At 72.8% G+C, this 55,053-nt stretch carries 57 protein-coding genes, 1 pseudogene and 1 riboswitch (2 of these 59 only partly in view); of the genes and pseudogenes, 13 read left to right on the top strand and 45 right to left on the bottom strand.

From position 1 onward, the window contains the following. The 5 genes in view from K6T13_RS01670 to K6T13_RS01650 are tightly spaced (at most 27 nt apart) and all read right to left on the bottom strand, a layout consistent with a single transcriptional unit that may run on beyond the window. A protein-coding gene (locus K6T13_RS01670) for an ABC transporter permease (protein WP_222896464.1) crosses the window boundary here: on the bottom strand, positions 1-551 show its 5' portion. It extends 187 nt beyond the left edge of the window; the window shows 551 of its 738 coding nt (coding positions 1-551); the start codon lies at positions 549-551; its stop codon lies beyond the left edge, outside the window. After that, positions 548-1,261: an ABC transporter ATP-binding protein gene (locus K6T13_RS01665; protein WP_222896463.1), complete on the bottom strand. Its 714-nt coding sequence runs from the start codon at positions 1,259-1,261 to the stop codon at positions 548-550. The genes K6T13_RS01670 and K6T13_RS01665 overlap by 4 nt, the downstream gene beginning before the upstream one ends. Positions 1,262-1,288: 27 nt before the next feature. Further along, positions 1,289-1,879: a TetR/AcrR family transcriptional regulator gene (locus K6T13_RS01660; protein ID WP_222896462.1), complete on the bottom strand. Its 591-nt coding sequence runs from the start codon at positions 1,877-1,879 to the stop codon at positions 1,289-1,291. Beyond that, the gene (locus K6T13_RS01655; RefSeq protein ID WP_222896461.1) at positions 1,879-2,664 is read right to left on the bottom strand and encodes a sugar phosphate isomerase/epimerase family protein; all 786 of its coding nucleotides are present in this window, start codon (positions 2,662-2,664) and stop codon (positions 1,879-1,881) included. Before K6T13_RS01655 ends, K6T13_RS01660 begins: the two co-directional genes overlap by 1 nt. A 4-nt stretch (positions 2,665-2,668) precedes the next feature. Then, entirely contained in the window at positions 2,669-3,610 is a 942-nt protein-coding gene (locus tag K6T13_RS01650) for a Ppx/GppA family phosphatase (RefSeq protein ID WP_222896460.1), read from the bottom strand. 33 nt (positions 3,611-3,643) lie between these two features. Between K6T13_RS01650 and K6T13_RS01645 the strand changes: the two genes are divergently transcribed. The 3 genes from K6T13_RS01645 (at position 3,644) to K6T13_RS01635 (ending at position 5,818) form a co-directional block, all read left to right on the top strand. Then, on the top strand, positions 3,644-4,405 hold the full coding sequence (locus K6T13_RS01645) for a DUF3109 family protein (protein ID WP_222896459.1): 762 nt from the start codon (positions 3,644-3,646) through the stop codon (positions 4,403-4,405). A 49-nt stretch (positions 4,406-4,454) separates the two neighbouring features. Then, the gene (locus tag K6T13_RS01640; RefSeq protein ID WP_346729098.1) at positions 4,455-5,111 is read left to right on the top strand and encodes a VOC family protein; all 657 of its coding nucleotides are present in this window, start codon (positions 4,455-4,457) and stop codon (positions 5,109-5,111) included. Positions 5,112-5,230: 119 nt separating this feature from the next. Next, positions 5,231-5,818 carry a class I SAM-dependent methyltransferase gene (locus K6T13_RS01635; RefSeq protein WP_222896457.1) on the top strand — a complete coding sequence of 196 codons (588 nt, stop codon included), beginning with the start codon at positions 5,231-5,233 and terminating at the stop codon, positions 5,816-5,818. On the opposite strand, the gene K6T13_RS01630 is transcribed toward K6T13_RS01635, so the two are convergent. Continuing rightward, on the bottom strand, positions 5,793-6,023 hold the full coding sequence (locus K6T13_RS01630) for a hypothetical protein (protein ID WP_222896456.1): 231 nt from the start codon (positions 6,021-6,023) through the stop codon (positions 5,793-5,795). The genes K6T13_RS01635 and K6T13_RS01630 overlap by 26 nt on opposite strands. 147 nt (positions 6,024-6,170) lie before the next feature. Here K6T13_RS01630 and K6T13_RS01625 point away from each other — a divergent pair, with 147 nt between their 5' ends. Then, positions 6,171-7,136, top strand: a complete 966-nt coding sequence (locus tag K6T13_RS01625; RefSeq protein WP_222896455.1) for an AraC family transcriptional regulator — start codon at positions 6,171-6,173, stop codon at positions 7,134-7,136. Position 7,137: 1 nt separating this feature from the next. On the opposite strand, the gene K6T13_RS01620 is transcribed toward K6T13_RS01625, so the two are convergent. Then, a complete protein-coding gene (locus K6T13_RS01620) occupies positions 7,138-8,169 on the bottom strand; it encodes a LacI family DNA-binding transcriptional regulator (RefSeq protein ID WP_222896454.1) in 1,032 nt (343 codons plus the stop codon). A 70-nt stretch (positions 8,170-8,239) separates the two neighbouring features. On the opposite strand from K6T13_RS01620, the gene radA reads away from it, so the two are divergent. Next, positions 8,240-9,634: a DNA repair protein RadA gene (gene radA / locus K6T13_RS01615; protein ID WP_222896453.1), complete on the top strand. Its 1,395-nt coding sequence runs from the start codon at positions 8,240-8,242 to the stop codon at positions 9,632-9,634. 88 nt (positions 9,635-9,722) lie between these two features. Then, the gene (gene disA, locus K6T13_RS01610; protein WP_222896452.1) at positions 9,723-10,808 is read left to right on the top strand and encodes a DNA integrity scanning diadenylate cyclase DisA; all 1,086 of its coding nucleotides are present in this window, start codon (positions 9,723-9,725) and stop codon (positions 10,806-10,808) included. A gap of 43 nt (positions 10,809-10,851) precedes the next feature. On the opposite strand, the gene K6T13_RS01605 is transcribed toward disA, so the two are convergent. Next, entirely contained in the window at positions 10,852-11,640 is a 789-nt protein-coding gene (locus K6T13_RS01605) for a hypothetical protein (protein WP_222896451.1), read from the bottom strand. A 68-nt stretch (positions 11,641-11,708) separates the two neighbouring features. On the opposite strand from K6T13_RS01605, the gene K6T13_RS01600 reads away from it, so the two are divergent. After that, a complete protein-coding gene (locus K6T13_RS01600) occupies positions 11,709-12,572 on the top strand; it encodes an HhH-GPD family protein (RefSeq protein ID WP_222896450.1) in 864 nt (287 codons plus the stop codon). Between the two features lie 10 nt (positions 12,573-12,582). Here K6T13_RS01600 and K6T13_RS01595 read toward each other — a convergent pair whose 3' ends face one another. From K6T13_RS01595 to K6T13_RS01540, 12 genes are all read right to left on the bottom strand, one after another. After that, the gene (locus K6T13_RS01595) at positions 12,583-15,156 is read right to left on the bottom strand and encodes an ATP-dependent Clp protease ATP-binding subunit (RefSeq protein WP_222896449.1); all 2,574 of its coding nucleotides are present in this window, start codon (positions 15,154-15,156) and stop codon (positions 12,583-12,585) included. 382 nt (positions 15,157-15,538) lie between these two features. Then, positions 15,539-15,868, bottom strand: a complete 330-nt coding sequence (locus K6T13_RS01590; RefSeq protein ID WP_222896448.1) for a histone-like nucleoid-structuring protein Lsr2 — start codon at positions 15,866-15,868, stop codon at positions 15,539-15,541. A 134-nt stretch (positions 15,869-16,002) separates the two neighbouring features. After that, on the bottom strand, positions 16,003-16,752 hold the full coding sequence (locus tag K6T13_RS01585) for a hypothetical protein (protein WP_222896447.1): 750 nt from the start codon (positions 16,750-16,752) through the stop codon (positions 16,003-16,005). Further along, positions 16,749-18,212 carry an alpha/beta hydrolase family protein gene (locus tag K6T13_RS01580; RefSeq protein WP_222896446.1) on the bottom strand — a complete coding sequence of 488 codons (1,464 nt, stop codon included), beginning with the start codon at positions 18,210-18,212 and terminating at the stop codon, positions 16,749-16,751. Before K6T13_RS01580 ends, K6T13_RS01585 begins: the two co-directional genes overlap by 4 nt. Next, on the bottom strand, positions 18,212-19,180 hold the full coding sequence (locus K6T13_RS01575; RefSeq protein WP_222896445.1) for a hypothetical protein: 969 nt from the start codon (positions 19,178-19,180) through the stop codon (positions 18,212-18,214). Before K6T13_RS01575 ends, K6T13_RS01580 begins: the two co-directional genes overlap by 1 nt. Beyond that, positions 19,177-19,638, bottom strand: coding sequence for a WXG100 family type VII secretion target (locus tag K6T13_RS01570; RefSeq protein WP_222896444.1), 462 nt, complete (start codon positions 19,636-19,638; stop codon positions 19,177-19,179). Before K6T13_RS01570 ends, K6T13_RS01575 begins: the two co-directional genes overlap by 4 nt. 63 nt (positions 19,639-19,701) lie before the next feature. Next, entirely contained in the window at positions 19,702-20,484 is a 783-nt protein-coding gene (locus K6T13_RS01565) for a type III pantothenate kinase (protein WP_222896443.1), read from the bottom strand. Beyond that, positions 20,481-21,380 carry a carboxylating nicotinate-nucleotide diphosphorylase gene (gene nadC / locus K6T13_RS01560; protein ID WP_222896442.1) on the bottom strand — a complete coding sequence of 300 codons (900 nt, stop codon included), beginning with the start codon at positions 21,378-21,380 and terminating at the stop codon, positions 20,481-20,483. The genes K6T13_RS01565 and nadC overlap by 4 nt, the downstream gene beginning before the upstream one ends. Beyond that, the gene (locus K6T13_RS01555; RefSeq protein WP_222896441.1) at positions 21,377-23,026 is read right to left on the bottom strand and encodes an L-aspartate oxidase; all 1,650 of its coding nucleotides are present in this window, start codon (positions 23,024-23,026) and stop codon (positions 21,377-21,379) included. Before K6T13_RS01555 ends, nadC begins: the two co-directional genes overlap by 4 nt. Then, the gene (panD, locus tag K6T13_RS01550; RefSeq protein ID WP_222896440.1) at positions 23,023-23,439 is read right to left on the bottom strand and encodes an aspartate 1-decarboxylase; all 417 of its coding nucleotides are present in this window, start codon (positions 23,437-23,439) and stop codon (positions 23,023-23,025) included. The genes K6T13_RS01555 and panD overlap by 4 nt, the downstream gene beginning before the upstream one ends. Next, entirely contained in the window at positions 23,439-24,332 is an 894-nt protein-coding gene (gene panC, locus K6T13_RS01545) for a pantoate--beta-alanine ligase (protein WP_222896439.1), read from the bottom strand. Before panC ends, panD begins: the two co-directional genes overlap by 1 nt. Then, on the bottom strand, positions 24,329-25,258 hold the full coding sequence (locus K6T13_RS01540; RefSeq protein WP_222896438.1) for a Rossmann-like and DUF2520 domain-containing protein: 930 nt from the start codon (positions 25,256-25,258) through the stop codon (positions 24,329-24,331). Before K6T13_RS01540 ends, panC begins: the two co-directional genes overlap by 4 nt. A 192-nt stretch (positions 25,259-25,450) precedes the next feature. On the opposite strand from K6T13_RS01540, the gene ispD reads away from it, so the two are divergent. Next, on the top strand, positions 25,451-26,176 hold the full coding sequence (ispD, locus tag K6T13_RS01535; protein WP_222896437.1) for a 2-C-methyl-D-erythritol 4-phosphate cytidylyltransferase: 726 nt from the start codon (positions 25,451-25,453) through the stop codon (positions 26,174-26,176). Beyond that, positions 26,169-27,257, top strand: coding sequence for a glycosyltransferase family 2 protein (locus K6T13_RS01530; protein ID WP_222896436.1), 1,089 nt, complete (start codon positions 26,169-26,171; stop codon positions 27,255-27,257). Before ispD ends, K6T13_RS01530 begins: the two co-directional genes overlap by 8 nt. Positions 27,258-27,267: 10 nt before the next feature. On the opposite strand, the gene K6T13_RS01525 is transcribed toward K6T13_RS01530, so the two are convergent. From K6T13_RS01525 to K6T13_RS01515, 3 genes are all read right to left on the bottom strand, one after another. Beyond that, on the bottom strand, positions 27,268-28,203 hold the full coding sequence (locus K6T13_RS01525) for an ABC transporter substrate-binding protein (RefSeq protein ID WP_222896435.1): 936 nt from the start codon (positions 28,201-28,203) through the stop codon (positions 27,268-27,270). Positions 28,204-28,291: 88 nt separating this feature from the next. Then, on the bottom strand, positions 28,292-29,023 hold the full coding sequence (locus tag K6T13_RS01520) for an ABC transporter permease (protein WP_222896434.1): 732 nt from the start codon (positions 29,021-29,023) through the stop codon (positions 28,292-28,294). Further along, on the bottom strand, positions 29,020-29,724 hold the full coding sequence (locus K6T13_RS01515; protein WP_249423885.1) for an ABC transporter permease: 705 nt from the start codon (positions 29,722-29,724) through the stop codon (positions 29,020-29,022). Before K6T13_RS01515 ends, K6T13_RS01520 begins: the two co-directional genes overlap by 4 nt. Between K6T13_RS01515 and K6T13_RS01510 the strand changes: the two genes are divergently transcribed. Then, a complete protein-coding gene (locus tag K6T13_RS01510; RefSeq protein WP_283247939.1) occupies positions 29,723-30,721 on the top strand; it encodes an ABC transporter ATP-binding protein in 999 nt (332 codons plus the stop codon). The two genes, K6T13_RS01515 and K6T13_RS01510, sit on opposite strands and share 2 nt — an antisense overlap. A 25-nt stretch (positions 30,722-30,746) precedes the next feature. Here the strand turns inward: K6T13_RS01510 and K6T13_RS01505 are convergent, their stop codons facing one another. From K6T13_RS01505 to dacB, 12 genes and pseudogenes are all read right to left on the bottom strand, one after another. Then, positions 30,747-31,838: a GNAT family N-acetyltransferase gene (locus tag K6T13_RS01505; RefSeq protein WP_222896433.1), complete on the bottom strand. Its 1,092-nt coding sequence runs from the start codon at positions 31,836-31,838 to the stop codon at positions 30,747-30,749. A gap of 98 nt (positions 31,839-31,936) precedes the next feature. Next, entirely contained in the window at positions 31,937-32,515 is a 579-nt protein-coding gene (locus tag K6T13_RS01500) for a tropomyosin (protein WP_222896432.1), read from the bottom strand. Positions 32,516-32,524: 9 nt separating this feature from the next. Next, positions 32,525-32,929, bottom strand: a complete 405-nt coding sequence (locus tag K6T13_RS01495) for a DUF3180 domain-containing protein (RefSeq protein ID WP_222896431.1) — start codon at positions 32,927-32,929, stop codon at positions 32,525-32,527. Positions 32,930-33,006: 77 nt separating this feature from the next. Further along, complete coding sequence (gene folK / locus K6T13_RS01490; RefSeq protein ID WP_222896430.1) at positions 33,007-33,576, bottom strand: 2-amino-4-hydroxy-6-hydroxymethyldihydropteridine diphosphokinase; 570 nt, start codon at positions 33,574-33,576, stop codon at positions 33,007-33,009. Further along, entirely contained in the window at positions 33,577-33,942 is a 366-nt protein-coding gene (folB, locus tag K6T13_RS01485; RefSeq protein WP_222896429.1) for a dihydroneopterin aldolase, read from the bottom strand. Then, positions 33,939-34,763 (bottom strand): dihydropteroate synthase, encoded by an 825-nt coding sequence (folP, locus tag K6T13_RS01480; protein WP_222896428.1) that lies wholly within the window; start codon positions 34,761-34,763, stop codon positions 33,939-33,941. The genes folB and folP overlap by 4 nt, the downstream gene beginning before the upstream one ends. A 7-nt stretch (positions 34,764-34,770) precedes the next feature. After that, positions 34,771-35,383, bottom strand: a pseudogene (folE, locus tag K6T13_RS01475) (GTP cyclohydrolase I FolE); the annotation flags it as partial. 2 nt (positions 35,384-35,385) lie between these two features. Next, positions 35,386-37,452 (bottom strand): ATP-dependent zinc metalloprotease FtsH, encoded by a 2,067-nt coding sequence (gene ftsH / locus K6T13_RS01470; protein WP_222898094.1) that lies wholly within the window; start codon positions 37,450-37,452, stop codon positions 35,386-35,388. 175 nt (positions 37,453-37,627) lie between these two features. Beyond that, positions 37,628-38,179, bottom strand: a complete 552-nt coding sequence (hpt, locus tag K6T13_RS01465; protein ID WP_222896427.1) for a hypoxanthine phosphoribosyltransferase — start codon at positions 38,177-38,179, stop codon at positions 37,628-37,630. Between the two features lie 241 nt (positions 38,180-38,420). Further along, positions 38,421-39,404 carry a tRNA lysidine(34) synthetase TilS gene (gene tilS / locus K6T13_RS01460; protein WP_222896426.1) on the bottom strand — a complete coding sequence of 328 codons (984 nt, stop codon included), beginning with the start codon at positions 39,402-39,404 and terminating at the stop codon, positions 38,421-38,423. 4 nt (positions 39,405-39,408) lie between these two features. After that, positions 39,409-40,428 (bottom strand): zinc-dependent metalloprotease, encoded by a 1,020-nt coding sequence (locus K6T13_RS01455; RefSeq protein ID WP_346729097.1) that lies wholly within the window; start codon positions 40,426-40,428, stop codon positions 39,409-39,411. Positions 40,429-40,462: 34 nt separating this feature from the next. Then, positions 40,463-41,905: a D-alanyl-D-alanine carboxypeptidase/D-alanyl-D-alanine endopeptidase gene (gene dacB / locus K6T13_RS01450; RefSeq protein ID WP_222896425.1), complete on the bottom strand. Its 1,443-nt coding sequence runs from the start codon at positions 41,903-41,905 to the stop codon at positions 40,463-40,465. A 104-nt stretch (positions 41,906-42,009) separates the two neighbouring features. Between dacB and K6T13_RS01445 the strand changes: the two genes are divergently transcribed. Both K6T13_RS01445 and K6T13_RS01440 read left to right on the top strand, forming a co-directional pair. Next, positions 42,010-42,504: an inorganic diphosphatase gene (locus K6T13_RS01445; RefSeq protein WP_222896424.1), complete on the top strand. Its 495-nt coding sequence runs from the start codon at positions 42,010-42,012 to the stop codon at positions 42,502-42,504. Positions 42,505-42,556: 52 nt separating this feature from the next. After that, the gene (locus K6T13_RS01440; RefSeq protein WP_222896423.1) at positions 42,557-43,705 is read left to right on the top strand and encodes an endonuclease/exonuclease/phosphatase family protein; all 1,149 of its coding nucleotides are present in this window, start codon (positions 42,557-42,559) and stop codon (positions 43,703-43,705) included. A 118-nt stretch (positions 43,706-43,823) separates the two neighbouring features. On the opposite strand, the gene K6T13_RS01435 is transcribed toward K6T13_RS01440, so the two are convergent. The 8 genes from K6T13_RS01435 to K6T13_RS01400 all read right to left on the bottom strand — a co-directional run bounded on the left by K6T13_RS01435 (position 43,824) and on the right by K6T13_RS01400 (position 53,698). Further along, the gene (locus K6T13_RS01435) at positions 43,824-45,818 is read right to left on the bottom strand and encodes an acyl-CoA dehydrogenase family protein (RefSeq protein WP_222896398.1); all 1,995 of its coding nucleotides are present in this window, start codon (positions 45,816-45,818) and stop codon (positions 43,824-43,826) included. A 32-nt stretch (positions 45,819-45,850) separates the two neighbouring features. Continuing rightward, positions 45,851-47,140, bottom strand: coding sequence for a C40 family peptidase (locus K6T13_RS01430; RefSeq protein WP_222896359.1), 1,290 nt, complete (start codon positions 47,138-47,140; stop codon positions 45,851-45,853). A 204-nt stretch (positions 47,141-47,344) separates the two neighbouring features. After that, positions 47,345-48,403, bottom strand: coding sequence for a phosphatase PAP2 family protein (locus K6T13_RS01425; RefSeq protein WP_249423883.1), 1,059 nt, complete (start codon positions 48,401-48,403; stop codon positions 47,345-47,347). Positions 48,404-48,413: 10 nt separating this feature from the next. Next, on the bottom strand, positions 48,414-49,400 hold the full coding sequence (locus K6T13_RS01420) for an ABC transporter ATP-binding protein (RefSeq protein ID WP_222896318.1): 987 nt from the start codon (positions 49,398-49,400) through the stop codon (positions 48,414-48,416). 1 nt (position 49,401) lies between these two features. Beyond that, positions 49,402-51,033 carry an ABC transporter permease gene (locus K6T13_RS01415; RefSeq protein WP_249423882.1) on the bottom strand — a complete coding sequence of 544 codons (1,632 nt, stop codon included), beginning with the start codon at positions 51,031-51,033 and terminating at the stop codon, positions 49,402-49,404. A 10-nt stretch (positions 51,034-51,043) separates the two neighbouring features. Further along, positions 51,044-52,108, bottom strand: a complete 1,065-nt coding sequence (locus K6T13_RS01410) for a thiamine ABC transporter substrate-binding protein (protein WP_222896307.1) — start codon at positions 52,106-52,108, stop codon at positions 51,044-51,046. After that, positions 52,102-52,209: riboswitch (TPP riboswitch) on the bottom strand. (Overlaps the previous gene by 7 nt.) Positions 52,210-52,241: 32 nt before the next feature. After that, the gene (locus K6T13_RS01405; RefSeq protein WP_222896306.1) at positions 52,242-53,120 is read right to left on the bottom strand and encodes an RNA polymerase sigma-70 factor; all 879 of its coding nucleotides are present in this window, start codon (positions 53,118-53,120) and stop codon (positions 52,242-52,244) included. After that, on the bottom strand, positions 53,117-53,698 hold the full coding sequence (locus K6T13_RS01400) for a carboxymuconolactone decarboxylase family protein (RefSeq protein WP_222896305.1): 582 nt from the start codon (positions 53,696-53,698) through the stop codon (positions 53,117-53,119). The genes K6T13_RS01405 and K6T13_RS01400 overlap by 4 nt, the downstream gene beginning before the upstream one ends. Before the next feature lie 94 nt (positions 53,699-53,792). Here K6T13_RS01400 and K6T13_RS01395 point away from each other — a divergent pair, with 94 nt between their 5' ends. Next, the gene (locus tag K6T13_RS01395) at positions 53,793-54,227 is read left to right on the top strand and encodes a GNAT family N-acetyltransferase (protein WP_222896304.1); all 435 of its coding nucleotides are present in this window, start codon (positions 53,793-53,795) and stop codon (positions 54,225-54,227) included. Here K6T13_RS01395 and K6T13_RS01390 read toward each other — a convergent pair. Next, on the bottom strand, positions 54,218-54,760 hold the full coding sequence (locus K6T13_RS01390; RefSeq protein ID WP_222896303.1) for a hypothetical protein: 543 nt from the start codon (positions 54,758-54,760) through the stop codon (positions 54,218-54,220). The two genes, K6T13_RS01395 and K6T13_RS01390, sit on opposite strands and share 10 nt — an antisense overlap. Positions 54,761-54,800: 40 nt before the next feature. Further along, positions 54,801-55,053 carry the 3' end of a YibE/F family protein gene (locus K6T13_RS01385; protein WP_222896302.1) on the bottom strand. 923 nt of this gene lie beyond the right edge of the window, so 253 of the gene's 1,176 nt are visible here — the last part of the coding sequence; its start codon lies off the right edge, out of view; its stop codon occupies positions 54,801-54,803.

Below are 55,053 nucleotides of genomic sequence, written 5' to 3'. Positions count from 1 at the left end.
TCGCGGGGGACCAGGAGCCCGCACAACAGCATCTGGGGCACCACGAAGACCGGCATGAACTGGACGGCCTGGAACTCGCTGCGGGCGAAGGCGCTGACGAACAGGCCGAGGGAGGTGCCGAGCACCGCGTCGGCGACCGCCACGACGGTGAGCAGCCAGACCGGGCCCGCCAGGTCGAGGCCGAGCAGCGTGACCGACACGACCACCGCGACCACCGACTGCAGCGCTGCCATGAGGCCGAAGGCCAGGGCGTAGCCGAAGAGGAAGTCCGGCTTGTCCATCGGCATCGACAGCAGCCGCTCGAGGGTCCCGCCGGAGCGCTCGCGCAGGGTGGTCACGCTGGTGACCAGGAACATGATCACGAACGGGAAGAGCGCGAGCAGCCCCGGTCCGGCACGGTCGAAGGCGCCACCGGGCACCTCCGAGAAGATCCACCACAGCAGCGTCATCAGCAGGGCCGGCACCAGCAGCAGCATCGCCAGGGTGCGGTGGTCGTGGCGGATCTGCGCCAGCACCCGACCGGCCACCGCCAGCGTCACGCGGGGGCTCATGCCGCCTCACCTCCCACGATCGCGAGGAAGGCGTGCTCGATGTCGGGCGAGCCGGTGCGTGACCGGATCTCCTCGGGGCTGCCGTCGGCGATGATCGCCCCCTCCCGCATGAGGAGCAGGCGGTCGCACCGCTCGGCCTCGTCCATCACGTGGCTGGAGACGAAGACCGCCGACCCGGCATCGGCCAGGGTGTGGAAGAGGCCCCAGAGCTGGCGGCGCAGCACCGGGTCGAGGCCGACGGTGGGCTCGTCGAGGACCAGCAGGTCGGGGTCGCCGAGCAGCGCCACCGCCAGGCTGGCGCGCGAGCGCTGGCCACCGCTCAGGTCGCCGACGAGCTGGTCGGCGTGGTCGTCGAGCTCCACCGCCGCGACCGCCCGCTCGACGGCGTCGCGGCCGAGCCCGCGCACCCGCGCGAAGAAGGTGAGGTTGCCGGCGACGGTGAGGTCGTCGTACACGCTCGCCGCCTGGGTGTGGTAGCCGACCCGGTCGCGCAGCGGGGCGCTGCCGGCCGGCTGGTCGAAGACCTGCACGCTGCCGGACTCGACCACCTGCACCCCGACCAGGCACCGCATCAGGGTGGTCTTGCCGCACCCGCTCGGCCCGAGCAGTCCGGTGACCCCACCACCGATGCTGACGTCGAGCCCGTCGAGGACCCGCCGCCGTCCGCGCACCACCCGGAGCCCGCCGACCTCCACCGCGTTTTTCATCATACGTTGAATTATGCGCCCGCTCGGCCCTCAGGGCAAGGGTCCGGTCAGGTAGCGCTGCACGGTGGGGGCGTACGTCGCCACCAGCCGCTCCCGGGGCATCGAGGCCAGCGGCTCGACCCGCAGCACGTAGCGGAGCATCACGATGCCGATGACCTGGCTGGCCACCAACGGCATCCGGTGCTCGGGGCGGTCGAGCCCGAGGGCGCGTCCGACCGGCTCGATGACCACGGGCAGGAAGCCCTCCGCCAGGAGGCGGGCCCCGCCGGGCTCGAGCACCCCCCGCACGAACCCCACCAGCGTGGGCTGCAGGTCGGGGTCGTCCCAGGCCTCCAGGAGGGCACGCAGGAAGCGCTCGGCGGCACCCTCGGGCCCGGCGGCGATCACCGGGGCGAGCACCTGCCGCGGGTCGACGGGCAACTCCATCGCCGCCATGAACAGGTCGTCCTTGCTGCCGAAGTAGTGGTGGACCAGGGCGGCGTCGACACCCGCCTCACCGGCGATGCCCCGGATCGTCGCGCCGGCGACCCCGTGGCTGGCGAACTGCGACCGCGCGGCCGCGAGGATCGCTGCCCGGGTGTCCGGGGCACCGGGCCGGCGGCCGCGACGCGCTCCGGCCATCAGGCGCTCACCGCGAAGTGCTCGCGCGCGAACTCCAGGGACTCGCGCAGGTCGGTCTCCCGCTGCTCGCGGGTGGTCGCCTTGCGGGTGTTGATCTCGACGACGACGTCACCGGAGAAGCCGGAGTCGGCGACGTGGGTGAGGAACTCGGCGGCCCTCATGACCCCGCGACCGGGCACCAGGTGCTCGTCCTTGGCGGACCCGGTGCCGTCGGTCAGGTGGACGTGCGTCAGCCGCGACCCCATCCGCACGGCCATCTCGATCGGGTCGGAGGCGGCGATGGCGGCGTGGGAGAGGTCGATCGCCGTGTGGGCGTAGGGCTCGGTGGAGGGGTCCCAGCCCGGCGCGTACATCTCCATGCCCCGGCGGGAGGAGGCCCGCCACGGATACATGTTCTCGACGGCGAAGGCGATCCCGGTCGAGGCCTCGAGTGCCGCGATGCCGTCGACGAAGCCGGCGGCGTACTCGCGCTGCCAGCGGAACGGCGGGTGCACGACGACGACCTCGGCACCGACCGCCTCGGCCATCTCGGCCGAGCGCTCCAGCTTGCCCCACGGCTCGAGCCCCCAGACGCGCTGCGTGAACAGCAGGCACGGCGCGTGCACCGCCGAGATGGGGATCTCGTGGTGGTCCGACAGCTGCCGCACGGCCGAGACCTGCTGGCTCAGCGCGTCGATGCCGACCATGACCTCCACGGCGTCGTAGCCGAGCCGGCTCGCCCACGTGAAGGCGTGCGCAGAGGACTCGGGGTAGACCGAGGCCGTCGACAGTCCGATCCGCGTCACGGGGTCAGCGGCCGTTCGTGGCCCGGCTGATCGCGTCGATGCGCTCGAGGATGACGCCCTCCCGCAGCGCCCACGGGCAGATCTCGAGCTCCGGCAGGTCGAAGATCTCCATGACGGCGACCGCGACCAGGGCACCCGGGAGGATCTGGTGGGTCCGGCTCGGCGAGACGCCCGGGAGGTCCCGCAGCTCCTTCTCCGACATCGCCGCCAGCTTGGGGATCCAGTCGTTCATCTCCTCCAGCGGCAGCATCCGCGGCACCAGCATTCCCTCGCCCGCCGGCGCCGCCCCGCAGATCCGGGCGAGGGAGCGGAAGGTCTTCGACGTCGCCACCGCGTGGTCCGGCCGCCCCGAACGCAGCAGGTTGCCGGCGTCGTGGGCGATCTCGGCGCGGATCTTCTTGCGCAGGGCGCGGATCGTGTCCTCGTCGCGATCGCCGGAGAGGTGGTCGCGGGCGAGCCGCGCCGCCCCGAGCGGCAGCGACCAGGCGACGTCCGGTGCCTCGGCCGTGCCGGCCGCGATCTCCAGGGACCCACCACCGATGTCGAACACCGCCAGCCGGCCCGAGGACCAGCCGAACCACCGGCGTACGGCGAGGAAGGTCAGCCGGGCCTCGTCCTCGCCCGGCAGCACCGTGATGACCTGGCCGGTCCGGGTGCTCACCTCGTCGAGCAGCTCGTGGCTGTTGACGGCGTCGCGCACGGCCGAGGTCGCGAAGGCCAGCATCTCCTCGCAGCCCTTGTCCTCGGCCACCCGCTGCGCCTGACCCGTGAACTGGGCCAGGGCGTCGACGCCCTCGTCGCTGATGGCACCGTCCTCGTCGAGGTGCTCGGCGAGGCGCAGCGGCTCCTTGTAGGAGTAGGCCGGCAGCGGTGCCGCACCGTCGTGGGCGTCGACCACCAGGAGGTGGCCGGTGTTGGACCCGATGTCGAGCACGCCCAGACGCATGGGCCCAAACTACCTGCCGCGTAGTGTTGCTCCGTGCCCGAAGTGGACCTCGACTTCCCTCGCGCGTTCGTCGAGTTCGTCGACCCTGACGACGCCGACCAGGTGTTCCGTTGCGACCTGACCTGGTTGACCTCCGGCTACACCTGCATCTTCGGCCAGGGCTGCCCGGGCATCTACAGCACCTCGCCCGACACCGGCTGCTGCACGCTGGGGGCCCACTTCTCCGACACGGACGACCAGCGACGGGTGGCGGGCTTCGTCGCGGAGCTGACCCCCGAGCAGTGGCAGTTCCACCCCGGCCGCAGGGTGCGCAAGGGCGACTGGGTCGAGAAGGACGAGGACGGCGAGCCCAAGACCCGGACCCACGAGGTCGCGGGTCAGTCGGCCTGCGTCTTCCACAACCGCACCGACTTCCACGCCGGCGCGGGCTGCGCGCTGCACCTGCTGGCGCTCGAGCAGGGACGCAACCCGCTGGAGACCAAGCCGGACGTCTGCTGGCAGCTGCCCATCCGGCGCACCTTCCGCACCGTCGAGCGGCAGGACGAGACCTCCTACACCGAGGTGACGATCACCGAGTACGACCGCCGTGGCTGGGGCCCCGGCGGCCACGACCTCGACTGGTACTGCTCGGGCAACACCGAGGCCCACGTCGCCGTGGAGCCGCTCTACGTCACCAACGCCGCCGAGCTCACCGAGCTGATGGGGGCGCCGGCGTACGCCGAGCTCGTCCGGCTGTGCGAGGCGCACCTGCGGTCACGGTCCGCGCTGGCCCTCCACCCAGCCGATCCGCGCTGACTCTCGACATCAAGACAACTCGACCCCGCCGTCCCGGGCACCAGACGCAATGCTGACAATGAGAGGCATGCGCTTGGACCATCTCTCATTTGCAGCGGGACCTGATGGCCTTGCCAGCACTGCCCAGCGAATCGGGGGACTGCTCGGCACGGAGTTCAAGGACGGGGGCGTCCATCCGCGGTTCGGGACGCGGAACATGGTGCTCCCCCTCGCTGACCGCACCTACCTCGAGGTCGTCGAGGTCCTCGACCACCCGGCCTCCGACAAGGCGCCCTTCGGGCAGGCCGTGCGCGCCCGCTCGCAGCTCGGCGGCGGCTGGCTCGGCTGGGTCGTCTCCGTCGACGACATCGCGGCCGTCGAGACCCGGCTCGGACGCGAGTCCGCCAACGGCAACCGCCACCGGCCCGACGGGACCGAGCTGCGGTGGAAGCAGATCGGCGTCAACGGTCTGATCGCCGACCCGCAGCTGCCGTTCTTCGTCCAGTGGGACAGCCCGGCCGACCTGCACCCGAGCACGGGCGCCGACCCTGCGTACTCCCTCGCGTGCCTGGAGATCGCCGGCGACCCCCAGCGGGTCTCGGAGTGGCTCGGGGAGACCGTCGAGGCGCCCCTGGAGGACGTCAAGGTCGAGTGGGTCGCCCCGAACGGCACCCCCGGCATCATCGCCGCCCAGGTCCAGACGCCGCACGGGCTCGTCCGGATCTGACCGAGGAGGTCGCGACGGGCGCGCCCAGACCTCGACCGAGCCCCAACATCTGGCAGCACCCGGCGACGTACGAGGTCGAGAACCGGGCCCTCGACCGGGCCGGTGTCCTCGCGGACACGATGGCCTCCCTCGCGAGCTGGTCCGGCCGGGACGTCCTCGACATCGGCTGCGGCTCGGGGTTCCACCTGCCTCGCTTCGCGACGGTCGCGGCGCGGGTGACCGGGGTCGAGCCGCACCCGCCGCTGGTCGCCCTGGCCCGCCGACGCACCCGCCGGCTCGACAACGTGGAGGTGCTCGCGGGACAGGCGGAGGCACTGCCGCTGCCGGACCGCTCGGTCGACGTGGTCCACGCGCGCTGGGCCTACTTCTTCGGTCCCGGCTGCGAGCCGGGGCTCGCCGAGCTCGACCGGGTGGTGCGCCGGGGCGGCACGGCGTTCGTCATCGACAACGACCCGACCCGGTCCACCTTCGGCGGCTGGTTCCGCCGCGGCTTCCCCGCGGTGGACCCCACGGCCGTGGAGCGGTTCTGGTCGCGGCGCGGCTGGACCCGCCACCCCCTCGACCTCAGGTGGGAGTTCGACTCACGCGCCGACCTCGAGGCGGTGGTGCGGATCGAGCTGCCCACCGCCGTCGCCGAGGAGGTCCTCGCGACGTACGCCGGGACGTCGGTGGACTACGCCGTCAACCTCTGGGTCCGTCACTGGTGAGGCGTTCCTCGTGCAGCAGGCGACGGATCCGCCCCGTGACGAGATAGCTGGTCAGCCTGACCGCGCGGCTGTGGAAGTGCACGGTCGTGCCGTCGATGGTGCGATGCCACCGCGGGTCACCGCTGTCCGCCCGGCCGAACACCGCCGCCAGGCCGCACCGGCCGTCGAGTCCCACACCGTCGTGCTGCCGTCCTGTCGGGGCCATCGCCCACCTCCGCCGTCTCGTGGCTGGTTGCTTCCCGATCACGCTAGGTCCGCGCGGAGATCCGGTCGATGCTCACCCGGCTCGGCTTCGTACCCGTACGGATCAAGGTCCGACCCGGTCAGTCACACGCGGCGTAGTCTCGGTGTCGTGCTCGACGTGCTCACCGACGTCGTCGACGCCACGCGGACCACCGGCGTCGTCTTCGCCCACGTGCGGTTCCGGGTGCCGTGGGGCCTGGCCTGCGAGGCGGCGCCCGTCGCCGGCTTCCACGTCGTCGCCTCCGGCTCGTGCCTGCTGGTGCTCGAGTCGGGAGAGCAGGTCCGGCTGGGCTCCGGCGACATCGCCCTGGTCCCCCACGGCCACGGCCACGTGCTGACCGACCGCCCCGGGTCACCGGTCACGCCGCTGTCGGAGCTGATGGGGGACGCTGAGGCCGGGGAGCTCCGCTCCTTCCGGCTGGGGGGCGACGGCGGCGAGACCGTCCTGGTCTGCGGCGGCTACCTCTTCGACGCACGGGGCGGGCCCCATCCCTTGCTGGAGCTGCTGCCCCCGGTGATGCACCTCGAGTCCGGTGCGCTCGACGAGGCCACCCGCAGCCTGGTGCGCGTCCTCGCCGGCGAGGCCGCCGGACCAGGTCCCGGCTCGGCCACCGTGATGAACCGGGTCGCCGACGCGCTGCTCATCCACGTCGTGCGGGCCTGGGCGGCGACGCGGGACGGACGGGAGCTCGGCTGGCTCGCCGGGCTGCGCGACCCCGCGATCGGCGCCGCGATCCGGACGATCCACACCGAGCACCGCCACCCGCTGCCCGTCGAGGAGCTGGCCGCACGCGTCTCCCTGTCGCCCGCGACGTTCAAGCGGCGCTTCCGCGACCTCGTCGGGTCGCCGCCCGGGGCCTACCTCACCCGGGTCCGCCTCGACCAGGCGGCACGGCTGCTGCGCGACACCGACGACCCGGTCAGCACGATCGCCCGTGCGGTGGGCTACTCCACGGAACCCGCGTTCAGCCGCGCCTTCTCGCGCCGTCACGGTCTGGCTCCGGGACGGTGGCGGGCAGAGCTGCGGGCCGCTCCTCCTGCCTCGCCGTTCGCCGTGACGCACCACGGCCGGTGAGTCAGGTCGTCCCGCGGACGACCAGCTCCGGCTCGAGCAGCACGCCGCCACGGCGTACGGGCGGGTGACCGAGCAGGCCCTCCAGGGCACGCACGATCTCGACCGCCACGTCCTCGAGCGGCTGCCGGACCGAGGTCAGGCCGGGCGGGACGGTCTGGGCGACCTGCGAGTCGTCGAAGCCGACCACCGCCACGTCACGCCCCGCCACCAGCCCTCGCTCGGCGAGGGTGTGCATGACCCCGACCGCCAGGGTGTCCGAGGCGCACACGAACCCGGTCGGACGCGCCTCCTCCAGCAGGTGTGCGCTGGCCTCGCGACCGCTGTTGACGGTGTCCTCGGAGCGGGAGGCCAGGCCCGTGGTCGACAGGCCGCGCGAACGCATCGCCCGGGTCCAGCCGGCGCGGCGGTCCTCGCCGATCACCTGGTCCTTGTGCCAGCCCAGCCAGGCGATCCGTTCATGCCCCTTCTCGAGCAGGTGGGTCGTCGCGATCTCGGCGCCAGCCGCGCCGTCGACGTCGACCCAGGGGTGGGCGGCGTCGGGGTTGTCCCAAGGCCTGCCGAAGGCCACGAACGGCGCACGGCGGGCCTCCAGCCAGGCCGCCTGCGGGTTGCCGAGGTAGGTGTCGGTGGCGACGAAGGCGTCGACCGCGGTGGAGCGCAGCAGCGCGTCGTAGCCAGCGGTGGGGTCCTCGAGGTCGCCGGGGAAGAGCAGGACGTGGTAGCCGGCCGCGCTGGAGGTCTCGACGAGCGAGTGCACGAACCGGTCCATGGTGGCGTTGGCGGTGCCCTCCTGCGCGGGGGCGAACCGCAACCCGATGAGGTGGCTCGCCCGGGTGCGCAGGTTGCGGGCGGCGCGGTTGGGCGAGTAGCCCAGCTCGTCGATCGCCTCGAGCACGCGGCTGAGGGTGTCGGCACGCAGCAGGTCGGGGTTGTTGACGGCGTTCGACACCGTCTGCCGCGAGACACCCGCCAGCTCGGCCACGTCGGCCAGCGTCGGCGGGGTCGTGGGCACGTATCCCGAGGTACGCGTCATGGGAGCCCCCTTGATCGTTCCAACCACACCATACCGGCCGATGTCGGTGTCGTGACCTAGCGTCTGCCCCATGCCGAAGAGCCCCGCCCGCACCCGCCCGGCCTACCGCTGCAGCGAGTGCGGCTGGGAGACCGCCAAGTGGGTGGGCCGCTGCGGCGAGTGCCAGGCCTGGGGCTCGGTCGCCGAAGCCGCGGCTGCACCCACCACCCGGGCCACCGCCTCGGCGGTGACGGCGCCCGCGGTGCCGATCGGCCAGGTCCCGGTCGAAGCATCGGCGTTCCGCAGCAGCGGGGTCCCCGAGCTCGACCGCGTGCTGGGGGGCGGGCTGGTCCCGGGCGCGGCGATCCTCATGGCCGGCGAGCCGGGCGTCGGCAAGAGCACCCTGCTGCTCGAGGTGGCCGCCCAGACCGCGCGCTACCAGCGTCGCACCCTCTACGTCACCGGCGAGGAGTCCGCTTCCCAGGTGCGGCTGCGAGCCGACCGCACCGGCGGTGTGCACGACGAGCTCTACCTCGCGGCCGAGACCGACCTCGGCGCGGTGCTGACCCACATCGAGCAGGTGCGGCCCGAACTGCTGGTGGTCGACTCCGTGCAGACGATCGGCGCCAGCGGCGTCGACGGGGTCCCCGGCGGCGTCACCCAGGTCAAGGAAGTGGCGGCGGCGCTGATCCGGGTCGCCAAGACCCGCAACATCACCACGCTGATCGTGGGCCACGTGACCAAGGACGGCACCATCGCCGGCCCGCGCGTGCTCGAGCACGTGGTCGACGTGGTCCTCGGCTTCGAGGGTGACCGCAACTCGCGGTTCCGGATGGTCCGCGCGCTCAAGAACCGGTTCGGCCCCGTCGACGAGGTGGGCTGCTTCGACCTCTCGGCGGAGGGCATCGTGGCCGTCACCGACCCGACCGGGCTCTTCGTGGAGCAGCACGCCCAGCAGGTCCCGGGCACCTGCGTGGCGGTGACGATGGAGGGGCGGCGACCGCTGCTGGCCGAGGTGCAGGCGCTGGTGACCCCGACGGCCGCCGAGCGCCCCCGGCGTACCACCAGCGGGCTCGACGGCTCGCGGATGGCGATGGTGCTGGCGGTGCTGCAGCAGCACGGCGGGATCCGGCTGCAGAGCCACGACGTCTTCGCCTCGACCGTCGGGGGCGTGCGGCTCACCGAGCCGGCGACCGACCTGGCCCTCGCCCTCGCCCTCGCCTCGGCATCGGCCGACCGGCCCGCGCCGCGGGGGGTGGTGGCGATGGGCGAGCTCGGGCTCGCGGGCGAGCTCCGCAAGGTGCGCGACCTGCCGCAGCGGATCTCCGAGGCGGCGCGGCTGGGCTTCCAGGTGGCCGTCGTCCCCGGTCGGCACCAGGGGCCCTCGGGCCAGGACCGGCAGGTCGACGGCATGCGGGTGATCGAGGTCCCCGACATCGCCACCTGCCTGCGGCTCCTCTCGCTGATCAAGGAGCGGGAGCGATGACGAACGATCCCCGCGTGGGGCTCACGATCTCCTAGACTGCCAACCGGATGCCGGTCCCACCCCGAGGGACCACACGAGGGAGGCCCAGGTGTCTGGCACGGTTCGCACCGACGAGCAGCTCCGGCTGCGCGCGACCCTGGCGTCGATCGCGCCCGGCACCGCGCTGCGCGACGGCCTCGAGCGCATCCTCCGGGGTCGCACCGGCGCGCTGATCGTTCTGGGCCACGACCGGGCCGTCGACGCCATCTGCACCGGCGGCTTCACCCTCGACGTGCCGTTCACCGCCACCGGGCTGCGCGAGCTGGCCAAGATGGACGGCGCGATCGTCGTCGACGGCGACGTCACCCAGATCATCCGCGCTGCCACCCACCTCATGCCCGACCACACCATCCCGTCGGAGGAGACCGGCACCCGCCACCGCACGGCCGACCGTGTCGCGAGGCAGACCGGGTTCCCGGTGATCTCGGTGTCTCAGTCGATGCAGATCATCGCGGCGTACGTCGGCGAGACCCGGCACGTGCTGGAGGACTCCGGCCAGATCCTGTCGCGCGCCAACCAGGCCCTCGCCACCCTCGAGCGCTACAAGCTGCGGCTCGACGAGGTCAGCAGCACCCTCTCCGCGCTGGAGATCGAGGACCTCGTGACGGTCCGTGACGTCGCCGTGGTCGCACAGCGGCTGGAGATGGTGACGCGGATCGCCCGCGAGATCGAGGACTACGTGCTCGAGCTCGGCACCGACGGCCGGCTGCTGTCGCTGCAGCTCGAGGAGCTCGTCACCGGGGTCGACATGGAGCGGGAGCTGGTCGTGCGCGACTACCTGCCGGCGGCCCGGGGCAGCCAGGATCCCGACCACTACCTCGCCCAGCTCGAGGCGCTCTCGCCGACCGAGCTGGTCGACCCGGCTGCTGCCGCCCGTGCCCTGGGTCTCGGCACCGGCGAGCACCTCGACGGCGCGGTGGCCCCCCGCGGCTACCGGTTGCTGGCCAAGGTCCCGCGGCTGCCGCAGTCGGTCGTGGTCAGGCTGGTCGACCACTTCGGCAACCTGCAGAAGCTGCTCTCGGCGGGGATCGAGGACCTGCAGACCGTCGACGGGGTCGGCGAGCTGCGCGCCCGCAGCGTCCGCGAGGGTCTCTCCCGCCTGGCCGAGTCCACGATCCTCGAGCGGTACGTCTGAGGCCAGCGGCCTCCGAGCTTGCTCGGAGGGCGCGTCGGCGAGATCAGTCGCCCTGGCCCCGCCGGTCGCGGGCCCGCTGCTTCTTGCCCTTGTCCGACTTCGGCTTCACGACCTCGGTGACCACGTCGGGTCGTGGGGTGGTGACCTCGAAGTGCAGGTCGGCGGGCTCGCCCGCGAGGGCGGCGGCCTTGACGAAGTACCACCCCGGGAGCGCCCAGGCGGTGTTGCGGGTGCACCCCTCGTCGGAGCGCCGGGCAGACCAGGTGACCTCGACCTCGGTGCTGACGCTGTTGCGCACGACGACGTCCTCGCGGGGAACGGCGCGGGGGCAGTCGAGGCTGGACCAGATGTCGTCCTTGCCCGAGGTGATCTTGACGGTGACCGACTGCGGTGACACCTGCCAGGTGCAGGCCTCGGCCGCGATGGTGCGCAGCTCGAGGACGATCGTGATCGGGCTGCCGCCGACCGCATCGTCCAGGGTCGGCGTGACGGCGATGTCGCTGTCGACGCACTCTCCGTCGGGCGGGGGCAGCTTGGGCTCGCGGTCCTTCTTGTTCTTCTTGTTCTTCTGCTTGCGGCGTTTGTCCCGCTGCTTGCCGTCCTTCTCGTCGGTCGGCGCCACGGCGGCAGCACTCGGTCCCGCTGTGGGAGCGGGCTCGCTCGGCTCGGCCGCCACCTGAGCGGCCCGGTCGGGGCCCTCGGGACTGCTGCCCGTCGCGAGCCGCACCAGCTGGGTGCTGCCGAGCACGAGGCCGGCCAGGGCGAGGAGGACGACCGTGCGCCGGAACCAGTAGACACGGGCCGGCAGCGGTCCCCGGGTCATGGTGGTCATGGCTCCACGTTAGGCAGCGGCGGCGCCGCCGCCGGGGAGCCACGCGGGGGGCGCTAGTTTCGAGCGCGATGGACGATCTGCACGCGCCGCTGCTGCGGTGGTACGACGAGCATGCGCGGGAGCTGCCCTGGCGCGGGCCCTCGGCGACCCCGTGGTCGATCATGGTGTCGGAGTACATGCTCCAGCAGACGCCGGTCGCCCGGGTGCTGCCGGTGCACGAGGCGTGGCTCGACCGGTGGCCGACCCCGGCCGACCTCGCCGCCGACTCCACCGGCGAGGCGGTCCGCATGTGGGGCCGGCTCGGCTACCCGCGCCGGGCGTTGCGGCTCCACGCTGCCGCGACCGCGATCGTCGAGCGCCACGACGGCGAGGTGCCAGCCAGCCTCGAGGAGCTGCGGTCGCTGCAGGGCGTGGGCGACTACACCGCAGCCGCGATCGCGGTCTTCGCGTTCGGCCGACGGCACGCCGTGCTGGACACCAACGTGCGGCGAGTGCTCGCGCGGCTGCGCGCCGGCGTGGAGCTGCCACCGGTGTCGGTGACTGCCGCGGAGCGACAGCGAGCCGACGACCTGCTGCCCCCGGACGACGCCGCGGCCGCCACGTGGTCGATCGGTCTCATGGAGCTCGGGGCGCTCGTCTGCACGGCCCGGCGCCCACGGTGCGACCAGTGCCCCGTCGCCGGGGCCTGCGCGTGGCGGGCGGCCGGCTACCCGGCGTACGACGGGCCGCCACGGCCGGGGCAGGCCTGGGCCGGCACCGACCGGCAGTGCCGGGGGCGGTTGCTGGGTGTGGTGCGCGACGCCGACGGGCCGGTGCATGCGAGCGCGCTCGACCTCGCGTGGAGCGAGGCCGAGCAGCGCTCACGGTGCCTGGCGGCGCTCGTCGCGGACGGACTGCTCGCCCGCGACGGCGACGCCTACCGGCTGCCCTGAGGTCGGCCGGTCAGGACTTCGGGACGTCGGACCCGCTGTCGGAGTCGTCAGGACCCTCGTCGGGCTCGGCGCCGGCCTCGACGTCGGCCGTCTCGAAGGGCGGCAGGTCGGGCAGGTCGCCCATCTTCTGCCCCTCGAAGGTGAAGGTCGCCGTGGCGCCCTCCCCCTCGACGTCGACGAGCACGATCTGACCGGGCCCGACCTCGCCGTAGAGCATCTTCTCGGCGAGCACGTCCTCGACCTCGCGCTGCACGGTGCGGCGCAGGGGACGGGCACCCAGCACGGGGTCGAAGCCCCGTTCCGCCAGCAGGTTCTTGGCGTTCTGGGTGAGCTCGATCTTCATGTCGCGGTCCTTCAGCCGGGTCTCGACCGCGCCGATCATGTTGTCCACCATCGAGATGATCTGCTCCTGCGACAGCGGCGGGAACACGATGACCTCGTCGACACGGTTGAGGAACTCGGGACGGAAGTGCTGCTTGAGCTCCTCCTGCACCTTGTTCTTCATCCGCTCGTAGGACCCCGCGGCGTCCCCGGACTGCTGGAAGCCGAGGTTGACGCCCTTCGCGATGTCGCGGGTGCCGAGGTTGGTGGTCATGATGATGACGGTGTTCTTGAAGTCGACAACCCGGCCCTGCGAGTCGGTCAGCCGACCCTCCTCCAGGATCTGGAGCAGGCTGTTGAAGATGTCGGGGTGCGCCTTCTCGACCTCGTCGAAGAGCACGACCGAGAACGGCTTGCGGCGCACCTTCTCGGTGAGCTGGCCCCCCTCCTCGTAGCCGACGTAGCCCGGGGGCGAGCCGAAGAGCCGCGAGACGGTGTGCTTCTCGCTGAACTCGCTCATGTCGAGCTGGATCAGCGCGTCCTCGTCGCCGAAGAGGAACTCGGCGAGCGACTTCGACAACCACGTCTTCCCGACGCCGGAGGGGCCGGCGAAGATGAACGACCCACCGGGACGCTTGGGGTCCTTCAGGCCGGCGCGGGTACGCCGGATGGCGCGGCTGAGCGCCTTCACGGCCTCTTCCTGGCCGATGACGCGCTTGTGGAGCTCGTCCTCCATCTTGAGCAGCCGGCTCGACTCCTCCTCCGACAGCTTCACGATCGGGATGCCGGTCGCCACGGCGAGCACCTCGGCGATCAGCTCCTCGTCGACCTCGGCGACCTCGTCCATGTCGCCGGCACGCCACTGCTTCTCGCGCTCGGACCGGCGGGCGATGAGCTGCTTCTCCTCGTCGCGCAGCCGGGCGGCGGCCTCGAAGTCCTGCCCGTCGATCGCGCCCTCCTTGCGCTGGCGGACCTCGGCGATCTGCTCGTCGAACTCGCGCAGGTCGGCCGGCGCCGTCATCCGCCGGATCCGCAGCCGCGACCCGGCCTCGTCGATGAGGTCGATGGCCTTGTCGGGCAGGAACCGGTCGGAGATGTAGCGGTCGGCGAGGGTCGCCGCGCTCACCAGGGCCTCGTCGGTGATGGTGACGCGGTGGTGGGCCTCGTAACGGTCACGCAGGCCCTTGAGCATCTCGATGGTGTGCGCGATCGAGGGCTCGGCGACCTGGATCGGCTGGAACCGGCGCTCGAGGGCGGCGTCCTTCTCGAGGTACTTGCGGTACTCGTCGAGCGTCGTGGCGCCGATGGTCTGGAGCTCACCGCGGGCCAGCATCGGCTTGAGGATGCTGGCGGCGTCGATGGCTCCCTCGGCCGCACCGGCGCCGACCAGCGTGTGGATCTCGTCGATGAAGAGCACGATGTCGCCGCGGGTGCGGATCTCCTTGAGCACCTTCTTGAGGCGCTCCTCGAAGTCACCGCGGTAGCGCGACCCGGCGACCAGCGCGCCGAGGTCGAGGGTGTAGATCTGCTTGTCCTTCAGCGTCTCCGGGACGTTGCCGCGCATGATGTCCTGCGCGAGACCCTCGACGATGGTGGTCTTGCCGACGCCCGGCTCGCCGATGAGCACGGGGTTGTTCTTGGTACGGCGGGACAGGATCTGCATGACCCGCTCGATCTCCTGCTCGCGCCCGATGACGGGGTCGAGCTTGCCCTCACGCGCGTCCTGGGTGAGGTTGCGGCCGAACTGGTCGAGCACGAGCGAGGAGGACGGCGCGTCGCCGCCGGAGCCACCGGTCTGGGCGCCGGCGCTGGCGGACTCCTTGCCCTGGAAGCCGGAGAGGAGCTGGATCACCTGCTGACGCACCCGGTTGAGGTCGGCGCCGAGCTTCTGGAGCACCTGGGCGGCCACGCCCTCGCCCTCCCGGATCAGGCCGAGCAGGATGTGCTCGGTGCCGATGTAGGAGTGGCCGAGCTGCAGCGCCTCCCGCAGGGAGAGCTCCAGCACCTTCTTGGCGCGCGGGGTGAAGGGGATGTGTCCGGAGGGTGCCTGCTGGCCCTGGCCGATGATCTCCTCGACCTGGGCGCGCACCGCCTCCAGGGAGATGTCGAGGCTCTCCAGCGCCTTGGCCGCCACGCCCTCGCCCTCGTGGATCAGGCCGAGCAGGATGTGCTCGGTCCCGATGTAGTTGTGGGACAGCATGCGGGCCTCTTCCTGGGCCAGCACCACCACTCGTCGGGCTCGGTCGGTGAACCGCTCGAACATGCGCATCGCTCCTGTTGCCTGTGGGGCGACCCGCCACGGGTGGCGGGTTCGTCGAGTCCTACAACCCCTGACACCACCCTACGCGTTCCCGTATCAGGCACGAGCTCGTCCGCCCAGAGCGAACGGGCAGGCCCGCGCGAGGAACGAGCGCGGGCCGCGGCCCGTGAAGGCTGAGCAAGCGACGCGCCTGAGCCTGCGAGGTCGCGCGAGCGCGTCGAAACCACGCAAGCTGGCACACGAGAGCGCGCACGACGAGTAGCCGTGGCGGCGCCGGGCGTTTCGTGGCTCGGGCCTAGCGGCCCTCACACCTCAACGTCCGGCAGGGCCGAGCACCTCAACGTCCGGACGAAGCGAGCGCCACGACGTCCGGCGGACGGTGGGGTCAGTGGGCGGCTTCGAAGGCCTCCCGGACCTCGGCGGGCACCCGACCACGGTCGGAGACCTCGTAGCCGTTGGAGCGGGCCCAGTCACGCAGCTCGCGCGCGCTCGGACCGGAGGAGGCGGCGGCGCTGGCGCGGGAGCGGCGCCCGCGCCCGGAGGTCACCTTGCGTGCGTGACCGACGTATCCCGAGAGGGCGTCGCGGAGCTTCCCGGCGTTCTTCTCGTTCAGGTCGATCTCGTACGTCGTCCCGTCGAGCCCGAAGGTGACGGTCTCGGACGCCTCGCTGCCGTCGAGGTCGTCGACCAGGACGATGTTGACCTTCTGGGCCATTTCTCCCTCAATTCATGTGTTCATCAGAATGCAATGCCTATCCAGGCACCTCGCATATCCTGACAGGATTGCGGTTGATTCTCAATTCGCACGGTCTTATCGCGAGAATTGCACAGGAGAAGCAATTTGAGTAATCACCCGGAAAAGGGCTCTGAATTGTCCGGCCCGCAGCGGACGACGACACCCGGAGGCTGCTCGCAGACGAGGCCGTCCTGGAGCCGGAGCGTGACGGAGAGCGGTGCGCGCCAGCGCAGCACGACCTGGGCGCGCTCGGCGACCCGCACGCCGAGCTCGCGCAGCGTCCGCAGGGCCCCTCGTGCCGCGAGGGCGGCCTGCTCGCGCGGGGCGTCGCCCGACACGAGCAGCCGACCGTCCTCGACCACGGTCGAGACGTCGACGCCGGCGTAGGCATCCTCGACGGCCGCCTCGAGCTCGGTGAGCGCTGCCGCACACTCCTCGGCGGAGCACGGGGTGAAGAAGGCGGGGTCGAGCTCCTCGCTCTCCCGAGCGGCCCCGGCGACCTGCCGCGGCGGGTCGGAGCGCACCGTCGCGAGGGAGGTTGCTGCGTCGTGCTCGGGCCACCGGTCGAGGACCCGCAGCACCTCGGTCGCCACGACGCGTGCCTCGACGGCCGTCGCGACGTCGGCCCGGACCAGGGCTGTGCTCGACGACCCGCGGTCCAGGCGCGAGGACCGCGAGACCTCCTCGACCTCGGTGACGTCCGTCAGGTCGGCCAGTGCCTCGAGCCGCTCCCGGGCGTCGTCGGTACAGCTCGGACCGGGGCAGGTCGCCTGGTCGCCGAGGGCCGGCGGCTCCTCGGAGCAGGAGGAGAGCAGGGCCACCAGCAGCACCGTGCCGGGCAGCGCGCGCACACGTCGGGTCACGGCAGCAGGTTGCCCGCCATGGCGAGGGGGTCGCGAATCTCGGCCGGGCGGAGCTGTTCGCCCAGCCGGGTCTGGTAGGACCGCGTCACCGTCTGCACCTGGTCGCCCTCCTCGGCGAGGAAGCCCTGCTGCCGCATGCTGCCGAGCACGGCCTCGACCGAGGGGTCGGTGCTCGCGTCCGCGGCGTCGGCGATGTCGCCGTAGACCGACAGGGAGTGGTTCTGGCCGGGCCCGGCCCCGAAGCTGCCGCCGTGGACGTCGGCCTGCACGGTGACGTGGCGGGCGGTGTCGGGGTTCGACTCGCCGTCGAGGAGGGGAACCACGTCTCCGGTGTTCTCGAGCGAGAGCACCGTCACTTCGTCAGGGATCCCGGAGGTGGCGACGGGCGATCCCGCCGTCACGACGTGGGTGACGTGGTAGCCGAAGTCCGGGTCGGCAGCCAGGCCGGCCGCCTGCATGCCGCCCTGGGAGTGGCCGACGAGCATGACCGGGGCGTCCGCCTCCACTCCCGCCTCGGCAAGGGCGAGGGCCACGGCGTCGCCGTAGGCGGTGTCGTCGCCGGCGATCAGGTTGAGGTTGGAGCCCATGTTGCGGATCGCGTCCTCGGCCAGGAAGTCGTCCGTGCCGGGGAGCTGGACGATCCAGCTGACCGTCCCGTCAGCACGGGTCAGCTGCTGCACCGAGATCACGCCGTCGGGCACGGTGTCGTCAGCCGGCTGCGACAGGTCCTCGACGAGGTCACCCAGGTCGCGAGGGGCGTCGTAGGCGAACACGTCCTCGGGGTAGCCCTGGTCGAGGGCGCCACGGTAGTCGCCGAAGAGGAGAGCCCCCAGGTCGTCGGCCGCGGCTCCGGTGTCGGCGTGGAACCCGTCGAGGCCGAGGGCACCCATCACCGGCGCAGTGAGCGGGTTGGCCGCCATCCCGTCGAGCAGCCCCCCGCCACCACCGACGAGCGTCTCCAGCAGCTCGGGGTGGTCCTCCAGGTGTGCGATCAGCTCGGCGTCGCTGACCCCACTCATCCGCAGGCCGCCGTAGGCGAGACCGCCCGCGAGCAGCACTGTCGGCAGGTTGACCCCGATGGCGAACCCGAGCCCGTAGTGGAGGGTCTCGAGGGCGGCGTGACGAGCCCGGTCGGCAGTCCGGTAGAGCTCGACGCAGGCGACGAAGCACACGCTCTGCGCCTCGATCGTCGCGGCGCGCACCACCAGCCCGCGCGGACCGTAGGTCGCCTCGAGGATGGCTGCCTCCGCGGCGGCGAAGCTGTCGGGGGAGAGGATCGCGGAGGCGACCAGGTCTCCGTCAGCCGCCTCGAGCTTGTCGTCCCAGGCCATGGCCACCAGGCGACCACCGGTGTCGCCGTAGAGCCGACCCAGCCGCTCGAGGTCGTCGTAGCGGGCATCGATGCCGCCGGCCCCACCGCTGACGCGCAGCTCGGGCATCTCAGGCGTCCCGTCGGCCATCACTGCACCCCCTCGACCAGCGGCAGCGTGAGCAGCCCCAGGTCACGCGCGTCGCGGCGGCGCAGCACGCTGGTCGCGGCTCGACCCGGACGCAGCTCGTGCCAGCCGTCATCGAGGAGCAGCCAGGACGCGACGCCCGGGTCCTCCCGCCGGTCACGCCGCGTCGTCAGCAGCCGGAGCCGACCCCGGCAGGTGGTCAACGTCCGGAGCAGCGCCACCACCTCCTCGGTGTCGGCCGGACGGACTCCACGTGCGTCGCCCATCCGGACGTTGCCGACGTGTCCCGCCGCCATCGCCGGCAGCAGGTCGGGTCGCTGGTCCCGCGCTGCCTTGGTCGCCCCCGCGAGCAGCTCGCTGGGCAGGGACACGTGGTCGGGCAGGACGAGCGGCGCGGCCTCGGGGACCCAGGGGTCGAGGTCGACCGCCCGCGTCAGCTCGCCGACCCAGCGCCTGGGGTCGTACCAGGCGACGTCGAGGTCGGTGAGGTCGCGCAGCGTCAGCCGCGTGACGAGTCCGCTGGTCACCCCGAACCACGCACGGAGCCGGACCTCGCCCACACGTCGTCGGGCGGCGACGTCGAGGACGAGCGAGAGCGCGCCCCCGGCCAGCACGTGCAGGGCGCCGGCGAGGCCGGAGTCGAGCTCGTCGCCGTCGAGCACACCCAGCTCGCCGAGGCGGGCGCGGGCGCCACCGGGCCCGGTGTCGTCGGCGCGTCGCAGCTCGGCCGCGACCATCCGCTGGGCCGCGCGGGAGTCCGGGACCGGGCCGGGGTCGTCGCCCCGACCATCCAGCCGCTCGACCATCCGGTCGTCGGGCCCGGGTGCGCCGTCGGTCCGCAGCGGCAGGGGTACGTCGCCGGCCAGTCGCGCCGCGAGCACGAGCTCGCCGAGCGAGAGCGTGACCTGCCGGGGAACCGGCACCTCCTGGGTGGCCGGGGTCGCCGGTCGGACCCGCACGACGGTCGTCACAGCCGGACCCCCGGCACCACGTCGGGCATGTCGAGCCAGTCCTTGTGTCCCGGCGGTGGCGTGGGTGTCTCCGCCAGCCGCCGGTCCTCCTCGTCGCCGGGGGTGAGCGCGTCCTTGATGCCGTCGGCGACGGCAGCGAGGGCAGCACGGACCCTGCTCGCCGCCTCGCTGACGATGTCCCGCACCTGGCGCTCGATCGTGGCGATCAGGTCGAGCAGACGCTGCACCTCGTCGGCGTGGGCACGCACCCGCTCGGCGGCCTCGTCGTAGTCGCGGGCAACCCGGCGCAGCTCGTCACGGCGCTCGCGTGCCTGGTCGCGCATCCGGTCGGCGGCGACGGAGACCCAGCTGACGGTCTCGCTGGCGGAGTGGAGCTCGTCGGCCTCGGCCCGCAGCTGGTCGGCGCGACGCTCGAGCCGCTCGGCCACCTCGCGGATCCTGCTGGGCTCTCCGTACATGGCGGGACGCTTCCCGGTGCCCCGGAGACGCAAACCCGACCGGCCGCGGCCTGGGGAGGACGCTCAGCGCGCGTTGCGCCGGAAGGCCAGCTCGAGGCCGCGCAGGGTCAGCCCGGGGAGGTGGTGCGTAAAGCAGCCGCACTCGTCGACGACGACCGGCGCGAGGTGCCCGGTGCTGATCACGCTCACCTCCTCGGTCGGGACGTCGAGCTCGCTGATCATCCGCGCCACGAGCCCCTCGACCTGGCTGGCGACCCCGAAGACGATGCCCGACTGGAGCGCCTCGACGGTGTTGCGGGCGACGACGGTGCGTGGCCGCTGCAGCTCCACCCGCCGCAGCTGCGCGCCGCGACTCCCCAGGGCCTCCAGCGAGAGCTCGATGCCCGGGGCGATGGCGCCGCCGACGTACTGCCCGCGGCTGTCGACCACGTCGACGATGGTGGCGGTCCCCCCGAAGTCGACGACGATCGCGGGGCCGCCCACGTCGGTGGCGGCCGCGAGCGCGTTGAGGATGCGGTCGGCGCCCACCTCGCGCGGGTTGTCGGTCCGGACGGGGATGCCGGTGCGCACGCCCGGCTCGACGATGACGTGCGACACCTCCCCGAAGTGGCGGGTGACCAGGTCGCGCCACTCGTGGAGGACGGCCGGCACCGTCGAGCACACGGCGATGCCGCAGATCCCGGCCAGGTGGTCACCCACCAGGCCGCGCAGCAGCACCAGCCACTCGTCGGCCGACCGGCGGGCGTCGGTGGCGACCCGCCACTCGTCGTGCACCCTGCCGTCGGTGACCAGGCCCAGCACCGTGTGGCTGTTGCCGATGTCGGCGGCGAGGACCGGTCCGGTCATGGCTCCACCAGGTCCAGCCCGAGGTCGAAGACCGTCACGGAGTGCGTGAGGGCACCGACGGAGATGAGGTCGACGCCGGTCTCGGCGACCTCGCGGGCCCGCTCGAGGGTGAGGCCGCCGGACGCCTCGAGCGTGGCGCGGCCGGCGGTGATCCGGACCGCCTCGGCCATCACCGCGCTGCTCATGTTGTCCAGCAGGATCCGGTCGCAGCCGGCGGCCAGCAGCTCCCGGAGCTGGTCGAGGTCGGTGACCTCCACCTCAACCGGGAGGTCGGGGTGGTGCTTGCGCACGGCTTCGTACGCCGGCACGACCCCACCCGCGGCGACCACGTGGTTGTCCTTGACCATCGCCATGTCGGCGAGCGAGAACCGGTGGTTGAGGCCACCGCCGCACCGCACCGCGTACTTCTGCAGCGCCCGCATCCCCGGCAACGTCTTGCGGGTGTCCAGGACGCGCGCGCCGGTCCCCTCGAGCGCCGCCACCCACCGCGCGGTCGCGGTGGCGATGCCGGACAGGTGGCTGGCGAAGTTGAGGGCGGTCCGCTCGGCCGTCAGCAGCCCGCGGGTGGGCCCAGCGGCGGTCATCACCCGGTCTCCGGCTGTGACTGCGGTGCCATCGGGGAGGCGCTCGACGGCCACGGCGTCACCCATCACGAGCCGGAGCGCGACCTCGGCGACCCCGAGACCCGCGACGACCCCGGACTCGCGGGCGTTGAGCTCGCCGACGGCCTGCGCGTCCTCGGGGACGGTGGCCTCGCTGGTGGTGTCGACGTCACCGTCGCCGGGCAGGTCCTCCTGCAGCGCGCGCAGCGCGTGGTCGACGACCTCGCTGACGTCGAGACCGGCCTCCTCGAGCTCGAGCGTCAGGCGGCGGGGCAGGCGGGTGTGGAACCTCATGCGGGGCCTCCGTCGGTCGCGGGGCTCGGGTGGAACGAGGGAACGAGCTCCCCGTCCCGCAGGACGACGTCGACGTGACCGGCCCAGCGGTCGTCGTCCCGCTCGGGGTGGTCCTCTCGCCAGTGGGAGCCGCGGGTCTCCTGCCGCAGCGCCGCGGCCTCCGTCAGCGCCCGGCTGACCGTCAGCAGGTTGCTGGTCTCCCAGGCGTCCGGACCGGGCTCGGTCGAGCGTTCGGAGGCGAGCGCCTCGAGGTCGGCGACCGCCGACTTCATGCCCTCCGCGGACCGCAGCACCCCGACCTCCGCGGTCATCGTCTGCTGGAGGGGCCGCCGCACCGTGCCCGGCACCAGGCCTGCCGGGCGCCGGTCGGGGGCGGGCTCCGTCCAGTCGCGCAGCTCGCCGGGAAGCACCTCCGCGATCCGTCGGCTGAAGACCAGGCCCTCGAGCAGCGAGTTGGAGGCGAGCCGGTTGGCGCCGTGGACACCGCTGCAGGCGACCTCTCCGGTGGCGTAGAGGCCGGGTACGCCGGCACGGCCCCACAGGTCGGTGGCGACCCCGCCGGAGGCGTAGTGCTGCGCCGGCGCGACCGGGATCGGCTCCGTCACGGGGTCGACGCCGTGCTCGCGCGCTGTCGCGAGGATGGTCGGGAAACGTCGTGCCCAGAAGTCGGCGCCGAGGTGGCGGGCGTCCAGCCACAGGTGCGGCTTGCCGGTCTGGTTCATGCGTCGCGTGATGGCCTTCGCGACGACGTCGCGGGGCGCGAGATCGGCGAGCGGGTGGACGCCCTCCATCACCCGCCGGCCCTGGTCGTCGACGAGGAAGGCTCCCTCGCCGCGGACCGCCTCGGAGATCAGTGGCTGCTGGCCACGGGAGTGCGCACCCAGCCACATCACGGTCGGGTGGAACTGCACGAACTCGAGGTCGCGCAGGGTGGCGCCGGCCCGGAGCGCTAGGGCCATCCCGTCACCGGTGGCCACCGCGGGGTTGGTGCTCTGCGAGAAGACCTGTCCGAGCCCGCCGCTGGCGAGCACCACGGCCCGGCAGCGGAGCTGCCCGACGCCGTCGACCTGCCCCTCCCCAAGGACGTGGACGGTGACACCGGCGACCGCGCCGTCGGCGTCGGTGAGCAGGTCGACCGCGAGCGCGTGCTGGATGACCTCGATCTCCGGTGCCTGCTCGACGGCCGCGATGAGGGCCCGCTGGATCTCCGCGCCGGTGGCGTCGCCGCCGGCGTGAGCGATCCGGTCCCGGTGGTGACCACCCTCGCGGGTCAGGGAGAGTGCGCCGTCGGTGTGGTCGAAGACCGCACCCCAGCTGATCAGCTCGTGGACCGCGGCCGGTCCCTCGGTGACGAGGACCCGCACGGCCTCTCGGTCACAGGCACCGGCACCGGCGACCAGGGTGTCGCGCTCGTGCTGCGCCGGTGTGTCACCGGGCCCGAGCGCGGCCGCGATGCCCCCCTGCGCCCATTGGGTGGAACCGGCGTCGAGCACGTCCTTGGTGACGACGAGGATCCGCCCCACCTGACCGTGGAGGCGCAGGGCGGCGGTGAGCCCGGCGATGCCGGAGCCGATGACGACGACGTCCGCCGTCTCCGTCCACCCCGGTTCGGGCGCGACGAGGCGGGCGGGGATCGCCGGTGTCATCGGGCGATCATGTCACCCCGGGTGAGCGCCGGGTCGTCGAAGGTCTCCGCGGGGTCGTGCCCCGTGGCCATGACCGCGTTGTCGGCGTCGACGAAGACCACGCGCGGCTGGAAGGACCGCGCCTCCTCGGTGTCCATCTGGCCGTAGCCGATGAGGATCACGACGTCCCCGGGGTGGACCAACCGGGCCGCCGCCCCGTTGATGCCCAGCACCCCCGAGCCGCGCTCGCCCGCGATCGTGTAGGTCTCCAGCCGCGCGCCGTTGGTGACGTCGACGATGTGGACCAGCTCCCCGGGCAGCAGGTCGGCGGCATCGAGGAGGTCCTCGTCCACCGTGACCGACCCGACGTAGTGGAGGTCGGCCTGGGTGACGGTGGCGCGGTGGATCTTGCTCTTCATCATGGTCCGCAGCATCAGTGGTCTCCTCCGAGGGTGAGGGCGAGGTTGTCGATCAGGCGGGTGGCGCCGACCCGCGCGGCCACGAGGACCCGGGCCGGCGTACCGGCGGGCGGGGCCGGCGGCAGCTCGGCCAGGCACGGGTCGGTGAGGGCGAGGTAGTCGACGGCGACGGCCGGGGTCCGCTGCAGCTCGGCGCGAGCCGCGGCGAGCACCGCGTACGGCCCCGACCGCCCCGCGGCGCGGGCCGCCTGCAGGGCACGACTGAGCGTCACGGCCTGCTGCCGCTGCTCGGGGTCGAGGTAGCGGTTGCGCGAGGAGAGGGCGAGCCCGTCAGCCTCCCGCACGGTCTCGGCGCCGACGATGCGGACGGCCAGGCAGAGGTCCCGGACCATCTGCCGCACCAGCACCAGCTGCTGGTAGTCCTTCTCGCCGAAGACCGCGACGTCGGGCCGCACCAGGCCGAGCAGCTTGGCGACGACGGTCAGCACCCCGCGGAAGTGGCCGGGTCGGGTGGCACCCTCCAGGACGTCGGCCAGCGGCCCCGGGTCCACGGTCACGCCGGCGACGGCGGAGGTGTCCGGGATCCCGCCGGGGTAGACCTCGTCCACCGCCGGGGCGAACACGGCGTCGACTCCCTCACGGGCACACACCTCGAGGTCCTCGGGGAGGGTGCGCGGGTAGCGGTCGAGGTCCTCACCGGGACCGAACTGGAGCGGGTTGACGAACACGGAGGCGACCACGCGGCCGTCCGCGCCCACCTCCGTGCGAGCCCTCCCCAGCAGCGCGGCGTGGCCGGCGTGGAGGGCGCCCATGGTCGGGACCAGAGCGATCGCCCGTCCCGCGCGGCGGTCGCGGTCGAGCAGGGCAGCGAGCTCGGCGCGGGTGCTCGCGAGCTCGGGGCGGCTCATCGGCCGGCCGGGTCGCCGGCCGCGGTCGGCGACTCCGCTGCATCGAGCACACGGCGGATCTTGGCGGCCCGGATCGGCAGCAGCCGACCGTCGGTGACGACGCGGTCGAGCGTCGCCCGGGCCATGGCGACGTAGGACGGCAGGGTGTCGGGGGCGGTCGCCGCGACCTCGGCCAGGTGGTCGCGCACGGTCTCGACGTCGCCGCGCACGATCGGCCCGGTGAGGGCCGCGTCGCCCTGCGCGAGCGCGTTGTCGAGAGCGGCCTCCAGCAACGGGCGCAGGGTGTCGGCGGGCTGGTCGACCCCGGAGGCGGCCAGCAGCTCCATGGCCTCCGAGACCAGGGTGACGAGGTGGTTGGCGCCGTGGGCGAGCCCGGCGTGGTAGACCGCCCGCAGCTCCTCGGGCACCCACACCGCCCGGCCGCCGAGCTCGGTCACGAGCTGCTCGGCCAGCGCCTTCTCGCCGGGCCCGGCGGTGACGCCGTAGACGCACCCGGGGAGCCGCGGCAGGTCGATGTCGGTGCCGGTGAAGGTCATGGCGGGGTGGACCGCGAGCGGTCGCGCGCCCACGGCCGCGGCGGGCGCGAGCACGCCGAGCCCGTGCCGGCCCGAGGTGTGCACGACGTACTGGCCCTCGCGGATGGCGCCGCTCGCGGCCAGCACCGAGACGACGTTGGGCAGCATGTCGTCGGGGACCGTGAGGAGCAGCAGGTCGCAGGCGCGCGCGACGGCCGACGGCTTGTCGACGGGGGTTCCGGGGAGGAGGCTGCTGATCCGGCCGCGGGAGGCGTCGGACTCACCGGCAGCCGCGACGATGTCGTGGCCTGAGGACCGGAGGGCGGCGCCCAGCACGGCGCCGACGCGTCCGGCGCCGATGACGCCGATCCGCAGCGGCCCTCGCGCGGGCGCGTTGCTGCTGCTGGGCATGTTGCGAACCTCTCGTTGCAGTCCCTCCGACATCCGCGGGGGCGGACCGGGCCGGGTACCAGACGATTGCTCTGCACTCAGTGCAACACGAGGCTACGCGCCAGCCTTCCCGGGCGGAACCGGGCCCGGCGTCGGGTGGGTCACACCGCACGCGCCCGGGTGCACCGGGCCGTGCTCTGCGAGGATGCCGCCATGGAGCCGCACCAGCGTCGGGGCGTGGTCGCCCTGCTCGCCGGAGGCACCGGGACCCGCATGGCCAGCGAGACCCCGAAGCAGCTGCTCGAGGTCGGGGGCCGGACCCTCCTCGAGCACGCCCTGCACACCTTTCACGCCCACCCACGGGTCCACGAGATCGTGCTGGTGATGGCGGCCGACCACCTCGACGCAGCGCGGGCGTTGGTCGACCGGGGTGGGTACGCCGACAAGGTGACGGCGGTCGTGCCCGGCGGCGCGTCCCGCTCGGACAGCACCCGCGCGGCCCTCGCGGAGCTCGGCGACGCCGAGGTCGACCTGCTGGTCCACGACGCCGCCCGCCCGCTCGTGACGGAGCGGATCGTCGACGACTGCTTCGCAGCACTGGCCACCCACGCCGCGGTCAGCGTGGCCGTCACCTCGCCCGACACGATCGTCGAGGTGGACGCCCACGACCGGGTGCTCGCGACCCCTCCCCGCGAGTCGCTGCGCCGGGTGCAGACCCCGCAGGCGTTCCGGTCGGAGGTGCTGCGCCTCGCCCACGACAGGGCGGCGGCCGACCCCGGCTTCACCGCCACCGACGACTGCAGCGTGGTGGGCACCTACTGCCCGGACGTCCCCGTCGTCGTCGTGGCCGGCGACGAGCGCAACCTCAAGGTCACCACGCCACTCGACCTCGTCGTCGTCGAGGCGCTGCTGGCCACCGGAGAGGGTCGCCGTGGCTGAGCAGCCGCTGCTGAGCGTGGTCGTGCCGGCGTACGACGTCGAGGACTGGCTCGAGGACTCGCTGACCAGCGTGCTCGACCAGTCGTGGTCCCACCTCGAGGTGGTCGTGGTCGACGACGGCGCGACCGACCGGACCGGTGAGATCGCCGACGAGGTCGCCGCCCGCGACCCGCGGGTCCGGGTGGTCCACCAGGCCAACGCCGGCCTCGGCGCCGCCCGCAACGTGGGTGTCACCCATGCCACCGGTGAGCTGCTGGCCTTCGCGGACAGCGACGACCTGGTCGTGCCGGGCGCCTACGAGCGGTTGGTCGGGAGCCTCGTCGAGAGCGGCTCCGACCTCGCCATCGGCGCGGTCGAGCGGCTGCGTGGCGACGAGACGTTCATGACGCCGCTGATGCGGGAGAACCACCGCGAGCCGCGCCGTTCGGTCGTCATCGAGGACGCTCCCCTGCTGCTCGCCGACGTCTTCGCCTGGAACAAGGTCTTCCGCCGCTCCTTCTGGGACGCCCACGGGCTGGCCTTCCCGGAACGGGTGCGCTACGAGGACCAGCCGGCGATCACCCGTGCGCTCGTGCAGGGACGCATCGACTCGCTGCCGGAGCCGGTCTACCGGTGGCGGGTGCGCGACGACGGCACCTCGATCAGCCAGCAGCGCGGCGACGTGCGCGACCTGGCCGACCGGCTGGAGACCAAGCGCTGGTCCCTCGCGACGGTCCGCGAGCACTGCTCCCCCGCGACGCAGGAGGTGTTCCTCCGGCGGGTGCTGCCGATCGACATGTGGGAGTACTTCCGGGCCGCCCCCGACGCCGGCGACGACTACTGGGCGCTGCTCCGCGACGGCGTCCGTGAGCTGTGGAACGCCGACAGCGTCCCCTTCGAGGCCACGACCCTGCCGCTGCGGCAGCGGATCATGGGCTGGCTGGTCGGCCAGGACCGACGCGAGGCGCTGGCGGAGTTCCTCACCTGGCTCGACGACAGACCGCCGGGGCCCCTGCCCACGCGGCTCGTCGACGGTCGCACCGTCGCCGAGCACCCGTACGTCGACCGGCCGGACCTGCCGCCCGAGCTGCAGGTCCCCTGAGCCGGCCCCGTCACTCCTCCAGCAGGCCCTCCTCGACCAGGAAGTCGCGCGCCACGTCGGCCGGCTGCTCGCGGTCCACCGCGACCCGCCCGTTGAGCTCGGTCAGCTTCTCGGTCGTCAGCGCCGCCATCAGCGGCTCGAGGATCGTGGGCAGGTCGGTGTTGGTGTCGAGGAACTCGGTGCTCACCGCCGGCACGAGGTTCTGGGCCGGCTGGATGTCCTGGTCGTCCTCGAGCAGCACGAGGCCCTGGCTCTCCAGGGTGCCGTCGGTGGTCGCGGTCAGGCCGAGCTGGGACTCGCCGTCGATGACGGACTGGTAGGTCTGCTGGCTGGCGAACCCCAGCGGCAGGATCTTCTCCACGTCGATCCCGTAGACGTCCTCCAGCCCGCCGGCGCAGTCGGGTCGACCCTCGCAGTCCGGGGCCGCCGCCAGCGTCACCGTCATCCCCTCGAGGTCGGAGAGGGTGGAGAGGTCGTTCTCCTCGGCGTACTCCTGCGTCACGAAGAACGCGTTGGTGTCGGTGGCCTCCGACGGCTCGAGCAGCGCGATGCCCTGCTCCTCCAGCAGCGGCTGGGCGTTCTCGATGGTCTCCTCGGCGTCGGGGGTCGTGAGCGACTCCTCGCCGTCACGGTTGAGGTAGTCGACCAGACCGCCGACGTACTCGGGGACGAGGTCGATGTCGCCGGGGAACTGCTGCATGTAGACGTCACGGGTGTCGACGAGGTTGACCGACGGCGAGTAGCCGGCGTCCTCGAGCAGGGCGACGTACATCTCGGTCACCAGCGCCGCCTCGGGGAAGCTCTGCCCCGAGATCGACACCGGGCCACCGGCGGTCGCGCCGGTGTCCTCCTCGGCGGCGGGGTCGTCGGCGAGCTCGTCGCCGGCGCAACCCGTGAGCAGGATCAGGCCGGCGGATGCCACCGCAGCCAGGGAGCGTCTGAACATGTCGTTCCACCTTCTGTGTCCCGCGGCAGGGTGCCGCGCGTGTCCGGTCGTGCTGCAGGGCGAGGAGTTCGCGCCGCGCTCCCCATCCTCACGTGCCGGACAAGGATTCGCGAACGGTGTCCGCCTGCTGGGGCTCGCGCGGGACGGGGGCGAGGGCCCGCTGGACCGCCGCAGCACCCAGCTCGAGCACGAGCGCGACCAGGGCGACGACCACGGCGGCGGCGATGCCCTTGGAGTAGTTGGAGCGGTAGAAACCCTCGGTGATGATGCGCCCCAGCCCGGGTCCGGCGACCAGGGCGGCGATGGTGGCGGTGGCCCACACCTGCACCAGAGCCAGCCGTACGCCGGAGGCAATGAGCGGCAGCCCGAGCGGCAGCTCGACCCGGAAGAACTGCTGCCAGCGGGTCATGCCCATCCCCTGCGCGGACTCCTTCACCTCGTCGGGGACCTCGCGGATGGCGGTGTAGCCCTGCGTGATGATCGGCGGGAGCGCGAACAGCATCAGCGCCAGCAGCGTCGCCAGGCCGGCGCGGCCGTAGGGCCCGAACTCCTGCGGGCCCGGCCAGGGCGCCGTGACCAGGAGCGCCAGCAGGGCGAAGGTGGGGATCGCGCGCCCGACACCGGAGATGTTGATCGCGAGGAAGCCCCCCCGCCCGCGGTGCCCGAGGTAGAGCGCCACGGGAAGCCCCACGAGCACGGCGAGCACCAGCGCGCTGCCGGTGAGCAGCAGCTGCTCGACGGTGCGGGCCCACAGCCCGCCGGGGCCCTGCCAGCTCGCGGCGTCGGTGAGGTAGCGCCAGGTGTCGGCGAGGACGGTCATGCCCGCACCCCCCGGGTCCAGGGGGTCATGGCGCGTTGGGCCAGGACCAGCAGGGCGTCGAGCAGCACCGCCAGCACCACGCACAGGACGGCAGCGGCCAGCAGCTCGGCCCGGAAGTTCGTCTCCACGCCGTCACGGATCAGGTCGCCCAGACCCCCGAAGGACACCAGCGTGCCGATGGTGGTCAGTGCCACGGTGGAGACCGTGGCCACCCGCAGCCCCGCCATGATCACGGGCAGTGCGAGGGGGAGCTCGATGCGCCACAGCAGCTTGCCCGCGCCGTACCCCAGGCCGAGGGCCGACTCGCGCACGTCCGCCGGCACCGCCTTGAGTCCCTCCAGCATGCTGCGGACCAGGATGGTCAGGGCGTAGAGGCCCAGGCCGAGGACCACCGTGCTCGGGCTCAGGCCCGTGAACGGGACCAGCAGCGGGAAGAGGGCCAGCGAGGGGATGGTGTAGAGGCCGGTGCTGAGGCCGAGGACGCCGCCCTCCAGACGCGGGTAGCGCCGCGCGAGCAGCGCCATGGGGAAGGCGATCACCACCGCGAAGACGAGTGCCGAGACGGTGATCAGGACGTGCTCGACCGTGGCGTCGACGAGCTCGCCGCGACGGTCGACGAGGTAGGCCCCGCAGATCCACTCGTTGGTCAGGCGGCTGTAGCACGAGGGCTCGGCCGCGGCCGCGAGTAGGGTCACACGCATGGACGTTACCGGCAGCGGGTCCGACGACACGGCGATGATCCGCCTGACGGGGGTCGGCAAGACCTACGGCGACGGCACGGCAGCGGTCCAGGAGCTCGACCTCGTCGTACCCGCAGGAGAGCTGCTGGTCCTGGTGGGGCCATCGGGCTGCGGGAAGTCCACGACCCTGAAGATGATCAACCGGTTGATCGAGCCGACCAGCGGCACCATCGAGATCGACGGCCGCGACGTCACCCACGCCGACCCGGTCGAGCTGCGTCGCGGCATCGGCTACGTGATCCAGCAGGTGGGGCTCTTCCCGCACCAGACCATCGAGACCAACGTCATGACGGTGCCCCTGCTCTACGGCGAGTCCAAGCAGACCGCGCGCGAGCGCGCCCACGAGCTGATGACGCTGGTGGGCCTCGAGCCGGAGACGTACGCCGCCCGCTATCCCCACCAGCTCTCGGGTGGCCAGCGGCAGCGCGTGGGCGTGGCCCGTGCGCTGGCCGCCGACCCGCCCGTGCTGCTGATGGACGAGCCCTTCGGCGCCGTCGACCCGGTGGTGCGGGTGCGCCTGCAGGACGAGTTCCTGCGGCTGCAGCGGGAGCTCGGCAAGACGGTCGTGCTGGTGACCCACGACATCGACGAGGCGGTGAAGATGGGCGACCGGGTCGCGGTCTTCGAGCCCGGCGGTCGGCTGGCCCAGGTCGCGACACCCGCAGAGCTGCTGGCCCGGCCGGCCGACGACTACGTCGCCGACTTCGTGGGCTCGACGACCGGGCTGCGGCGGCTGGCGGTCACGCCCATCGACCGCGACCAGCTCGAGTCCCTCGACGGCGTGAGCACGGGCGACCTCGCCGCCGCGGTCGAGGTGGGGGCGACGCTGGAGGAGGCGCTGGCCGCCATGCTCCGCGACGACCGTGCGGTGGTGGGGGTCAAGGACGGCGCCACCTTCCTCGGCGTGCTCACCCCCGGCGGGGTGCACCGGGCGCTGCGCGCGTCCCTGACCGACTGACCTGCCCTGCTGCCCTGCCGGACGGTCAGCGGACCGGGACGTCCCGGTGCCAGGACTCCGTGACGTACTTGGTGCGCCAGCCCATGGCCTCGTAGAGCCCGCGGGCGCCCGTGGGTGAGTCGGCGTCAACCTCGAGCCCGACGCGGTCACGGTCGCGCGAGGCGGCGTCGGCGATGATCGTGTTGAGCAGGGCCTTGGCCACCCCCTGGCCGCGGGCGTCGTCGAGGACACCGATGTAGCCGACGTAGGAGCCCGCGGGTCCGTTGGCGGACTCCGACACCGTGCCGACCAGCGCCCCCACCGGGATCGGACCGATCTCGAGGTCGGGATTGGCGAGCTCCGCGATCCACCAGTGGTCCCAGTCGTGGCCGGGCTCCTCCAGCAGCCGGTGGACGAACTCCCCGAAGGTCTCCTCCCAGGAGTTGAAGTGGTCGCGGAAGGCCTGCTCGAGCACCTGGTGGACGGCGTGGAGGTCGACCGAGTCCGGGAGCCCGTCGGGACGGCGGCGGACGAGCCGGATCGTGACGGCGTCCTTCTGCCACTCCGCCGGGTCGGGGACGAGGTCGCTCTCGTCCTCGGTCACCGGTCGGGTCATCTGCAGCCAGGTGCGGACCTTGCGGTAGCCCCAGGACTCCAGCCAGCGGTGCTGGCGCTCGTCGTCGGCGAAGGCGCCGGTGTCGATCTGCTGCACCTCGAGGCCCCGGGCCAGCCCGACGGCGCGGGCCTGCTCGTCGGCCCACTCGAAGAGCAGCCGGGCGCACGAGCTCGCGACGTCGTCAGGGAGGCCGCGCTCGACGACATGGGCGTAGAGCATCCGGCCCTCGGCCCGGTCGTGGACGCTGCCCCAGGCCCGGATCTCGCCCCGCGGGTCGCGGAGCACGACGTTCTCGCGCATCCGCAGCCCGCGCTCGGAGACCTCCACCAGCACGTCGTCGACCGATGCGCCTGCCCAGCCCCGGCCGGCGCGCTCGTGCTCACGCAGGAGCTGGGTCAGCCGGGCGACCGTGAACCGGTCGGAGGGATCGGGGGCCTCGACCTTCCAGCCGTCGACGAGGTGCTCGGAGTCCGCGAGGATCCCGTCGGGGTCGCTGTGGAAACGGTTGTCCTCAGGGATCACGTCGGATCATTCTTCCATCCCCCGGACACGAGCGCGGCGTGTGCCCCATGGTGCGCTGGAGCGCACGGTGGGGCACACGCCGCGTCAGGGGGTGTGTGTCAGGCCCGGAGGCGGTGGGGCTCGCTCTGCCAGGCCAGCAGCTCGGCCCGGGCGACGTCGAGCTCGGACTGCAGCTCGGCGACCCGGAGCTGGGCCTCCGCCGCCCGCTCCTCGGCCTCCTCCAGGCGGGCGCCGACCTCGCGACCCTCCTGCTCGGCGGCCTCGGCACGGCGCGCCTCGGCGTTGTACTTGCGGGTCGCGTCGGCGGCGCGTCGCTGGGCGGCCGACAGCGCGGTCTCCAGCTCGGCGAGGGCGTGGTCCTGCTGCCGGGCGCGGGCCTGCATCGTGTCGACGAAGCGCGCGTGCTCGTCGGTGCGCTGGTCGGTCAGCTCGCGGTAGTGCTGGGCCTGCTCGGCCCGGTCACGCGCGGCGTCGCGGCGGGTCTGCATGAGCTCGGAGTGGGTGATCCGGGTGGACGCGGCGCCGAGCACCACGGCTGACACGGCAGCGAAGGCCTGGAACCAGGCCACGTTGTCGAGGAACGCGACGGTCACGAGGGCCGCGGCGAGCGTGAGCAGGAGAACGGCGACGGTCAGGCGGGTGCTGCGCTGTCGCCGGCGAGCAGTCGGGGAAGACATGCGCCGAGGTTACGGCTCCTCGTCGTCGGAACGGACGCGACACGCTCGTTCCAGAAGCAAAGCCGCGACGACGATCGCAACGCCCGCCAGTGCGGCGACGGCGGAGCGGACCAGCCGTTGGTCGCCGAGCTCGGCCCGCACGCCCAGCCAGCTCACGGCGTACCCGGCGTAGCCGCCGGCCACCAGGCCACCGACGACGACGCACGCCCGGGCCAGCACCAGCCGGTTCACGGCCCGGTAGGGCTCGAGGTAGTCGTGGCGCACGTGGAGGGTGCGGTGGGTCAGCCAGGCGGTGCCACCCAGCACCGCAGCGACGAAGAAGAGGGCGAGCGGCTGCAGCCACGTCACCAGCGGCGCGGTGCCGACGCGGTCGGCCACGGGGTGGAGCAGCCAGCCCAGGACCAGCCCCGCCATGACGGAACCACCGATCGCGGCCGGGCCGGTCGGTCGGAGGTGCCCGTCGGGAGGCTGGCGTCCCGACGGACCCGGAGTCACTGGAGCTCGAGCGTCAGGTCGTCCCGACGCTTGATCCCCGAGGTGTCGAGGTCGGCGAGCAGGTCGCTCACCGGGCCGGCGTCCGGGAGCACCGCGTCGGGCTCGACGTCGAGCCAGGGCTGCAGGACGAAGGGGCGCTGCTTCGCCCGCGGGTGCGGGAGCCGCAGGCCGTCCTCGTCGGAGCGCCGGTCGCCCACGACGATCAGGTCGACGTCGAGGGTGCGGGGGGCGTTGGGGACCTCGCTGTGCTCGCGGTCGTAGGCGTCCTCGACCGCGAGGGCGCGGTCCATGAGCCGGTGGGCCGCCAACGTGGTGTCGGCGAGCACCACGGCGTTCAGGAAGTTGTCAGCCTCCTGCGGGCTGTCGACCGGTTCGGTCTCGTAGACCGGCGAGACGGCCGTGACCCAGACGTCGGGAGTGTCGGCGATCGTGTTGACGGCGCCCTGCAGCGCGGCCATCCGGTCACCGAGATTGGAACCCAGCGCCAGCACCACCCTGCGGATCGGCCGCATCTCCCCGGTGAGGGTGTCGGCATCGATGATGTGCGGGTTGGGCGTCTCGCTCATTCAGTCCCTCGCGTCTCTCCGGATCGTCAATGCCACATCGGCGAACGTCGCCGCGATCGGGGCCTGCGGCTTGTGCACCGTGACCCGCGCCCATTCAACACGACCCGCTGAGAGGCAGGTACGGGCCACCCGTTCAGCCAGGGTCTCGATCAGGTCGACGGGGTCGGACTCCACCGCGGCCTTCACCTTCTCCACGAGGCTTCCGTAGTCCACGGTGTCGCGCAAGTCGTCGCTCCGCGCCGCCGGAGCGGTGTCGAGACCGAGGGTGAGGTCGATCACGAAGACCTGGCCGTCGCGCCGCTCGTGCTCGAAGACGCCGTGGTGGGCGAAGCACTCGATGCCCGCGATCGTCAGCTCGTCGCTCACCGCTCCTCCTGCTGCACGCGGTCGAGGACGCGCAACGCGTCGCGGCTCGACCGGACGTCGTGGACCCGGATCCCCCAGACCCCCCGCTGGGCCAGCACCAGGGTCAGGGCCGTGCTCGCAGCCTCACGGTCGGTGACCGGACGCGGGGTGCCCGCAGCGTCGGCCAGCAGCGAACCCAGGAAGGACTTCCGGCTCCCGCCGACCAGCAGCGGACGACCGAGCTCGGCGAGCCGGTCCAGGCCGGCGACGAGGGCCCAGTTGTGCTCGGCGGTCTTCGCGAAGCCCAGCCCGGGGTCGAGCACGACCCGGTCGTCGGGGATGCCGGCGGCCCGGATCGCCTCGAGCCGATCCCCCAGCTCACGGCAGACCGCCGCCACGACGCCTCCCGGCTGGTCGTAGGACGCCGCCTGCTGCATGCGGTCGGCGTGGCCGCGCCAGTGCATGGCGACGTAGGTGGCGTCGGAGTCCGCGACGACGTCCAGGATGTCCGGGTCGGCGAGCCCCCCGGACACGTCGTTGACGAGGGCGGCCCCGGCGTCCAGGGCGGCTCGGGCGACGGCCGCGCGCATCGTGTCGACGGAGACCACGGCTCCCTCGGCGGCGAGCCGGGTGATGACCGGTACGACGCGGGACAGCTCCTCCTCGAGCAGCGGCCGGGTCGCGCCGGGCCGCGTCGACTCACCCCCCACGTCGAGGATGTCGGCGCCGTCGGCCAGCAGCCGGCGGCCGTGCACCACGGCGGCGTCGGTGTCGGCGTACCGGCCGCCGTCGGAGAAGGAGTCGGGGGTGACGTTGACGACCCCCATCAGCCGCGGCGTCATCGACGTCACGGCCTGCGGTGGATGAGTGCCATCGCCTCGGCGCGGGTGGCCGCGTTGTGCATCTGCCCGCGCACGGCGGAGGTGATGGTGCGGGCCCCGGCCTTGCGGACCCCGCGCATCGTCATGCAGAGGTGCTCCGCCTCGATGACGACGATCACCCCGCGGGCGTCCAGCAGCTTCATGAGCGCGTCGGCGACCTGCGTGGTGAGCCGCTCCTGCACCTGCGGCCGCTTCGCGTAGAGGTCGACCAGGCGGGCGAGCTTGGAGAGCCCGGTGATCTTGCCGGAGTCGGCGGGGATGTAGCCGACGTGGGCGACGCCCGTGAACGGCACCAGGTGGTGCTCACACATCGACCACAGCTCGATGTCGCGCACGAGCACCATCTCGTCGTGACCGAGGTCGAACGTGGTCGTCAGCACGTCCTCGGGTCGCTGGCGCAGGCCCGAGGTCAGCTCCTCGTAGGCCCGGGCGACGCGGGCCGGGGTCTCGCGCAGCCCTTCCCGGTCGGGGTCCTCCCCGATGGCGGTCAGCAGCTCGCGAACCGCGGCCTCGGCCCGCGCGAGGTCGAACGGGGGGACGTCGTCGGGATCGACCAGCGGCTGGGCGATGGGATCCACCATGCTCAGGGGCCCGTCGTCGGCGGGGTCGGCGGGTCGCTCTGCGGCGCCGCCACCTCGGGTCCGCCGTGGATGTCGCCGCCCGCGCCGGGGGGCGTGATCACCACGCCGCCCTCGCTGGGCTCCGGCGTGCCGTTGGTGCGTGCGCGTTCGCGGATCTCGTCCGGCACCTCGATGGGCGGGATGGCGGAGGGGTTGCGGTCGGGCGAGCCGGTCCACGCCGGGCGCTCCGGACGCGGCCGCAGCGCCGCGAAGATCTCCGCGACCTCCTCCTTGTCGAGGGTCTCCTTGTCGAGCAGCGCGAGCACGAGGCTGTCGAGGACGTCGCGGTTCTCCTCGAGGATGTCGAAGGCCTCCTGGTGGGCGGCGGCCACGAACTTCTTGACCTCCTCGTCCACCTTGGCGGCGACGGCCTCGGAGTAGTCGCGCTGGTGGCCGATGTCGCGGCCCAGGAACGGCTCGGAGTTGGACTCGCCCAGCTTGACCGCGCCGAGCACCTCGGTCATGCCGTACTGGGTGACCATCGCCCGCGCGAGACCCGTGGCCTTCTCGATGTCGTTGCCGGCGCCGGTCGTGGGGTCGTGGAAGACCATCTCCTCCGCGGCACGACCGCCCATCATGTAGGCGAGCTTGTTGAGCAGCTCGCTCCGGGTCTGGGAGTACTTGTCCTCGTCGGGCAGCACCATCGTGTAGCCCAGTGCCCGGCCGCGCGGGAGGATCGTCACCTTGTGCACCGGGTCGCTGCCGGGCAGGGCGGCGGCCACCAGGGCGTGACCGCCCTCGTGGTAGGCCGTGACGAGCTTCTCCTTCTCGCTCATCAGGCGGGTACGCCGCTGCGGGCCCGCGATCACGCGGTCGATCGCCTCGTCGAGCGACTCGTTGGTGATCAGCTTCCCGGCCTGCCGGGCGGTCAGCAGCGCGGCCTCGTTGAGCACGTTGGCCAGGTCGGCGCCGGTCATGCCCGGCGTACGACGGGCCACCGCCATCAGGTCGATGTCCTGGGCCATCGGCTTGCCGCGCGAGTGGACCTTGAGGATCTGGTGGCGGCCCGACAGGTCGGGGGCGTCGACCTGGATCTGCCGGTCGAAGCGACCCGGCCGCAGCAGCGCGGGGTCGAGGACGTCGGGGCGGTTGGTGGCCGCGATCAGGATGACGCCGCCGCGGACGTCGAAGCCGTCCATCTCGACGAGCAGCTGGTTGAGGGTCTGCTCGCGCTCGTCGTGGCCGCCGCCCATGCCGGCGCCGCGGTGCCGGCCGACCGCGTCGATCTCGTCGATGAAGACGATGGCGGGCGCGTTCTCCTTGGCCTGCTCGAACAGGTCACGCACACGGCTGGCGCCGACGCCGACGAACATCTCGACGAAGTCGGAGCCGGAGATCGAGTAGAACGGCACGCCGGCCTCGCCGGCCACGGCTCGGGCGAGCAGCGTCTTGCCGGTGCCGGGCGGGCCGTAGAGCAGCACACCCTTGGGGATCTTGGCACCGACGGCCTGGAACTTGGCCGGCTCGGCGAGGAACTCCTTGATCTCGCCCAGCTCCTCGATGGCCTCCTCGCAGCCGGCCACGTCGCCGAAGGTCGTCTTCGGCATGTCCTTGGTGATCATCTTCGCCTTGGACTTGGCGAACTGCATGACGCCACGGCCACCGCCGCCCTGCACGTTGTTCATGAGCCAGAGGAACACGAGGATGATGAGGATGAAGGGGATGAACGTCGCCAGGATCGAGCCGAGAACGCTGGGCCGTGCCACCTCGGTGGTGTAGCTCTCGATCTGACCGGCGGCGATCTGGCGCTGGACCTGCTCCTCGATCTCGGCCTGGGTGTCGGTGAGCCAGTAGGTCATCACCCGGTTGCCGCCCTCGCGCTGGACGCTGTCGTCCAGGGACGCCTCGATGACCTGGTCGCCGTCGATGAACTTGATCTCGTTGACCTCGCCCGCCTCGATGTACTCGGTCATGCGCGAGGTGCTGATCTCCTCGTACTCGCCCGTGGGGACGAGGTACTGGAGGACGAGCAGGACACCGGTCACGACGAGGATGCCGATGACCCAGCGATTGAGGAGGATCCGCTTCACGTGCTTCTCTCGTGTCAAGGTCTCAGGGAACCCACGACGCTACCGCGCCGCCGGTCTGGTCCATTCTCGCAGGCCGCCCAATCAGGGGCCAGAGAGCGCCGACGCCGAACGCCGGGGCGAGGTGGGCTGGCCAGCGGCGTCCGGCCGGTCCGGCGCGGCGCCCAGGGACGGCCGCTCAGGAGTAGACGTGGGGGGCGAGGGTGCCGATGTCCCGCAGGTTGCGGTACCGCTCCCGGTAGTCCAGGCCGTAGCCGACGACGAACTCGTTGGGGATGTCCCAGCCGACGTACTTGACGTCCACCGGCATCTGCAGCGCCTCGGGCTTGCGGAGCAGGGTGCAGATCTCGACGCTGGCGGGCTCGCGCGAGGCCAGGTTGGAGGTCAACCAGGACAGTGTCAGACCGGTGTCGATGATCTCGTCGACGATGACGACGTGCCGACCGCTGATGTCGGTGTCGAGGTCCTTGAGGATCCGCACGACCCCGCTGGACTTCGTGCCGGACCCGTAGGACGAGATCGCCATCCAGTCCATCTCGAGGTGTCGGCTGAAGCTCCGCGCCAGGTCGGCCATGACCATCACCGCCCCACGGAGGATCCCGACGATGAGCAGGTCCTCGCCCTCGTAGTCGGTCTCGATCTCGCGGGCCAGCTCGGCCAGGCGATCGCGGATCTGTGCTTCGGTGAAGAGGACATCGACGAGGTCGTCGGAGACGTGGGAGGCGTCCATGGAGGCAGCCTAGGGGGCGAGCGGCCGGTCAGGTGGCGCGGCCCCAGGGGGGCGGGCCGCGCCACCGCTACCGGCTGCGGCGGTCCCGGGGGTGTGACCGTCGCGCACCCGGCGGCGCCTGGGCCGGGGGGTTGGCCGCGGCACCGGGGGGCTCTGCTCTGCGACCGGGGGGGTCGCAGAACCCATCGTTGCCACCCGCAAGGCGGCGCGCCGCAGTTCGGCGGAAGATGGTCCGAACGGGTCAGTCGGCTGTGTCCGGACGACGGAAGGTGAGTCGCCCGTCCTGACGGACGGCGTGGAGGGGGCCGGGAAGCCCGATCCACCGCTGCCCGCGCCAGGAGGTGACGAGCTCGTCGACACCCTGCAGGTGGCCGTGGGTGAGGTCGCCGCCGGGGGCACCGGCCCTCAGGGCCGCCAGCCGGAGCACCCGCAACCGGATCGCGTCGGGGAGCTCGGCCAGTCCCGCGGTGTCGAACCAGCCCCCGTCGTCGAGCCGCAGGTGGTGCTCCTCCGCCAGGGCGTCGAGGGCGGCGACGTCGGCCTGCAGCTGGGTGGCGGTGCGCGCGAGCGTGGCCGCGATCCCGGGGCCGAGCTCCTTCTCCAGGACCGGCATCACCCGCTGGCGCACCCGGGCGCGCGTGAAGGCCGGGTCGCTGTTGTGAGGGTCGGTCCACCACGCGATGCCGTCCGCGACGCAGGCGGCCTCGGTCTGGGCACGCGTCACCCCCAGCAGCGGCCGCACGAACACGCCGTACGCCGGTCTCATCCCGGCCAGCGACCGACCGCCGCTCCCCCGGGTCAGCCCGAGCAGCACCGTCTCCGCCTGGTCGTCGAGCGTGTGCCCGAGCAGCACCCGCCGGGCCCCGATCCGCCCGGCCGCCTCCTCGAGCACGGCGTACCGCGCCTCGCGGGCGGCCGCCTCCGGGCCCCTGCCGCCGCCCTCCACGTGGACCTTCACCCCCACCGTCTCGTCGGCGCCGAGGGCCACCATCTGGGCGACCACCCGTTCGGAGAGCTCCCCCGAACCCGCCTGGAGGCCGTGGTCGACCGTCGCGCCGACCACCCGCAGGGTCTGCCGGTGCCCCTCGGCGACGGTGGCCGCGAGCAGCGCCAGCGAGTCGGCGCCGCCGGAGCAGGCGACGAGCACCGCATCTCCGGGCTCGAGGGCCGCGAGCGCCTGCCGCACCCCGCGTCGGCAGGCTGCGACGGCCGGGTCGAGACTCACGACGTCACAGGACCCGCCGCACCCACGCGTCCGGGTCGGTGATCTCCGCCTTGCCGGGAAGGTTCTCCGCTCGCTCCCAGACGGCGTTGAACCCGGCCATGCCCACCCGGTCGACGACCTCGCGGACGAACTTCGCGCCGTCGCGGTACTGGGCCATCTTGGCGTCGAGGCCGAGCAGCCTGCGCAGCAGCCGGTCGAGGACGCCGACGCCGGCGCGTCGCCGGTCGAAGGCGGCGCGGATCTTGGCCACGGAGGGGATGACCTGCGGCCCGACCCCGTCCATGACGACGTCGGCGTGGCCCTCCAGCAGCGACATCACCCCGGTGACCCGGTCGAGGATCTCGCGCTGCTCCGGCGAGCCGAACGCCTCGAGCAGGTTTCCCCCGCTGCGCAGTGCCTCCGAGGCCCGCTTGAGCCCGTCCTGCAGGACGCTCGCGGGGTCCACGGTCGAGGCGAGCGCCTCGAACTCGGAGAACAGGTGGTCCCGCATCCACGGGACAGCCGTGAACTGCACCCGGTGGGTCTCCTCGTGCAGGCACACCCACAACCGGAAGTCGTCGGGGTCAGCACGCAGCTCCCGCTCGACGTGGACGACGTTGGGCGCCACCAGCAGCAGCCGACCCGACGGTTCGTGGAAGGGATCGAACTGGCCCAGCACCTTGGTGGCGAGGAACCCGAGCAGCACGCCCACCTCGCCGCCCGTCACGCGCGAGCCGACGGCGAGCGACAGCCCGGTCGCGGGCCCCTTCTTCTCCTCGAGGCGTCGGATGACCGGCTCCAGCATCGTGGCGAACCCGGCGGCATTGGCCTCCACCCAGCCCTGGCGGTCGACGACCAGCACGGGCGCGGTGCGCTCCGCGGCCTGGAGCCCGGTGAACTCACGGACCAGCCCGGTGGAGCGATCGGCGTCGGCCCGCAGCTGGGCCACCGTCGCCTCGGCGTGCTCGCGGGTCACCTCCGGACCCGGCCCGGCCAGCCGGCCGCCCACGGTCACGGCCAGCTCCCAGTCCACCATCGATGCCATACCCCGACCCTAGTCGGGGGCCGAGCGCGGTTGCTCAGCGCGAGCAGCGACAGGCGCCCAGCGCGCCGGCGAGGTTGTCGATGTCCTGCCGGGCATCGAGGGTGTCCGGGAGCCTCACCCGGTCGGCGGCCAGGACGAAGGCCAGGGGGTTGCCCGTCGCGTCGACGGCCACGCCCGCGAGGGCGCTGACCCCGGTCAGCGTGCCGGTCTTGGCCCGCACCCGTCCCAGGGAGTCCCGGGGGGCGCGGTCGAAGCGATAGGTCAGCGAGCCCGTGAACGCGCCCACCGGGAGGCCGGTGAGGACGCTGCGCAGCTCGGGTCGCGCGTCCTCGGCGGCGAGCCGCAGCACCTCGACCAGCGTGAGCGGCCGGAGCCGGTTGCCCCGGGCGAGGCCGCTGCCGTCGCGCAGCACCGCGCCGGCCATCGGCACCCCGAGCCCCGCCAGCGTGCGGCGTACGCCGCGGGCGCCGCCGGCGAACGAGGCGTCGTCGACCACGGCGAGACCCACGTGGTGGGAGAGCACCTCGGAGGTCTCGTTGTCACTGACGAGGATCGCGTGCTCGACCAGCTGCGAGAGCGGGGCGCTCTCCACCCGGGCGACCTCCTCGGCCCGGGTCGGTGCCGTGCCCGGCCGGGGGCTGCCGGCGACGCGGACGCCACGTCGTCCCAGCGCATCCACGAAGGCGGCCGCTGCGGTCGCCGCGGGATCATCGACGCGCCCGATGCCCGAGGACTCCCGCCCCCCGTCGACCCACAACGCGCTGACCGGAGCCACGATGTCGTCGGCCACGTAGTCGGCACGCCAGTAGGGGTTCTCCGCCGGCCCGGTGAAGAGGCCGGTGTCGTAGCGCAGCCGCACCGGTCGCCGGGTCGCGGCGTCCGGCAGCGCCCGGACCGTGCGCCGGGCCAGGTCGAGCAGGTCCGCGCGCGGAGGCCAGGAGTCGCTCGAGGCGGGTCGCCGGGCCAGCAACGGGTCACCGCCGCCCACGAGCGTGAGGGTCCGGCCGCGGGCCACGACCGTGGTGGCGAAACGGTGGTCGGGGCCGAGGGCGTCCAGCACCGCGACCCCCGTCAGCAGCTTCATGGTCGAGGCGGGCATGAACGCCCCGGATCCGGCCGCGTAGGCCGGTGCGCGGTCGTCGTCGAGCCCGGCCACCGCGGCGTGGACCGAGCGGCCGAGGTCCTCGTCGCGCAGGCCACGGGCGAGGGCACGGCGTACGGCGGCCGGGTCGACCCGGGCCCCGTCGGCGGCCTCGGCGACGGGGGGCGGCTCCGGCAGCGCGGGTACCTCGACGCCCTCCGGCGGGGGCACCGCGGCCGGCTCGGTCACCGGGTCGGGCGGGTCCGCCAGCCAGTGGTCGAGCAGGTCGAGCCGCCACGCTGTCGCGACCCCACCGGCCACGGCCAGGACGAGCACCAGGGCGAGCCAGCCCCGGACCGAGCCGTGCTCCCCGTGGCCTCGGTCACGTCCGGCCACCCCGCCACCCCTTCCGACTGCGCGTTCCGGGTCATTGTGCGCGACACTGGAAGGAACGACCCGGACCGGGTCGGTGACCAGTTGGCGACGTGGAGGCTGTGGACGTGCTCGAGTTCGACGTGGTGGTGGAGATCCCGAAGGGTGAGCGCAACAAGTACGAGGTCGACCACGAGACCGGCCGGATCCGGCTCGACCGAATGCTGTTCACCTCGACCGCCTATCCCGCCGACTACGGGTTCATCGAGAACACCCTCGGCCAGGACGGCGACCCGCTCGACGCCATGGTCATCCTCCAGCAGCCGACGTTCCCGGGCTGCATCATCGCCTGCCGCGCGATCGGCATGTTCCGCATGACCGACGAGGCCGGGGGTGACGACAAGGTGCTGTGCGTCCCCACGCACGACCCGCGGCTGGAGCACCTGCGCGACATCAACCACGTCTCCAAGTTCGACCGGCTCGAGATCCAGCACTTCTTCGAGGTCTACAAGGACCTCGAGCCCGGCAAGTCCGTCGAGGGCGCCGACTGGGTGGGGCGGACCGAGGCCGAGGCCGAGGTCGAGGCGTCGTTCAAGCGCTTCCAGGACAACGGGGGCCACTGACGCCCCAGCGGGTGCACACTGGTACCCAGTCCCGAGCAGCAAGGTCTGGGTCATGCTGGTGAGGATCGCCTGCTTCAACGTCGAGAACCTCTTCGCGCGCCCCACGGCGTTCGACGCCGCCACGCACGCCGAGGGTGAGCAGGTGCTCGCCGACTACCGCGAGTTCAACGCCCTCATCGCCAAGCCGGTCTACGACGCCGCCGACCGGGCCCGGCTCCGCGAGCTGCTCGTCGGGCTCGGCATCTACTACGTCAACACGCACGGCGCCGTACGCCGGAGCACGGCCAGACCCCGTTGGGCCTGGCTGCGCAAGAACCGGGGCAGCTTCGACAGCCAGCCCAACGACTCCACCCGCGACGTGGAGATCGTCGCGAGCGGCCGCGGCTCCTGGATCGGCTGGGCCGAGCTGGCGACCGAGGCCGTCGACGAGGTCGGCACCCGGATGACGGCGCGGGTCATCGCCGACGTCGACGCCGACATCCTCGCCATCGTGGAGGCCGAGGACCGGCCCGCCCTGCTGCGGCTCAACCACGAGCTGCTCGCCGACCGCTACCACCACCTGATGCTGGTCGACGGCAACGACGAGCGGGGCATCGACGTCGGCATCCTCACCAAGCGCGGCTTCCCCATCCGCTGGATCCGCTCGCAGGTCGACGCCGAGGACGACGTCGGGATCGTCTTCAGCCGTGACTGCTGCGAGTACGAGGTCGGGACCCCCACGGGGGCGGTCGTCAAGGTCCTCGTCAACCACTTCAAGTCCCAGAGCGGCGGCGGTGACGACAAGCGCCGGCGCCAGGCCGAGCGGGTCCGCAGCATCGTCGACGACCGGGTCGCCGACGGCGACCGGGTGATCGTGCTGGGTGACCTCAACGAGGGGCCGCCGGAGGAGGGAGCCGTCCCGGACAACCTGGCGGCCCTCTTCGACCCGGCCGGGCCCCTCACCTCCTGCTTCGACCTGCCCGGCTTCGACGTCGGTGAGCGTCCGGGCACCTACGCGCCGTGCAGTCTGCGCGACCGCCTCGACTACGTGCTGCTCTCGACCAGCCTGCTGCCGGCCTTCGAGAGCGGCTGGGTCTACCGCAAGGGGGTCTGGGGCGACCGGAAGACCCGGCCGACCGCGTGGGAGACCTACCCGGAGATGACCGAGTCGGTGCACCAGGCCTCCGACCACGCCGCCGTGGTGGTCGAGCTCGACCTCTAGCTGGTGACGGACGGCGGTCGCTGGGTAACGCAACGTCCGTGCCGCTCCCGGGTCCTCAGAGCGTGCCGGGAGCGCACCTCCCGTTGCGTTACCCGGCGATGACCCGCCCTGCACACGGTCAGGACAGGCCCGAGAGCATCCCCTCGCTGCGCAGCATCTCGGGCGGTACGCCGAAGGCGTCGACCAGGTCGACCGCGAGGGGTCGCACCTTGCGGCACAGGTCGTTGACCTCGCGGCTGATCGCCTTGGAGCGCTGGCTGGTCAGCCGGCCGTGCTCCATGAACCAGGCGGCGTCGGCCTCGATGGTGGTGAGCGCGAACAGGTCCGCGAGGAGGTTCAGCGCCACCTTCACGTCGCCGTCCTCCAGGGCAGCCGTCCGGTCGACGAAGGCGTCGAGCACGAGCCGCTCGACGTGGGCGTTCGCCGCCCGGATCACGTGGTCCTGCACCCGGGAGAAGACCTCGCCGGCGTTCATGCCGTTGTCGATGCCACGCTTGAGGCGTCGCGCCACCCCCGCCAGCATGTGCTCCTCGCGGTAGCGCAGCATCATCCGGTGGTAGTTGGGGTCGAGCAGCCCGGCCTGCTGGTCCCACTCGTCGCCACCGGGCAGGACGTCACGGATCCGCTCGATCAGCTTGTGCACGTTGGTCTTCTCGATGACCGTGTCGACGGCGAGGCCCGCCACGAACCGGACCATGCCGAACTGGTCGATGTCCTCGAACTCGCTGGCGTAGTCGGTGAGCAAGCCCTTGGCGACCAGCTGCAGCAGCACGTGGTTGTCACCCTCGAACGTCGTGAAGACGTCGGTGTCGGCCTTGAGGGCGGCGAACCGGTTGGCCGAGAGGTAGCCCGCGCCCCCGCAGGCCTCGCGGCACTCCTGGATGGTGCGGGTGGCGTGCCAGGTCCCCAGGGCCTTGGTCCCCGCCGCGCGGGACTCGAGCTCGCGGCGCCGGTGCTCGTTGTCGCCGAGCTCGGGCGCGGTCGTGGTGGAGAACACCTCGTGCAGGTCCTCGGCGACCACCTCCTGGGCGAAGTGGAGGGCGTAGGTGCGCGCGAGCAGCGGGAACAGCCGCCGCTGGTGCATGCCGTAGTCGAGCAGCAGCTCCTCGGTCTCCTCCGAGGTGGCGTTGAACTGGCGGCGGGTGACGCCGTACCGGACGGCGACCGCGAGCGCCACCTTGGCGGCGTTGATGCCGGCTCCGCCGACGCACACCCGGCCCTGGACCAGGGTGCCGAGCATGGTGAAGAAGCGGCGGTTGGGGTTCTCGATCGGGCTCTCGTAGCGGCCCTCGGGCGTCACGTCGGCGAACTGGTTGAGCAGGTTGGTCCGGGGGATGCGCACGCCGTCGAACCAGATCCGGCCGTTGTCGACGCCGTTGAGCCCCATCTTGAGGCCGCAATCCTCGATGCGTACGCCGGGGAGCAGCTGTCCGCCGTCGCGCAGGGGGACGACGAACGCGTGCACCCCCTCGGACTCCTCGCCGACGTGGAGCTGGGCGAAGACCACCGCGGTGTCGGCGTGCCGGGCCGCATTGCCGATGTAGTCCTTGCGGGCGGCGTCGTCGGGCGTGTCGACGACGAACTCCTCCGTGGCCGGGTCGTAGGTCGCCGTCGTCCGCAGCGCCTGCACGTTGGAGCCGTGCCCGGTCTCGGTCATGGCGAAGCAGCCCATCAGCCGCCCCGTGATCACGTCACGCAGGTAGGCGTCGTGGTGGGTTTGGGTGCCGAGCTGCAGGATCGCCCCGCCGAAGAGCCCGAACTGGACCCCGACCTTGACCAGCACCGACAGGTCCCCGAAGGCAAGTGTCTCGAACGCGGCGACCGACGCGCCGATGTCGCCACCGCCGCCGTACTCCTCGGGGAACCCCATGCCGGTCTGACCGGTGCTCGCCATCGTGACGACGATGTCGCGCACCCGGTCGCGGTACTCCTCGGTCGTCATGGTCTCCGCGTCGACCAGCACGTCGGCGTACTCGGCGAGGTTGGTGCGCACCAGCTCGCGGATCGCGGTGTGGCGCCCGTCGAGGAGGCGCCGCAGCGCGGGGACGTCGATGGTGGGTTGCTCGTAGCCCGAGGACTCCCCGGTGGCCGGGGCGGCGGTGTCGGTGGCCATGCGCCGACGGTACTGACCGCCCGGTCGATCCGTCAGGGTCGCGCGAAGAAGTTGGGACTGGTCCAGTAGTACATCGACTCCTGGGTGACTGGCCGCCCGGTGCGCGGCGCGTGCACGATCTGGCCACCGCCCACGTAGAGCGCGACGTGGTAGATCGAGGACGGGCTGCCCGAGGACCCCCAGAAGACCAGGTCACCGGCCTGCAGCTGTCCGGCCGAGATCGGGGTCGACTGCTCGTACTGCGCCACCGAGTAGTGCGGCAGCGCCTTCCCGCCGGCGCGCCAGGCGCCCATGGTGAGACCCGAGCAGTCCCAGCTGTCGGGGCCGGCGGCACCCCAGCGGTAGGGCTCGCCGATCTGCGCCCGCGCGAACGCGACCGCCGCGGCGACCCCGCCACCGGGGGCGGGCGGGGACGCCGGTGCAGGCGGCTCCGGGGCCGGGGGGCTCGCTGGCGGCTGCGGGGCCGGCGGCGCGGGCTGGCTGGGCTGCTGGGCCTCCTGCGGCTCCTGCTGGCTGGGCTGCTGGGTCGCCGGCTGGGTCTGCTGCTGGGCCTGTTCCTGGGCGGCGGCTGCGGCCTCCTCGAGGGCCTGCTGCTCCAGCGCCGCCTGCCGTTGCTCGGCCAGCTCGACACTGATGTCCTCGAGCTCGGCGAGCTCCGCGATCAGCTCGGACTTGCGGGTCGCGATGGCTGCGGCCTCGCTCGCGGCCGCGTCGGCGGCGGCTCGTGCCTCGTCGCGGGCCGTCCGGGCCTCGACCTGCAGGGCCAGGGCCTCGCTGCGGGCGGCCTCGGCCTGCTCGACGGCGACGTCGGCGAGCGTGGCGGCCGCCCGGAAACCGTCGTAGCGGGTGTCGAGCGCCGAGGCGGTCGCCTGCATGGTGGTGGTCTGCTCGACGACGGCCTCGATGCCGTCGGACTGCACCATCGACGACACGGCGGTCAGCGCGGGTGCCATCTCGTAGGACGCCACCAGCGCGCCGGCGTACGCCTCCTGCTGCCGGTCGACGTCGGAGCGCGCGATACCGGCTCGGTCCTCCGCCGCAGCGGCAGCCTGCCGCGCCTGGCCGAGCCGGTATCGCGCACCGTTCCACGCCTCCGTCGCCCTGGCCGCCGCGACGGCCGACTCCTCGAGTCGGCTGTTGGCGGCGGCGAGGTCCGCCTGCACCGAGGCGACGTCGCGGGCCGCGTCGTCGGCCGCCTCGCGCGCCTCACGCACCTGCTGCCGGCTGGGGGGTGTGTCCTCGTCGGCGTGCGCCAGGGGCACGGCGGCCGGGGGGACCGCCAGGCTCAGGGCGAGGCCGAGGAGGACACCGGCAGCGCGCACGTTGCGTTCCTCTCCAGGGTCTGACGTCTGGTCGTGGCGGGTCCGGACGGCTTCCCCACCGTCCGGGCCCGCGGGAACGCTAGTGCTCTTTCGTCACACAGGGAACAGTTTTCTCAACTTTTTCTCCCGTCACAGGCGTGTCGCCTTGCAAATGACAACGATGTAGTTCTCGCGGGACGCAGCAGAACGGGTGTGGCGACCGGCTCAGCGGTCGGCCTCGACCGGCACCGCCGACGTCGTGGCGGTGGGGTGCGAGCTGAGGCCGTGGCGGTCGAAGACCTGCCCGCTGGCCTTGCCTCCGAGGTAGAAGGCGAGCAGGGCGATCAGGATGCCGGCGATGTCGTCGGCGATGTAGTGCCACCCGAAGTAGATGGTCGCCACGATCGTGACGGCGAAGTTCGCCCAGAACACCCAGTGCACGAGCCGGTTGCGGACGGTGTACTGGACCATCAGTGCGACCAGCAGCGTGATGGCGACGTGGAGGCTGGCGAACCCGGCGGTGGACTGCACCGCGCCCTCCACACCCTCCAGGGTGACCCGGACCCGGGCCTGGGAGAGCGAGTCCATCAGCGCGGACGTGGGCGTGTTGGCGTCGATGATGACCGGCTCATAGAGCCAGGCGAAGGCGAAGCCGGGACCCAGGGTCGGCAGCAGGTAGTAGGAGAGGGTGCCGAGGCTCCAGGCGATGCACTGCGACGTGACGAACCAGTAGCCGTGGGTGACGTTGCGCGACCAGATCAGCCAGGCGGTCACGGCGATGGGGACCAGCGGCAGGAACCACAGGTAGATCAGCGACAGGAAGTGCGCCGTGACGCCGGTGCCGAGCAGGTTCTGGAGCACGACCCCGGGGTCGTTGCCGAAGAACAGCGCCCGGTCGACGAGGTAGAGCTCGTAGTCGTACTTCTTGTCGCCCATGACGAAGGGCAGGAACGACTTGAGGTTCCGGTAGCTGACGTAGGTGATGTAGAAGCCGACCAGACCCGTCACGACCAGCGTCATCCGCTCGCGGTTCCAGTGGCTGCGGATCCGGTCCATGGCGAGCTCGCGCCAGCGCGACGGGTTGCCCCGCGACAGCCACAGGACCCGGGGCACGATGTCGGCGGCGAAGGCCCCCGTCAGCAGCAGCGGCAGCCGCACCCAGGCCGGCCCGAGGAACCCCTCGGGGTCGGCCAGCCGCTTGTCGAGGACGATGGCCGTGATGATCGCGAGCGCGCCCATGACCGCGGCGAAGGCGATGAGGAGCGAGTAGGCGCGGCGATACACGCCGCCAAGTCTAGGGACCGCCCACGGGGGCCAACCGGGTGCGGTCGACCCGCAGCGCCACCTCCTCGCCGGTGGCAGGGTGCGCGTCGAGCCGGGCGACGGCGTCCAGCTCGCCGAGGCCGGGTACGTCGACGCGGAGCCGGACCTGCTCCGGGGTCAGCCGGGAGGAGACCACCCGACCGGGGATGGTGCCGGACTCGTCGACGGCCAGGGCCGAGCGACGCAGCGCCACCGCCCCACCCGCGGGCAGGCCTGCCTCGCGCCGGACGATCGCCGCCGGCTCGCCGTCGAGCACCGCGGCGTAGCCGAGGAAGAGCGCGGTGTCGGTGTCCGCGGGGGCCCGCCACACCTCCTCGATCGCGCCCTGCTGCACGATCCGGCCCGCCCGCATCACCGCCAGCCGGTCGGCGACCGCGAAGGCCTCGTCGTGGTCGTGGGTCACCAGCAGCGCGGTGGTTCCCGCCTCCCGCAGGATGCCCCGCAGGTCGCCCGCCAGGCGTTGCCGCAGCCCCGCGTCGAGGGCGGAGAGCGGCTCGTCGAGGAGGAGCAGCCGCGGCTCCACCGCGAGTGACCGAGCGAGCGCCACCCGCTGCCGCTCGCCCCCGGACAGCGTGCCGGGCATCCGCTCGGCGTACCCCGGCAGCCCGACGAGCTCCAGGAGCTCGGTGACGCGTTCCTCGACCCGGCCGGCGCGACGCAACCGGAGGGCGTAGCCGACGTTGCGCGCGACCGTGTAGTGGTCGAAGAGCTGGCCGTCCTGGAACATCAGGACGAAGCCGCGCTTGTGGGTGGGTGTGCCGGTCACGTCCCGGTCGTCCCAGGTGATGCGGCCGGTGCGCGGGGTCTCCAGGCCCGCGAGCGCGCGCAGCAGCGTGGACTTGCCGCAGCCCGAGGGCCCGAGGACGGCGAGGACCTCGCCGTCGGGCACGTCGAGGGACGCCTCGACCACCGCGCGCGTGCCGTCGAGGTCGACGGAGAGATCGCGGACGCCCAGCACGTCAGAAGGCTCCCACGGAGGAGACGCGGAGCCGATCGACGGCCAGCATGACCGCAGCCGTGGCGGCGGCGAGCACCACCGAGGCCGCCAGCGCCATGCCGTAGTTCATGGCCCCCGGGTGGCCCAGCAGCCGGAAGATCACGATCGGCATCGTCGGGAACTCCTCGCGCGCCAGGAAGGACGTCGCCCCGAACTCACCCAGCGAGACCGCGAAGGCGAACCCAGCCCCGGCCAGCAGCGGCTTCCAGAGCACCGGCAGGTCGACCGTCGCCAGCGTCCGAAGCGGCCCCGCGCCCAACGACGCGGCGGCCTGCCGCTGCCGGTCGTCGACGCCGGCCAGGACGGGGACCAGCACCCGGACGACCAGGGGCAGGGCCACCAGCGCCTGCGCCAACGGCACCAGGAGCGGGTGGTCGCGCAGGTCCAGCGGCGGGCTGTCGAGGGTGATGAGGAGGCCGAAGCCCAGCGTCACGGCGGAGACCCCCAGCGGCAGCATGAAGAGCCCGTCGAGCAGGCCACGGACGCGGCGCTCGGCGCGTGACCGCGAGCGCCGGGTGGCGACCACCGCCACGAGCACGCCGACCAGGAGGGCCAGCCACGTGGCGTCCACGGCCGTCCGGAGTGAGTTGAGCAGCGCCTCGGTCACCGGGACCGGGAGCGCCTGCCGGTCGCCCGTGGTCGCCAGCGCCCGGTAGTTGGCGAGGCTCCAGGTGTCGTCCACGCGCAGCGACCCGAGCACGAGAGCGGCGACCGGGAGGGCGACGTACCCCAGCAGCAGGACGGTGACAACCGCCGGCAACAGGTCGCTGCGTCGCAGCCGCCGCGGCGTCGACGGCGAGCGGACCACCGGGACCGTGGTCCGGGCCCGACGGGCGGCGAGCAGCAGCCCGACCACGACCGCGAGCTGCAGCACGGACAGCGCCGCCGCGCCCGGGAGGTCGAAGAGCTGGACCGTGAGCAGGTAGATCTCCGTCTCGACGGTCGCGTAGCGGGTGCCGCCGAGGGTGAGCACGATGCCGAACGCGGTCGCGCAGAAGAGGAACACCACGCTGGCCGCCGAGACGATCGCCGGGCGCAACCGCGGCAGGGTGACGGTCCGGAACACGTGCACGGGGGTGGCACCGAGCGTGGCGGCGGCCTGCTCGGCCCGACGGTCGAGCGCCTCCCAGGCCGAGCCGACCACCCGGATCACGACCGCCACGTTGAAGAAGACCAGGCCGAGCACGATGGCCGCCGGGGTGCCGTCGAGCCCCAGCCCACCCAGGGGGCCGCCCTCCCCCAGCAGCTGCCGGAACGCGACACCGACCACCACGGTCGGCAGCACGAACGGCACCAGCAGCGCGGCCCGGAGGAAGCGCCGGAGCGGGAAGGCGGTGCGGTGCAGGGCGTACGCCGCCGGCAGTCCGAGCAGCACCGACCCCGCCGTGCCCGCCGCGGCCGACCAGAGCGTGAACCCCAGGACCCGCAGGGTGCGGGAACGGGTCAGCACCTCGAGCACCCCGCCCGGGTCGAAGCTGCCCTCGGGCCAGAACCCCCGGGCGACCATGCCGCTGACGGGCACCACGAAGAACGCGGTCAGCACCAGCAGCGGGACCAGCGCGAGCGCCGTCAGGCCGAGCAGCCGCCGGGTCACGTCGCCCCGGTCAGCCGGTGGCGAGATCGCGCCACTGCTCGAGCCAGCCCTCGCGCTCGGCGGCGATCTCGGCCGGGTCCAGGGTGAAGGGGTCCTCCGGCTGCTCGGCGTGCTCGGCCCAGGCCGGCGGCAGGTCGACACCGTCGCGGACCGGGAAGACGTACATCGACTCCGGCAGGGCGGCCTGCACGTCCTCGCCGAGCAGGAACTCCACCAGCGCCCGGCCACCCTCGGGGTTGTCGGCCCCGGCCAGCACCCCGGCGTACTCCACCTGGCGGAAGCAGGTGTCGAGCAGCGCGCGCGTGGTGGAGGTGTCGGTGCCCTTGGGCACCGTGAAGGCCGGCGAGGAGTCGTAGGACAGCACCACCGGGCGGGAGCCGTCGCCGCCGCCCTGGGTGAAGTCGGTGTAGTAGGCGTCGCTCCAGCCGTCGACGACCTTGGTGCCGTTGCCCAGCAGCTCGCGCCAGTAGTCCGGCCAGGCCTCACCGTAGGCCGCGACCGTCGTCATCAGGAACGCCAGACCCGGCGAGCTCGAGAGCGCGGAGGGGGTGACGAAGAGACCCTCGTAGGCCGGGTCGGTGAGGTCATCCAGCGACGTGGGTGGCGTCAGGCCCCGCTCCTCGAACCATGTCACGTCGACGTTGACGCAGACGTGGCCGTGGTCGACCGGGGCCATCCGCTCGCCGCCGTCGGCGGGCACCACGAAGTCGCCGGCACCCTCGGGCAGGTCGACGTCGAGGTCCGCGAACACCCCCTCGTCGAGCGCCCGCGACGCGAAGGTGTTGTCGACACCGAAGGCCACGTCGCCGGTGGGGTTGTCGCTGGTGAGGGCGAGCTTGGTGGTCAGGGCGCCGGCGTCGCCGGCGGGACGGATCTCGAGGTCGAAGCCGGACTCGCGCTCGAACTGCCGCACCAGCGGCTTGGGCAGCGAGAAGGACTCGTGGGTGACGAGGACGACCTCGTCGGGGGTGGGCCCGTCGGGGCGGTCGCTCGCGGCCTCGTCGCTGGAGCCTCCGACCAGGCTGCAGCCGGCGGTCAGGCTCGCGGCGAGGAGGACGGGAAGGATGGGTCGCACGGTGTCTGACTCCCTACGCCGGTGTCACCCGGATCAGGTTCGGAGGGTCTGCGGTGGCTCCGCACTCTCAGCCCGCCGCGCGGGCTCCCCTGTCTGTACGCCGTCAGGCTACCTCCGCCGTGGGTGGCCGCTCTCAGTGGGCCAGCGCGACGACGCCGTCCATCCGGGCGAGCTTGTCCGGGTTGCGCATGAAGTAGATCTCGGAGATGACCGCGCCGTCCACGCGCGCCACCACGGTCGTTGCCCGCTGCTCGTCGAGGAAGATCTCGAAGCCGGGCTGCGCGTTGACCGGGACCGGCTCCAGCCGCACCGCCGCGTAGTCGTTGGCCTGCGAGGCCAGGCCGGTGATGAACCGCACCACCTTGTCGCGTCCCGTGATGGGGCGCAGGGCCGCGGCCGCCCGGCCGCCGCCGTCGCTGATGAGCACCACGTCGGGCGCGAGCACGTCGAGGAACGCCTGGAGGTCACCGCCGGCGCAGGCCGCCATGAAGCGCTCCATCACCGCGCCCCGGTCGACGCCGTCGGCGACCCGCGGCCGCCTCGCCGCCACGTGGCGACGGGCCCGACTGGCGATCTGCCGGCAGGCGGCCTCGCTCTTGTCGACCGCGGCGGCGATCTCGTCGTACCCGAACCCGAACACCTCGTGCAGGCAGAAGACCGCCCGCTCCACGGGAGCGAGGGTGTCGAGCACGCGCAGCATCGCGATCGAGACGTGCTCGGCGAGGGCGACGTCGTCGGCGACGTCGGGCGCGGTCAGCAGTGGCTCGGGCAGCCACGGGCCCACGTAGGTCTCGCGTCGCCGGGACTGCGTCCGCAACCGGTTGAGCGCCTGCCGCGTGACGACCCGGACCAGGTAGGCACGCGGGTCGCGGACCTCGGCGTGGTCGACCTCCGCCCACCGCAGCCAGCTCTCCTGCAGCACGTCCTCGGCGTCGCTGGCGCTGCCGAGGATCTCGTAGGCGACGGTGAAGAGCAGGTTGCGGTGGACGACGAAGTCGTCGGTCGCGCTCACGCGGTCGAGGCTACGGCCAGCGGCAGCTCACAGACGTCCGCATACCCCTGGCTGGCCAGCCCCATGGCGGCGTTGAACCGGGAGCGCTGGTTCTCGATGGCCACCATCATCGTGAGCTCGACGACCGCCTCGTCGCCGAGGTCGCGCCGGAGCCGGTCCACCATCGCGTCGGTCACGGTGGGCGGGGTGGCGGACATCGCCTCGGCGTACTCCATGGCACGACGCTCCAGCGGGGTGAACACCGAGGCCTCACGCCAGCGGGGGACCTCCCGCACCTTGGCCAGGTCGAGCCCGTCCTCGCGGGCCATGAAGTAGCCGAAGTCGAGGCACCACGAGCAGCCGACGCTGCCGGCGGCGGCCATCACCGCGTAGGTCCTCAGGTGGGGGTCCAGGGCGTCGAACCGTTGCACGCGCTGCTCGAAGCCGAGCACCGCCCGCAGCACCCGCCGGTGGTGCCAGAGGACACGCGCGTTGTCGGGGACCTCGCCGAAGGTGCGCCGGGCGTACCACCCGAGCGCCCGGCCGAGGACGCCGGTGAGGGCTGCCGGGGGGACTCGGAACGTGCTGGTGCTGGGCATGGCTTCCTCCAGGTCGGTCTCGTCTGCCAGCTCGGCTGGCTTCTCGCTCGCCCTGGAGACACCGGAGGTGCCGGTCGTGTGACAGGGTCGCCGCATGATCACCGCCGAGGCCGTGCCGTTCGCCGGGCTCGACGCTGCGACGGCGTACGCCTGCTGGCGGCTGCGCCAGGACGTCTTCGTCGTCGAGCAGGCCTGCCCCTACGCCGACCTGGACGGTCGCGACGACGAGCCGGGGACCCGGCACGTCGTGCTGAGGGAGGACGAGCGGGTGGTCGGCTACGGGCGCGTGCTCGACGACGGCGCGGTGTGGCGCATCGGCCGCGTGGTGCTCGCGCCGTCCGCGCGCGGCCGCGGCCTGGCCGACGTCGTGATGGACACGGCGCTGCAGGTCTGCCGGGGCCGCGACGTGGTGCTGGACGCGCAGGCGCCGCTGCAGGGGTGGTACGCCTCGCACGGCTTCGTCGTCGACGGCGAGGAGTTCCTCGAGGACGGCATCCCCCACGTGCCCATGCGACGTCCTCACGCCTGAGGGTCGGGCACGCGGGTCGCCACGGCCTCCAGCAGCGCGGCGAGGACCGCGGGCGTGGTCTCGCGCGTCAGCCGGCGGGCGACCCGCTCGGCCAGCAGCTGCTTGCGGCGCGAACGCGTCCCCGCGAACCGCCGCAGCTGGTCTGAGATCGGTCGCCCGCGCCACTCGGGCTGGCCGCGGAACGTCTGCCAGGCAACGGCGTCGCCGAGCTCCTCGATGGCCGCCACGACCGCCGGCAGGCCCGCCGCGCGGAACAGCTCGTCCTCGAGGTCCCGGTCGCAGACCAGCACCGTGTCGAGGGGAGGGTCGACCCGCTCGAGGTGGCGCCGTTCGCGGGCGTCGCAGAGGCCGATCAGCACGGGCGCGCCGTACGCCGCACGCAGCCGCCGCGCCTCGCGCGCGACGTTGGTCGCACCGCCCAGCACGACGATCTCGAGGTCCTCGGCCAGGTCCCACGTCCGCGCGAGCGCGCGCAGCGCCGCTGCGTCGCTGGCGCCCTCGACCAGGACCACGGGTCGGGAGGGGCGCTGCACCAGGCCAGCCTGGGGCACCGCGGCTCCGGACGCACCCCGATTACCCGGCTGGCCGATCCTCGCGCTCGGCCCCGGTGCGGACGACGGCCGCGACGGACGCGATGGCCGTCGTGAGGGGGATCGCGGCGAGGATGCCCAACCCACCGACGAGGCCGCGGACGATCTCCTGGGCCACCAGCTCCTGGCTGACCGCGACCCCGAAGGGCAGCTCGATGACGGAGAAGATGAGGAGCAGCGGCAGGGTCGCCCCGACGTACGCCAGCACGAGGGTGTTGACCGTGGACGCTGCGTGC

This window comes from Nocardioides coralli (assembly GCF_019880385.1).
GTDB lineage: Bacteria > Actinomycetota > Actinomycetes > Propionibacteriales > Nocardioidaceae > Nocardioides > Nocardioides coralli.
Note: the sequence above shows the minus strand (reverse complement) of the source record. Positions and strands in the feature narration are given on the sequence as shown.

Bases quoted from the DNA above. Each gene is read 5' to 3' on its own strand.
- K6T13_RS01620 (WP_222896454.1), bottom strand. From the start codon at position 8,169: ATGACGCGTACCTCGGGATACGTGCCCACGACCCCGCCGACGCTGGCC.
- K6T13_RS01595 (WP_222896449.1), bottom strand. From the start codon at position 15,156: ATGTTCGAGCGGTTCACCGACCGAGCCCGACGAGTGGTGGTGCTGGCC.
- K6T13_RS01495 (WP_222896431.1), bottom strand. From the start codon at position 32,929: ATGGCGGGGCTGGTCCTGGGCTGGCTGCTCCACCCCGTGGCCGACCGC.
- nadC (WP_222896442.1), bottom strand. From the start codon at position 21,380: ATGAGGTTCCACACCCGCCTGCCCCGCCGCCTGACGCTCGAGCTCGAG.
- K6T13_RS01660 (WP_222896462.1), bottom strand. From the start codon at position 1,879: ATGGCCGGAGCGCGTCGCGGCCGCCGGCCCGGTGCCCCGGACACCCGG.
- K6T13_RS01400 (WP_222896305.1), bottom strand. From the start codon at position 53,698: ATGCCCAGCACCAGCACGTTCCGAGTCCCCCCGGCAGCCCTCACCGGC.
- hpt (WP_222896427.1), bottom strand. From the start codon at position 38,179: ATGGACGCCTCCCACGTCTCCGACGACCTCGTCGATGTCCTCTTCACC.
- K6T13_RS01635 (WP_222896457.1), top strand. From the start codon at position 5,231: ATGGCCTCCCTCGCGAGCTGGTCCGGCCGGGACGTCCTCGACATCGGC.
- K6T13_RS01640 (WP_346729098.1), top strand. From the start codon at position 4,455: ATGCTGACAATGAGAGGCATGCGCTTGGACCATCTCTCATTTGCAGCG.
- panC (WP_222896439.1), bottom strand. From the start codon at position 24,332: ATGAGCCGCCCCGAGCTCGCGAGCACCCGCGCCGAGCTCGCTGCCCTG.
- K6T13_RS01590 (WP_222896448.1), bottom strand. From the start codon at position 15,868: ATGGCCCAGAAGGTCAACATCGTCCTGGTCGACGACCTCGACGGCAGC.
- K6T13_RS01500 (WP_222896432.1), bottom strand. From the start codon at position 32,515: ATGTCTTCCCCGACTGCTCGCCGGCGACAGCGCAGCACCCGCCTGACC.
- K6T13_RS01440 (WP_222896423.1), top strand. From the start codon at position 42,557: ATGCTGGTGAGGATCGCCTGCTTCAACGTCGAGAACCTCTTCGCGCGC.
- K6T13_RS01455 (WP_346729097.1), bottom strand. From the start codon at position 40,428: ATGGCATCGATGGTGGACTGGGAGCTGGCCGTGACCGTGGGCGGCCGG.
- folP (WP_222896428.1), bottom strand. From the start codon at position 34,763: ATGACGCCGCGGCTGATGGGGGTCGTCAACGTCACCCCCGACTCCTTC.
- K6T13_RS01665 (WP_222896463.1), bottom strand. From the start codon at position 1,261: ATGATGAAAAACGCGGTGGAGGTCGGCGGGCTCCGGGTGGTGCGCGGA.
- K6T13_RS01570 (WP_222896444.1), bottom strand. From the start codon at position 19,638: ATGTACGGAGAGCCCAGCAGGATCCGCGAGGTGGCCGAGCGGCTCGAG.
- K6T13_RS01630 (WP_222896456.1), bottom strand. From the start codon at position 6,023: ATGGCCCCGACAGGACGGCAGCACGACGGTGTGGGACTCGACGGCCGG.
- radA (WP_222896453.1), top strand. From the start codon at position 8,240: ATGCCGAAGAGCCCCGCCCGCACCCGCCCGGCCTACCGCTGCAGCGAG.
- K6T13_RS01510 (WP_283247939.1), top strand. From the start codon at position 29,723: ATGGACGTTACCGGCAGCGGGTCCGACGACACGGCGATGATCCGCCTG.
- K6T13_RS01600 (WP_222896450.1), top strand. From the start codon at position 11,709: ATGGACGATCTGCACGCGCCGCTGCTGCGGTGGTACGACGAGCATGCG.
- K6T13_RS01650 (WP_222896460.1), bottom strand. From the start codon at position 3,610: ATGCGTCTGGGCGTGCTCGACATCGGGTCCAACACCGGCCACCTCCTG.
- K6T13_RS01515 (WP_249423885.1), bottom strand. From the start codon at position 29,724: ATGCGTGTGACCCTACTCGCGGCCGCGGCCGAGCCCTCGTGCTACAGC.
- panD (WP_222896440.1), bottom strand. From the start codon at position 23,439: ATGCTGCGGACCATGATGAAGAGCAAGATCCACCGCGCCACCGTCACC.
- K6T13_RS01525 (WP_222896435.1), bottom strand. From the start codon at position 28,203: ATGTTCAGACGCTCCCTGGCTGCGGTGGCATCCGCCGGCCTGATCCTG.
- K6T13_RS01395 (WP_222896304.1), top strand. From the start codon at position 53,793: ATGATCACCGCCGAGGCCGTGCCGTTCGCCGGGCTCGACGCTGCGACG.
- K6T13_RS01520 (WP_222896434.1), bottom strand. From the start codon at position 29,023: ATGACCGTCCTCGCCGACACCTGGCGCTACCTCACCGACGCCGCGAGC.
- K6T13_RS01540 (WP_222896438.1), bottom strand. From the start codon at position 25,258: ATGCCCAGCAGCAGCAACGCGCCCGCGCGAGGGCCGCTGCGGATCGGC.
- K6T13_RS01435 (WP_222896398.1), bottom strand. From the start codon at position 45,818: ATGGCCACCGACACCGCCGCCCCGGCCACCGGGGAGTCCTCGGGCTAC.
- K6T13_RS01580 (WP_222896446.1), bottom strand. From the start codon at position 18,212: ATGGCCGACGGGACGCCTGAGATGCCCGAGCTGCGCGTCAGCGGTGGG.
- K6T13_RS01555 (WP_222896441.1), bottom strand. From the start codon at position 23,026: ATGACACCGGCGATCCCCGCCCGCCTCGTCGCGCCCGAACCGGGGTGG.
- folK (WP_222896430.1), bottom strand. From the start codon at position 33,576: ATGAGCGAGACGCCCAACCCGCACATCATCGATGCCGACACCCTCACC.
- K6T13_RS01605 (WP_222896451.1), bottom strand. From the start codon at position 11,640: ATGACCACCATGACCCGGGGACCGCTGCCGGCCCGTGTCTACTGGTTC.
- ispD (WP_222896437.1), top strand. From the start codon at position 25,451: ATGGAGCCGCACCAGCGTCGGGGCGTGGTCGCCCTGCTCGCCGGAGGC.
- K6T13_RS01565 (WP_222896443.1), bottom strand. From the start codon at position 20,484: ATGACCGGACCGGTCCTCGCCGCCGACATCGGCAACAGCCACACGGTG.